Source organism: Providencia sp. PROV130 (assembly GCF_028482225.1).
Taxonomy (GTDB): domain Bacteria; phylum Pseudomonadota; class Gammaproteobacteria; order Enterobacterales; family Enterobacteriaceae; genus Providencia; species Providencia rettgeri.
Genome location: NZ_JAMPQC010000014.1, coordinates 115,343 through 173,013, shown reverse-complemented (window position 1 = coordinate 173,013; position 57,671 = coordinate 115,343). Strand labels below are relative to the sequence as shown.

Here is a 57,671-nt window from a genome sequence, read left to right as displayed (position 1 = left end):
CCTACGTTGGCCGTTGCCAGTGCCACTAATTGTTGGCGAATATGTTGTACAACGCCTAAATTGTAATCATCATCCCATGTGCAGCTATCAAACAACATGGCTTCCTTCACCGTTTTAGATGTTGTGAGCGGTCCCGGTGTTAATAGCAAATAATTATTGTTTATCATTCAACTCACCTTTGGTCTATACCAGATTGCTATTATAATGGTCGTAGGTGATTCAAAAGGTCAAAGGAAAAGTGTGCGTGAAACAAAAAATTCATATAACTATGTATAATATGACTGAAACAATAATAGGAAATAATCATGAAATTATCAGCGGATGAAACCCCACAATACTTGCTTATCAAAGCTCAACTACAGGAAAGGATTCAAAATGGTTCGTTAAAATGTGGTGATAAACTTCCCTCTGAACGCGAACTTTGCGCCATTTTCAATACTACTCGCGTCACTATTCGCGAAAGTTTGGCACAGTTAGAATCCAGTGGAGTCATTTACCGCTCTGAACGCCGCGGTTGGTTTGTCACACCTGAGCGCCTCTGGTTAGATCCTACCCAAAATACCAATTTCCATAAACTTTGCCTTGAACAAGGTCGCCAACCGAAGACAGTCTTACTGGATGGAAAGGTCATTCCCGTTCCTCTCGAAGCGATGACTCCCTTAAAACTCCAATCATTTGAACAAATTTATTTACTCACCCGCCTACGTTTTGCGGATGACAGACCTGTTTGTTACTGTGAAAACCATTGCTTACCTGCTCGCGTTCCTGAGCTGCTACGTTACGATCTTAATGGCAGCCTAACCGAGGTATACGAAGCCCATTTCAATTTAATTTATACCAGCATGCATTTGTCTTTTTACCCAACAGCAATGCCGGCGCAAGCAGCACAAGCACTGGGGGTTACCGTTGGTCGCCCAGCCCTATTGTTGCAGCGCTTAAACTATGACCAACATGGGCGAATTTTAGATTATGATGTTGAGTACTGGCGTCATGATAGCTTGCGCATCGAAGTCGATACTTTGTGATTATTTCTGCCTATAGAAAATAATTTTAGCTATTTAGCTGCATTTCATCTTTCTGTCATATAAACCCGTTAGCGTAAAAAACATCTGGTATATACCAGAATGCATTTTACCTTAACAGGAGAAAACCATGAAACGCACCTACTTAGCTGGCCTATTAATGGCAGCCCTTTACTCTACCTCTGTTTTTGCTGCTGATGTTGTGACTGTTTACTCCGCTGATGGGCTGCACGACGGCAACAACAGTTGGTATAAAAATCAGTTCGAGGCATTTACCAAACAAACCGGTATCAAAGTACAGTATGTCGAAAGTGGTTCAGGGGCGATAGTTGAAAGGCTCGCTAAAGAGCGTACCAATCCACAAGCCGATGTGCTGATTACTGTTCCTCCCTTTATTCAACGTGCCGCAAAAAACCAGTTATTAGCTGAATTTACGCCAGAAAATGCAGCAAATATTCCTAATTCCAATCACTATTACACACCGTTAGTCAATAATTACCTGACTTTTATCTATAACGCTAAACTGCTTAAATCCCCTCCTGAAAATTGGAGTGCCCTACTCGATTCTCGCTTTAAAAATAAACTGCAATATTCAACACCGGGGCAAGCAGGTGATGGCACTGCAGTGATGCTTCAAGTTTTCCACAGTTTTAATGGCAAAGATGCCGGGTTTGATTACCTCGGCAAATTGCAAGCTAATAACGTTGGCCCATCGGCCTCCACAGGTAAGCTCACCGCACTTGTCAATAAAGGGGAACTGTATGTCGCTAATGGCGACTTACAAATGAATTTATCTCAAATGGCACGTAACCCTAATGTCCAAATTTTCTGGCCAAAAGATGCCAATGGTGAACGTAGTGCACTGGTTTTACCTTATGTTATCGGTTTAGTGAACAACGCCCCTGAAACAGAAAACGGCAAAAAGCTGATTAATTTCCTTTTAGATAAACCCTCACAAAGCCGGGTCAGTGAGCTTTCATGGGGAATGCCCGTTCGTTCAGATATCACACCATCTGACAAGCAATACCACACTGCTGTCCAAATGTTAGAAGGTGTGAAAACCTGGCAGCCAAATTGGGATGACATTGAAGTTTCCCTATCCGATGATATTTCACGTTGGCAAAAAGTCACTGATGGTGAGTAACTTGTGATGTTGATGAAACGAAAAGTCACTACAGCGATGCGACAAACCGAGCACTCAGGTATCAAACTGGAGTCTTTGCGGGTCTCCTACCACAACAGTGTGGTATTAAAACCATTAGATTTAACCATCGATCCCGGGGAAATATTGGTGTTGATTGGCCCATCAGGCTCAGGGAAAACGACGGTATTACGTGCTATTGCCGGGTTTGCTCAACCTGATAGCGGGCGCATCTTATTAGGTGATATGGATATCACCCACCTTCCTCCCTACCAACGCGGGCTTGGTATGGTCGTGCAAAACTACGCATTATTTCCCCACATGAAAGTGGAAGAAAATGTGGCATTTGGCTTACGAGCTCAAAAGCAACCTAAAGCACTCATTAATGAGCGAGTCGTTGAAGCCCTTAAAATCGTCGGAATGACGGATTACGCAACCCGCTATCCTCACCAACTTTCAGGGGGACAACAACAGCGTGTTGCAATTGCTAGAGCGATTGCCGTAAGGCCTAGAGTCCTGTTACTCGACGAACCGCTTTCCGCACTAGATGCGCAAATTCGCCATAATATGGTCGAAGAAATCGCCCGTTTACACCGCGAACTGCCTGAATTGACCATCCTTTATGTCACCCATGACCAAACTGAAGCACTCGCGCTTGGTGATAAAATTGGCATCATGAAAGAGGGCTATTTAGTGGCTCATGGGGAAAAAAATGCCTTATATCACCGCCCACCCAATTGTTTTGCTGCTGAGTTTTTAGGCCGAGCCAATATTCTAGCCGCGACAGCGCTTGGCTTTTCAACAAGCCCCAGAAAAGTCAATGTCAGTTGTGGTGGAACATTGCTGGAAGCGCATACATTGGGCATGCGAGCTGGCCCCCACAAATGGGTGTGTATCCGCCCACAACATATTACGCTAGTGCCAAACTCCAATGCCACCAACCAACTACAGGCCACATTAACATCTACTCGCTGGCAGGGGGATTTAACACATTTAATTTGTGATGTTGCAGGTGAAACCGTGAGTGTCGCCGTCACTCACTTGGTCTCACCACCTAAAATAGGTGAAAAACTCACCTTATGGTTTTCACCTGCGGATACCGTTTTAATTGGGGAATAACATGTCACATATTAGCGTGCCAAAAGGTTCATCAATAACGATAAAATCCATTTATTGGATATTGCCACCATTACTGGTGTTAGTTACGCTGTTTTTTTATCCCTTATTGTTGATAGCGCAACAAGCACTACAAAATGAGGCGGGAAAATGGGGATTGGACGCATTTTGGCAACTTATTGAGTCAAAGCGCTTTATTAATGGATTATGGAACACACTCTACATCGCCATTTTAGCCACTTTAGGTTGCCTTGTGATAGGCAGTGTCCTATCACTTATCTTAGTGTTTATTCCTTTCCCGGGAAGCCGGTTTATCACGCAAGTGATTGATACTTTTATTGCTCTACCTACATTCTTGATAACCCTCGCTTTTACCTTCATTTATGGTTCTGCAGGGCTACTCAATGGCACCTTGATAGCATTGTTTGATTTCGAATTGCCGCCCGTTGAGTTCCTTTATTCAATTCATGGCGTGATCTTAGCAGAAATTACCGTTTTTACCCCTTTGGTCATGCGTCCCCTTATGGCGGCGCTGCGCCAAATCGACAAGAGCCAGTTAGAAGCCGCAAGTATTTTAGGTGCACATCCTGCACGGGTTATCGCGCAAGTTATTTTCCCTGCAGCACTTCCCGCTCTATTAGCAGGGGGTAGCCTGTGCCTGCTGTTAACTACCAATGAATTTGGCATCGTACTGTTTATCGGAGCGAAAGGCGTCAATACCTTACCGATGATGGTCTATAGCAAGGCAATACTAGAGTCAGATTATGCAGTAGCATGCATGATTGCCTTAATTAACATCTTGCTTTCACTCGGGTTATTTTTTCTCTACAGAATGGCAACTACTCGGCTTGGGGGAAGGAATTAATGATGTTGATTTGGTCTAAAAAAGGGCGAGCAACTGCCACTATCATTGCCATCACCTTATTCAGTTTATTGTTTTTACTGCCTTTAGTGATGATTTTAATGTCAAGTTTCAGCCGCCAATGGAATGGTATTTTGCCTTCAGGGTTTACTCTTGAGCATTTTGTGAACGCGTTTAGTGGGCCAGCTTGGGACGCTATTTTATCCAGCCTAGTGGTTGGTTTTAGTGCCAGTCTATTTGCGTTGTTTTGTGGGCTTTGGGCTGCGTTAGCACTAAGAAGACATAGTGGGAAAATACAAAAGTGGCTGAGTATTGCATTTTACCTCCCTAGCGCCATTCCTTCTGTTTCTATCGGGCTTGGGATCCTTGTGGCATTCAGCCAAGGCTATTTACAGATGAACGGCACCTTTTGGATTGTATTTAGTGCCCATTTTGTGTTGATTTCAGCTTTTACTTTTAGCAATGTTTCTACTGGGTTAGCGCGTATTTCTCCCGATATAGAAAACGTGGCTTTTAGCTTAGGCGCTTCTCCTTGGTATCGTTTATGCCATGTGACCTTACCACTATTAATGCCATGGATGATTTCAGCATTGGCATTAAGCCTCTCATTGTCTTTAGGGGAACTTGGCGCCACGATGATGTTATATCCCCCCGGCTGGGCGACATTACCTGTTTCCATTTTCAGTTTAACCGATAGAGGTAATATTGCAGATGGTTCGGCACTAACGATTGTATTAGTTTCGATTACATTATTACTAATGATGAAATTAGAGAAAGTAGCGAAAAGACTTGGACAAAAATAAAAGTTGTCACGCTAAATAGCCAAGTAAGCCCTACCTACTGAGCTATTTAGCGGCTTGTGTGCTATTCCCACATATACTTATCTTTTTTTGTCCAGCCTTTGGATACCATGCATTCCAAGTAATAATTATTACGGGTGTCTTCATTGACATCAATCACATAGCTTTCCATAACTGGTGTTTGTTCTTTATAGGTTTTGTCTTTGCCACAATCATCATCTTTTTTGCATTTTTTTTCGACATAAGACATAACAGAGCGCTGTGCAACTTCATTTTTGATTGGGTACAAATGAAGGGCTTCAGGTTTACAAACTGCATTCGCCTCAGCTTGAGTGAATTTTGAGCCACCAGAAACAGGTACCCAAACAGATGAACAGCCAGAAAGAAGGAATGCCAATAGAATAAAAAGTCGTGATTTCATAATGATCATATTTAATTAAAAAGAAAAAATATCTTACTCGTACATAAAATGTGTGTAAATAAATGTACTGTATATTCAATCATGTGATTTAATTTTGGTTTAAAAAACACCAATGCTCAGCACATTTCCTATTGAGAGATACTATTTCTCCCATTTTTCAGTTAGTTCAAATATTCACCAAAACGCAAAAATAAAAAAAATGTATTTTTCTTTATGCAAACGCTTGCGTCATAGAATCAGATGCGTATAATGCGCCACAATTTGCCGGGAGAAACCATGAACGCTGCTGCTCTATTTTTTACAGAGAACACCTCCACTGCACTGCCTTCTGGCGGTCTGGACAGCCTGTTTTTCCCCTTCTTATTTATAAAAAAGCCCCTCAATGAGGGGCTTTTTTTTGGCCTATAGACCTAACATGTCTTGCTGACACAGGAGAACAACAATGCCGAACCCTTTATACCACCGCGATATCATCTCGATTAATGATTTAGACCGTTCAGATCTTGAATTAGTACTTAACGTCGCTGCTTCATTAAAAAAGCAGCCACAACCCGAGTTCCTAAAACATAAAGTTATCGCAAGCTGTTTCTTTGAGGCCTCGACACGCACGCGCTTGTCATTTGAAACAGCTATCCACCGTTTAGGCGCTTCTGTTGTTGGCTTTTCTGACAGCACCAACACCTCCCTCGGTAAAAAAGGGGAAACATTGGCCGATACTATCTCTGTTATCAGCCAATATGTGGATGCTATCGTCATGCGCCATCCGCAAGAAGGTGCCGCTCGCCTCGCTAGCCAGTTTGCAGGCCATATTCCTGTCATTAATGCAGGCGATGGCTCGAACCAGCATCCAACGCAAACATTACTCGACTTGTTTACTATCCAAGAAACGCAAGGCCGTTTAGAGAACCTACAAATTGCCATGGTCGGTGACTTAAAATATGGCAGAACCGTGCATTCTCTTACACAAGCACTGTCTAAATTTGAAGGTAATCACTTCTACTTTATTGCTCCCGAAGCGCTTTCAATGCCAAACCATATTCTGCACATCTTAGAAGAAAAAGGCGCAACCTACAGCCTGCACAATAACATTGATGAAGTGATGCCAGAACTCGACATTCTGTATATGACTCGCGTACAAAAAGAGCGTCTCGACCCTTCTGAATACGCGAATGTGAAAGCCCAATTTATTTTAAGTGCCGCTGACTTGCATTGTGCAAAACCGAATTTAAAAGTCTTACATCCATTACCTCGAGTTGATGAAATCGCGGTTGATGTAGATAGCACCCCATATGCTTACTATTTTCAACAAGCAGGAAATGGGATTTATGCAAGGCAGGCGTTGTTATCTCTGGTTTTAAATAAAGAATTAGCTATCTGAGGAGGAAATCATCATGACACACGACCATAAATTACAAGTTGAAGCAATCAGCCACGGTACAGTGATTGACCACATTCCTGCTCAAATTGGTTTCAAATTACTAAAGTTGTTTAAACTAACAAAAACAGATGAACGCATCACAATTGGCTTAAATTTGCCATCAAGCAATCTAGGTAAGAAAGACATTATCAAAATTGAAAATACCTTTTTAACCCCAGAGCAAGCTAACCAATTAGCCATGTATGCCCCTGAAGCCACTGTGAATCGCATTGAAGATTACCAAGTGGTCGAAAAGCTTGAACTCACACTGCCTCAGTATATCGACAATGTGTTAATTTGCCCAAATAGCAACTGTATTAGCCATAATGAGCCCGTATCAAGCAGTTTCCGAGTGAAAAAAATCGGCAAAGAAGTCGCACTGACGTGTAAATTCTGTGAAAAAGAGTTCGATAGAGACGCTGTGATCAATAACCAATAAGTTGTTTTTGCGTAGACTGCGGTGTTGTCTAGGTGCAATCCATGTTTATAATAGCGCCTAATACCCCATAAAGTTATACTCAAAGTCACACCAAGCCACAAACACCGCTGTGGCTTGCCACATGACGAGTATTTTCTCTTTACGTGATGAAACGGAGTAGTTATGTCATACGAAATCAATACAGAAAACGCACCAGCAGCGATCGGTCCTTACGTTCAAGGCGTAGATTTGGGTAGTATGGTTATCACATCAGGTCAAATCCCTGTTGACCCTAAAACCGGTGAAGTGCCTGAAGATATCGCAGCACAAACTCGCCAATCACTGGCTAATGTAAAAGCGATTTTAGAAAAGGCAGGCTTAAGTGCGGCCAATATCGTGAAAACAACGGTATTTGTAAAAGATTTAAATGACTTCGCGACAGTGAATGCCACCTATGAAGAGTTTTTCAAGCAACATAATGCACCATTCCCAGCTCGCTCTTGTGTTGAAGTTGCTCGTCTGCCAAAAGACGTAAAAATTGAAATCGAAGCAATCGCAGTACGTAAATAACGATTAGTTCGAGCCAAACACCCCATGCTTTGAGTGGGGTGTCTTTATTTTTCCCGCTGATTTTGTCACCCCAAACGTATTACCGTCCTCATAAAACTTCCCGATTGTACACTATAACTCTACTTTTCCCGTTTTCCGCTGATGGAAATTCGATTACACACACTTTATTTGCATGATTAAAATGAATCCTAGTAACTGAAAAGATTTATTTCCTCTGCGCTTTTGATCTTCATACAAATTATTTTTTTCTTTGTTTTAAATCAAATGTTGGCGATCTAAATAAAAGCAATATCCCACATATTGTGCTTTAATTACACCAATTGACACAACATATAGTATTTATTCACATTTTATCCACAGATTAGTACCCGTGATAAACATGGCGAATAGCTGAAGTCGTATTGTGGATAACTTAACAAGGAGAATGCCCGTGGGAACGGTTGTTATTAAAAGAGATGGTTGTCAGGTCGGTTTTGACCTTCCACGAATTCAGGAAGCCGTTAAACGCGCAGCGGCTGCTGTGAATGTTAAGGATGACGATTATTGTCTTCAGGTTGCTTCTGTCGTCACAGAACAACTTTGCAGCCGTGACCGAGTGGATATCGCTGACATTCAAGATGCGGTTGAAGACCAACTAATGGCCGGGCCTTATAAAGACTTAGCTCGTGCTTATATTGAATATCGCCACGATAGAGACAGCGAACGTGAAAAACGCAGCCAATTGACTCATGACATTCGTGGGCTAATCGAACAAAGTAACGTCTCTTTACTCAATGAAAATGCCAATAAAGACAGTAAAGTGATCCCGACACAACGCGATTTACTCGCGGGTATTGTCGCTAAACACTATGCAAAACAGCATATTTTACCAAGAGATGTCGTTATCGCACACGAACGCGGTGAAATTCACTATCATGACCTCGACTATGCACCCTTCTTTCCAATGTTTAACTGTATGTTAATTGACCTTGAAGGCATGTTAACTAACGGGTTTAAAATGGGAAATGCCGAAATAGAGCCGCCAAAGTCTATTTCAACCGCAACAGCCGTTACCGCACAAATTATTGCCCAAGTCGCGAGCCATATTTATGGGGGCACAACCATTAACCGTATTGACGAAATTTTAGCGCCATATGTCGCAATTAGCTTCGAAAAGCACCTAAAAGTCGCCAAAAAATGGGGAATTGCAGACGCAGAGGGTTATGCAAACAGTCGTACTGATAAAGAGTGTTATGACGCCTTTCAATCTTTAGAATATGAGGTTAATACACTTCACACCGCAAATGGCCAAACCCCGTTTGTTACCTTTGGTTTTGGCCTTGGAACCTCTAAAGAAGCACGGTTAATTCAGCAATCTATTCTGAAAAATCGCATTGCCGGCCTCGGTAAAAATCGTAAAACGGCAGTTTTCCCCAAACTCGTATTTGCAATTAAAGATGGTCTAAACCACAAATTAGGTGACCCTAGTTATGATATCAAACAGCTCGCTTTAGAGTGTGCCAGTAAGCGCATGTATCCCGATATTCTTAACTACGACCGTGTCGTTGATGTCACTGGGTCATTTAAAACACCAATGGGCTGCCGCAGCTTCCTGGGTGTCTATGAGGAAAATGGGCAACAAATTCACGATGGGCGCAACAATTTAGGCGTTATTAGCCTCAATTTGCCTCGTATTGCTATCGAAGCACAGGGGAGTGAAGATGCGTTTTGGGCATTACTGGATGAACGTTTAGCCATTGCCAAAAAAGCCTTAATGACTCGCATTGCCCGTTTAGAAACCGTAAAAGCACGTGTTGCCCCAATTTTGTATATGGAAGGCGCCTGCGGAGTTCGCTTAAAAGCGGATGACAACGTTGCTGAGATCTTCAAAAATGGTCGCGCGTCCATTTCGTTAGGTTACATTGGGTTGCATGAAACCATCAATGCACTTTTTGGCACACAGACCCATGTCTATGATGACGAAAAATTACGTGAAAAAGCTGTCGAAATTGTCAACCACTTACGCCAAGCTACCGATGAATGGAAAGCCCAAACAGGCTATGGTTTCAGTTTATACAGCACACCAAGTGAAAACCTATGTGACCGCTTCTGCCGTCTCGATACCGCTGAATTTGGTGTGATACAAGGTGTTACCGACAAAGGTTACTATACAAACAGCTTCCACCTAGATGTTGAAAAACAGGTGAATCCTTACGATAAAATTGATTTTGAAGCGCCTTACCCTGCACTCGCGAATGGCGGTTTTATCTGTTATGGCGAATATCCAAACTTACAACATAATGTTAGAGCCTTAGAAGACGTGTGGGACTACAGCTATCAACATGTGCCTTATTATGGTACTAACACACCCATTGATGAGTGCTATGAATGTGGTTTTTCCGGTGAGTTTTCCTGCACCAGTAAAGGCTTTACCTGTCCTGCTTGTGGTAACCATGATACTAACCGAGTTTCGGTTATCCGCCGTGTGTGTGGCTATTTAGGCAGCCCAGATGCAAGGCCATTTAATGCAGGTAAACAAGAAGAAGTAAAACGCCGCATTAAGCATTTAGGTAACGGCCAAATAGGTTAATACTATGAATTATCACCAATATTATCCTGTCGATGTCGTCAATGGCCCCGGAACTCGCTGTACACTGTTTGTAGCAGGGTGTGTTCATCAATGCCGTGGTTGTTACAATCAAAGTACATGGCGAGTAGATTCAGGCGTGCCATTCACCCAAGAAATGGAAGATCAAATTATCCAAGATTTGCAAGACTCGCGTATCCGTCGGCAAGGGCTTTCCCTCTCCGGCGGAGACCCGCTACACCCAGCCAATTTGCCTGCGGTGCTCAAGTTAGTAAAACGCGTAAAAGCCGTCTGCCCAGATAAGGATATTTGGTTATGGACAGGATACATATTGAGTGATTTGACGCTTGAACAACAAAAAGTGATGAGTTTAGTTAATACCGTAATTGACGGTAAATTTGAGCAGGATTTACATGACCCACGCTTAATTTGGCGCGGTAGCTCCAATCAAGTGATCCACAAATTGCGTTAAATTTGGCATTCCCAATGTAGTTTGGTACCAAAACCTAATTTGTTATCGACCATTTTGACATTCCGCAAGTGGAGCTGCCAAACAGGCAGTTTCGCTACTAATGCCACAGGAAAACGACGACAGTAAAAACCGCGGGCAAGCCGTTCTTCCTCACCTTCTAATATTTTAATTTCACCTGTAAATTGAATACCTTGTATTGCATTAACGGCTTTGGTTTGCGCTGATATTGTGCCAGCCACTTGCGGGTTAGCCACCATCAATTGCCCATGCCTTGAATTCGCGTCTGTCATTAAAACCAGGCACATCGTTTTCGCATCAAATGCATAGTAACAACTGGCAGGCCAGATATCATTGTTATGGTGAGTAAAAAGAGAGAAAACGTGTTGGCGGGCAATATAGCGTTGGATGTGTTTTAAAGTTTGTTCAGGCGTCATAGCGGTTTCCATATAAACCCGTTCAGAACAAGCTTTCGGGGTATTCCCCTTAAGCTTGCTTAAACTGTTCTGAACGTAGGCATAAAATTCGCTATTACTATACTCTAACTAGCTGAAATATTAACCTAAATATTTTAGGCCTATACGCCAACTAAATTCGAGTATTTACTCTAAATAATTCGAGTTGTAGCTAGGCGGCAAGTGAACGAGGCGCTAGGAACATACATAAGTATGTGACTAGTGCGAATGAACGTGGCCAACAACGCTACGGCTCGAAGTATGACGAATAAACTGGCTTTTTAGACTATCTAACCCAAATCTTTACTCTAAATAATTCGAGTTGTAGCTAGGCGGCAAGTGAACGAGGCGCTAGGAGCATACATAAGTATGTGACTAGTGCGAATGAACGCGGCCAACAACGCTACGGCTCGAAGTATGACGAGTAAATATGACGAATAGGATTATTTATAGATAGCCGCAGTACCATTCATAGAATTCTCACCACCAGCAGAAATCACACGGAATGAAGTTGCACCAGCTTCATCAGCTTTTTTGGCTAATTGTGCGGTCAGGTCATTGACACTCACTGCACCTGTTACTGAGACATAACCCGCAGCTGGCTGACTAGTATGTTGAACTTCCTCAGCAGCCATTGAACCGAATGATACAGCACCTAAAGCTAAAGCAGCAGCAAATAATGTTGATTTTTTCATTGTATATTCCTTCTTGTAAACTTGATTTTTAGTTGGGATTTTTACTGTCCCTCTGTGATATGGATCATATTATGCGCTTTAGTTTGAAAAGAAAATTAGCTAATTTTGCTATAGTTATTCAAATAATTTGAATCATAACTTAGATTGAGGTTACAAATTTGTGACACTTTCATATCATTTTTTATTTAAATTTTAATATGTTATAAATATCTTACTTAACGAACATATTCGTTGTTCACCTAATATTTTTCCCTTATAAATCAGCACAGAATGATAAAAACGACACTAAATAATAGCCAATTAAAACAAAATGACTGGTATCTTTACTTGGTGAGAGCGAAAAATAACGCCTTGTATTGTGGTATCACCACCAATGTGCAACGTCGTTTTGAGCAACATAAGGCAGGAACAGGGGCAAAAGCATTGAAAGGAAAAATGCCACTGACATTGGCATTCTCGTGTTTTATTGGTTCTCGTTCAGCAGCGTCGAAAATAGAATATCAAGTTAAACAACTGAATAAAAAAACAAAAGAAAGGCTGGTCATAGACCAGCCCGATGACTTAGTTAACTACTTAGCTAACTATAAATTATTGAAGTGTGAAGAGTAAGTCACCAAACCTTGGTGTTCTCCAATTTCCCCATTCTCTAAGCCACAAACCAAAAAATGAGCTTGTTGTTCAGGCCATTGGCAGCTTATACCGTGGCTTGCTGCGGGTTCAAAACCGAAACGCGAATAGTAGCGTTCATCTCCCAGTACAACAACCGCACCATAACCAAACTCATTGAGGCTATCTAACCCTTCATAGACCAGTTTTTCTGCAATCCCTTGGCCTTGATGCGCCTTATTTACCGCTAATGGTGCAAGACCAACCCATTGCACGTCTTCATCGTTAACGTCGACAGGCGTGAAGCCAACATAGCCAATCACTTCACCATCATCATTTGTTGCCACAACCCCGAGAGTTAGCAAGCCATCCTCACGTAAATGTTGAACAAGATTAGCTTCTGCTTCAGTTGGAAACGTTTCACGCAATAATTTATCAATACCCATTGCGTCGACAGGGATTTCAACTCGAATTAGCATGAAGTTAACGCAGGCGATTTATGCTCTACGTCCTCACTCTCATGCACGGTTTTAATTACATCTGCCAATTGTAATAAAGCAAAACGCAACGGAGCTGGCATGTTTTCGAGTTCAAAGGCATCCATTAAGTTTTTCACATAGAGGCCAAGCTCTGTATCCCCTTCAATCACCAACCTACGTTGGAAAAAGAGCGTATCAGGGTCTTCTTTACGCGCGGCGATCAGTACTAGATCATTCGCATTACCACTCACACTAACATCAGCCTCTGCATGCTGTTTGACGGACAGTTGGCCACCTTGCAAACTGATAAACCAGACTAACGCTAAGTCACGAACTTCAACCTTTAGCCATTTGTCTTCGAGAAAATCAAGTTCCCCTTCCTTCACTGATTCACGAAATTGCCAGCTTAGCAATTGCTCGAGAACTTGGCGCTGCAATGCGAATGGGGTTACTTTTAAAGGCAGTTTCAAAAATGAAGGGCCTTTCGTGATGAGTTGAGAACGAATTTTACCTAACACAGTACTGACTCCCATAGTAATTGTCTGCCCGTTTTCGTGTAACTACTTAACAGCAGTAGCAGCTCGAATTATTTAGGGTAACATATTGCATATTTAGACGATTAAATTTTCGACGCTAATAACCCCATTTATTGAAGTCATTAACCTAACATTTGACTCACGATAAGTTATCTTGCCAAAAAATGATATTATTGGCTTGATCCTATATCAATTTTTGCCCATCCCGCCAATATTTATTTCTCACTTCCCATGGATAAAAAATTATCGCTAATTACTCATCCACTCCAATAAACGATCAAAAATTAGTCATAAATAATTCATATACCCTATTTATAAAACTTATCCTCTTTCATTTGGTAAAGTTGCTTTATTACCCACCAGCCCCCTTATTTCCCTATCGACCTTAATTAACGAATACTGATATCCATTAACAATTTCTCTGCTCTAAATCAAAATCTATAACAGTTCTGTTGACTAGAATATCAGCTGTTAAATTTTACACAGGGATAGGACAATGGAATTACTCTGCCCCGCAGGGAATTTGCCCGCTTTAAAAGCGGCGGTCGATAACGGCGCTGATGCCGTTTATATTGGACTAAAAAATGATACCAATGCACGGCATTTCGCAGGGCTCAATTTTACTGAAAAAAAACTGCATGAAGCTGAGCGTTATATCCATAACCGTAAACGAAAATTACATATTGCGATTAATACGTTTGCACATCCTAATGGTTACGAACGTTGGCAAAACTCCGTCGATCTTGCTGCAGATCTCGGTGCTGATGCCTTGATCTTAGCCGATATTGCCATGTTAGAGTACGCTGCCAATAAATACCCGCATATTGAAAGGCACGTTTCTGTCCAAGCCTCAGCAACCAACACTGAAGCCATCCGCTTCTATGAACGTAATTTCCAAGTCCACCGTGTTGTCCTTCCACGTGTGCTATCTATTCACCAAGTAAAACAGTTAGCCAAAAATAGCTCTGTCCCACTGGAAGTGTTTGCTTTTGGTAGTTTATGTATCATGGCTGAAGGGCGCTGTTATCTGTCTTCTTATCTCACAGGTGAGTCACCAAATACGGTAGGCGCATGCTCTCCAGCCCGTTTTGTTCGTTGGCAACAAACGGAGGAAGGAATGGAATCACGCCTCAATAATGTGTTGATAGACCGTTACCAAAAAGATGAAAATGCAGGCTACCCAACGCTATGTAAAGGACGTTATCTTGTCGATGAACAGAAATATCATGTCCTTGAAGAGCCCACTAGCCTCAACACCATTGAATTGTTACCTGAACTGATGGCAGCAAATATTGCCTCTGTCAAAATTGAAGGCCGCCAGCGCAGCCCTGCTTACGTGACTGAAGTGACGCGTATTTGGCGCCAAGCCATCGACCGCTACAAATCCAACCCTAACAGCTTTGTCACTGACCCGAAATGGCTAAAAGCGTTAGGCGGGCTTTCTGAAGGAAGCCAAACCACATTGGGTGCCTATCATCGTAAATGGCAGTAATTTAAAAGGTAAATATCATGCAGTACTCGTTAGGATCTATTCTTTATTACTGGCCAAAACAAACGCTGGAAGATTTTTATCAACACGCCATGCAAAGTGACGCTGATATTATTTATCTCGGTGAGACGGTATGTAGTAAACGTCGTGAAATGAAGCCCAATGACTGGATAGAACTCGCGCAACAGCTTGCCAAGAGCGGCAAACAAATTGTCCTGAGTACCCTTGCTCTCCTTCAAGCACCTTCAGAACTTAAAGAGATCAGCAAGTTAGTGGATAATGGCGAGTTTCTCGTTGAAGCCCATGATTTTGGTGTGATCAACATGTTAGTCGAAAGAAACCTTCCTTTTGTCGCTGGCCACGGTTTGAATTGCTATAACGCACAAACCTTAAATATTCTCTTACGCCAAGGTATGGTGCGCTGGTGTATGCCTGTAGAGCTTTCCCGAGATTGGCTAGTCAACTTACTCCACCAGTGCGATGACATCGGTATTCGTGGCAAATTTGATGTTGAAGTAATGAGCTACGGCCACTTACCACTTGCCTATTCCGCACGCTGCTTTACTGCACGCTCTGAAAATAAGCAAAAAGACGAATGCGAAACTTGTTGTATAAACTACCCACAAGGGCGCAAGGTGCTTTCTCAAGAACATCAACAGGTGTTTACCTTGAATGGTATTCAAACGCTCAGTGGCGCTTGCTATAACCTTGGCAATGATCTGCATTCAATGCATGACCTTGTAGATATTGTACGCATTTCTCCTGAAGGTATTGAGTCACTTGAGATATTCAAGCAATTTAAAGCAAATGAAAATGGGGATATTCCATTGAATATTTCAGATAAAAACTGCAATGGTTATTGGCGACAAATTGCAGGATTGTCGATGGTGCCTTAAATCAATTACCCACCTCATAACCGTCTATCCTCAGGTAGTTATGAGGTAAATAAAATGATTGATATAGACCCAAGCACCGTTTCTTGACGTGCAAAATCCCGCCTTACCGAATGCAGCCAAACAACTATCCCTGCAGCTATACGTGATGCCTATCAAGTATTTGCCTCAATGCTAAGTACAGGGACCCCTCCTGATGACTGGGAAACCTTAAGCCAAGAAGCAAAAATGACAACAAAGCCGTTGATCCTAACTCAGCAATAGGTTTCCTACTCAAAAATAACGGTTAATGCCGATGCCTGCGCCAACGGTTAAACATATGGCTAATATGGCGTAACTCCCCATCTCTTAACATACCAATGAATACCCCAATAACCGTGTAAATAACGCCTAAAATCAACATCATCACGATATCCATGAGTACATCACTAAACGGTAGTCCCATTTGGTTAAGGCCTGCCATGGCGTTTGTAGCCCATGTTGATGGCAATGCAGAGGCAATCATACGTACCCAATCAGGCATCGCCTGTAGTGGCCAGATCGTGCCTGACATATAAAACACTGGGGTGGTAATAAATGCCAAAGTTAAGTAAATCATCTCAACACTACGCAAACATTCCGTCACCAACTTGCCAAGCCCTAAAACAGCCAATAGGAATGGGAACGTGAACATCCAAATCACATACAATGGCGCTTCTTGTCGGTAGCCCAATACCCATGGCCAAAGCGCGAAAAATACAGTGGATAAAAATAACCAGATCGGAATTAAAGCAGATAACGCCCCTAAATAAACGGCTAATGGCGGCTTTCCTTTAGGTGTAGAACGTACCGCGATACTGACTCGTACACAGGCAATCAGTAAGGAGTGCTGCAATAACATCACCAATAAACCAGGAAAAACAATCGCTGCAAAGCTGATCCCTGGGTTATACAATGGCTCAGTTTCACTGCGGATAGGGGTAATAATCACTTTAGCCTGCTCTTGGCTATAACCGGCTTTAGTGAGTAATTGGGTGTTATAAGCATTGAGTAGGGTTTGGTAGGCTTTTGATAACTCTTGCTGAATTTGCCCGCTCGCTAGCCGGTTGGTTCCATCTCCATACACTGGCACCGTGATATTTTTACCGCTCAATAAATGTTGTTGAAAATCCGCTGGAATGATAATTATTGCAAATAGCTTTCTCGCAATCATATCTTGACGTGCTTGAGCAAGGTTATCATAACTTTGCAATTCTACTTTCGGTGTCGCATCGAGGTCACGGATTAACTCGCGGCTTGCTGTGCTGTGGTCCATATCAATCACAGCAACAGGTAAATCCCAAAGAACCGGCTTTGCATAAACTAAGCTCATGACGCACAGAGAAACCAATAATAATAGCCACATCGGTTTTTCCAGCATTCCCAGCAGCACTTTACGAAAGGTTGCAAAATAGATAGCCATCAGACAACCCCTCCTTGGTTTTCTAACCGTTTGACTAAACGCTTACGAATTAAAAAGCCAATTACAAATGGGTAAATCAATAAGAATAGACACACTTGCACAATGCGAGCAAAGGAAATTTCCCGCAAGAAAATATCAAACATGGCATTTAATGTATGTGTAAGTGGTTCAATATTCGAAATAATTTGTGCAGGCAATATCATTGACAGTTCCGGTACCGCCATCCCCGAAAAGGCCAAAGCGATACTCACCAGCATCCCTATCAAGCTATACGCCATAATGGCACTTGAGGTAAAACTAAACAGCAATAAACCAATACTCTGCGCTGCTATGACATAGAAAAACCCTAATATAATCATATACAACGGATTTCCTACCACTTTAGCATCAAAAATAGTGACTAATGCCGCAATCTCTACAGCAAGTAATGTACTGAAAAATAAGGTATAAGGGGCTAATTTCCCAAGTAGCGCCATCACAAACGGCTTAACGCTTTGTAAGGTAGAGCCTCGTGACATCGTATAGATTGTTGCTGTAACAACAAATAACTGCAGCATATGAATAGTTGCAGCAAACTGTTGATAATAAATATAACTACCGCTCGGGTTGAATAAACTGTCATAAGAAAGTGTCACTTGGGCTAACGGAGGTAACGCCTTTCCCATTGACTTGGCCATTTCTTGGCGATACTTCGCATTCAACTCTGCCACTAACCCACTAAAATCTTGAATCGCATAACTGCCTGATGCATAGAAGAGCGCATTATAATACATACGTAACTCAGGTTGACGCCCCCGTAAGACATCTTCTTCGAAGTTATGAGGAATGTACAATAACGCGTAATCTTTTGAACTACCTAGTCTTTTTAATGATGTACTGAGATTGTCATCAATGGTTTTCACATCCGCATGTGGACCCGCATCGAGGTCACGAATAATTTGCCGAGACACTGGGCTATGGTTATTGTCCACCACAGAAACGGGTAAATCCATCAATGTCCCCTCTGAAAAGTTAGCACTAACTAACGTAAACAGCATTAATGGAAACAGCCAGCTTAACCAATGAAAAACAGGGCTACGAATAGCCATTTGGGTTTCACGGCTAAAGGCGTGCTCAAAACCGTGCCAAGCGAACTTAAATTTCATGGCAACACCTTTTACTTATCCCAGTGCCATAACACACTCATACCAGGCCTTAGCCCTTCAATCGGCTCTACAGGGTATAAACGAATTTCAAATGTTTTTAAATCGAAGTCACCGGTTGCACGAGTCGCTCGTTTTGTCGCATAGTCACCTTTCGGTGCGATATAGCGAACCTCAGCCTCAATTAACTTATTCCCCAAGGCAGGCACATCAAGTTGCACTTTGTCGCCTTTTTTCACATCAACTAAAATATCTTCACGCAAGTTATAGACAAAATAAGCTTGAGGAAGTCGAATTAATGAAATTAAAGGACTACCGGCATTGAAAAGTTCACCTATTTCAGCAGGAATAGGGCCAACTTCGCCATCTACAGGGGCTTTTACTTGCAAGTCATCAATTTGTACTTGGATTTCAGCAAGTTTATGCTCTGCTTGTTGTAATGCCGCTTCATATTGTTGGCGTTGCTCTATGCGGTCACCATGTAAGCCCTCATCTAAGCGCGCTTTTGCACTTTGCACTTGCGAAAAAGCCACATCTTTGGCTTTACGTGCATTATCAAGTTCATTCGCGGAAACATACCCTTTACCTTTCAAATTACTCAAACGAGCATATTCACGAGATGCATTTTGATATTGAGAATTGGCTTGTGATAATGAGGCTTGTAAATCGCGGATGGTTTCAACACGAGTCCCATTCATGGATTGTTCTAGTTGCGCTTTTGCTTGGTCTCTCGCGGATTTCGATGCTTCATATTGCGCTTGCAGTTCTGGGCTCTCTAGGGTTATCAGTAATTGCCCTTGTTTGACATCATCGCCACGCTCTACGTGGCGTTCAATCACTCGTCCTTTTGCCTTCGAGGTGACGATGACCTCAGGTGCATCCACCTCTCCCTGTAACAATAAATATTGGTTATGGGAATGAAAAAGTGCCGCTGCTGCGATTAAGATAAGCATCAGCAAAATCAGTGCTATTGTTCTTTTTTTCATTATTTATGTGAACCTTAAATAATAACGGGGGAAACTATTATCCCTAGAGTATGACAAGAAAGTTAAATACAGCGTTAATAAATTCGTGCGCAAGATCACGAAAAGGTAGGACATTGACTAATATTGGAGCGATTTCTGCCTTATGTCAAATAATGATGAGTGTACTTTTCTCAAATGCCGATTACTTAGCCAATGACTTACGGTATAATGGCTAGCCAAATAAATACTAAAAATAGATAACAATAGTAAATAACTCAACCCCAAATAAGAACCCCACAACGTGAAACATAACGAGCCAATGCTCTAAATAATTCGCGATGTGGGTAGGCGACGAGGAAGCGAGACCCTAGGAGCATACATAAGTATGTGACTAGGGCGAGATGACGAAGTCAACACCCCCACATCACGAATTATGACGAGCATGTACGAATTTGATTTAATATTACTCCTACTCCAGCAGATGTGTGTCTACCTCGTTATTGCTTGGGCGCTTAGCCGCACACCATTAGTTATCCCTCTTCTGAAGGTAACCATCCGCTTACCGCATAAAGTCATGTGCTACCTGATTTTCTCTGTTTTTTGCATTATCGGTACTTATTTTGGTTTGCATATCAATGATTCTATTGCTAATACTCGTGCTATTGGAGCCGTTCTTGGCGGCCTATTAGGTGGCCCAGCAGTGGGCTTTGCTGTTGGTTTCACTGGCGGGCTGCATCGGTATTCATTAGGGGGAATGAGTGCCTTTGCCTGTATGGTCTCAACAATTGTTGAAGGGTTGATTGGCGGGTTAGTTCATCGTTACTTTATGAAACGTGGCGAAATCAATAAAATTTTTAATCCAATGATTGCCAGTTGTGTCACTTTTGTCGCTGAAATCATACAGATGCTAATTATTTTATTGCTGGCAAAACCTTTCGATGAAGCCCTCGAACTCGTTAAAAATATCGCTGCACCGATGGTGATCGCGAATACTATTGGTGCGGCAATGTTTATTCGAATTTTACTCGACCGCCGTGCGATTGTTGAAAAATACACGACTGCATTCTCTGCTCAGGCGCTAAAAATTGCTTTAACGACTGAAGGGATTCTGCGTAAAGGCTTTAATGCTGACAACAGCATGAAGGTCGCTAAGATTATTTATCAAGAGTTAGAAATTGGTGCTGTCGCTATTACAGATCGTGAAAAAATCCTCGCGTTTATTGGCATTGGCGCTGACCACCATCGACCCGGGACACCAATTTCGTCAAGCCAATCAAGGCAAGCTATTGAGAATAATGAAGTCGTCTATGCCGACGGCAATGAGACCCCGTATAAATGTTCATTAAGCCCCACCTGTAAACTCGGCTCTGCGTTAGTGATCCCATTACGCGGAGAAAACGAAAAAGTCATTGGTACCATTAAACTGTATGAAGCGAAAAATAGCCTATTTAGTTCCATAAACCGTACCCTCGGTGAAGGGATCGCCAGTTTGTTTTCTGCACAAATTTTAGCGGGCCAATATGAACGCAACAAACAATCATTGCTGCAATCCGAAGTTAAGCTGCTTCACGCGCAAGTGAATCCTCACTTTTTGTTCAATGTGCTCAACACGCTGCAAGCCGTGATCCGCAAAGATAGCCAGCAAGCAGGCCAGCTTGTGCAGTATATTTCGACTTTTTTTCGCAATAATTTAAAACGGCCTGAACAAAATGCCACGCTTGGCGAAGAAATTGAGCATATCAATGCCTATTTACAGATAGAAAAAGCCCGTTTTCAAGAAAGCTTACAAATTCATATTGAGATCCCTGATGAAGTCAAACAGGTTGAACTTCCTGCATTTACCCTGCAGCCGCTGGTTGAGAATGCAATTAAACATGGCACCTCACAGTTATTAGAAACGGGTTATATTACAATACGTAGTTATATCGGCAGTGAACATGTGTATATCGAAATAGAAGATAACGCAGGGCTATATAAGCCAGCAAAACAGTCTGATGGCTTAGGGATGGGCTTAGTCGATAGGCGCTTACGTTTAAAATATGGTGAGCAATATGGCATCAGCGTAGAACACGAGCCAGAAAAATTCACCCGAATGAAAATTCGCCTGCCTTATTTGGCTACAACATAATAATGATTAAATTACCTCTATGAATGTATTGATTGTTGATGACGAACCTCTTGCACGGGAAAATGTGCGTTGCCTACTCGAAGAACACGATGATATTGAAATTATTGGCGAATGTGCCAATGCAATAGAAGCGATTGGCATCATCCATAAAAAGAAGCCTGATGTGGTCTTTTTGGATATTCAAATGCCACGCCTAACTGGTTTAGAAATGGTACGCATGCTAGATCCAGAAGACCGCCCTTATATTGTCTTTCTTACCGCTTTTAATGAATTTGCCATTCAGGCTTTTGAAGAACATGCTTTTGATTACTTGTTAAAACCCCTTGAAACAGAACGATTAGAAAAGACCTTAAACCGCCTACGCCAAGGTAAACAAAAGCAGAACCTTGAACTGCTCAGCAACAATGAGCCGCTGAAATTTATCCCTTGTACAGGCCATAGCCGTATTTATTTAATGAAACTTGATGAAGTGCTATATGCCACGTCGCGGATGAGTGGCGTGTATGTGATGAGTACGCAAGGATTGGAAGGTTTTACAGAGCTCACTCTGCGAACACTAGAGACTCGAACACCTTTAGTGCGCTGCCATCGCCAATATTTAGTCAATATGACCCAATTAAACGAAATTTTGTTTGGTGATGGTGGGCAAGCTGAACTGGTACTCAGTTCCGGTGAACATATCCCTGTTAGCCGCCGTTATCTCAAACCACTAAAAGAGGCACTGGGGCTAGTTTGAGTAGTTAAATAATTAAAATCTCTGGCCCGCGTAATTCGAGAAGATGTAACATTCTTAACGCGGGACCACTCGGTTTTTTTTCTTCACGCTCCCACTTAGAAACACTTTCTTTCGACATCCCAAGCGCTAATGCAAGCATCGCTTGTGACATACCATATTGAGCTCTAAGCTGCTTAATTTTTGCGCCACTCATCATTGGGACAACTTTTATTTTTTCATTTAGTTTTCTAGCGTTAACTTTTTTTTCTAGATCATTAACTAAACTTTCTGGTGCAGCATCAACCTCGCGTAACTCTTTTGCCAGCTCAAGCATATTCTCTAATTTATTGCTCATCAGTTAGCTCCTCTAAAATACCATGAGAAATTAATTCAAACAGTTTTTCATCTGTATAACTCAAAAAAAGGCGTGATAGCTGTCTATATCCCTCTAAATCATCATCTTCAATTTCTTTCGCTTTTTTAGAACTAATATTATTTTTTTCCCACCCATCTACGAAGAAAAGGTGATGATTTATCTTGAAGAATATAATGACTCTAATTCCTCCACTTTTTCCTTTTCCATTAATTGCCATTCTTTTTTTAATCACCCCACAACCTAAATCAGCCTCGTAAATCCCTCGTAAAACCTCATTTGCTGTTTCAAATAAGCGTTGATCAGTGATCTTTATTTTCTTAGTACTGCGTTTGAATGATGAAACTTTATAGAATGCCACAACTACTCTCCATGTAGTACCGGTTACTATAGTAACAAGCACCATACCAAGAAGCAATATAGTCGATTATTTAAACAATAAAAAAACCCGCACTTCAATGAATGCGGGTTTTGTGTTTTAGTAGGGAATTAATCCCTATAAAACCAAGTCATTATGCGTTATGGCTGCTGCTACGGCGACGAGGTGCCGCATTCGTGCCATCTTGGCGTGGAGCAGAGTTACCACGGTCACGGTTACCACCGCCACGACGCTCACCGCCGCCACGACGTTCACCACCGCGCTCACCGCCACGGTCATTACGGCGACCTGCACCGAAGCCACCTTCGCTACCGCCCTCACGACGTGGACCACCACGGCGCTCACCGCCGCCACGACGTTCGAACGGTTGTGCATCACCGATCAGTTGCATTTGCGTTGGTTTATTCAGAATGCGTGCGCGACTTAAATGTGTTAGCACGTCCGTTGGCATACCTTTTGGCAATTCAATTGTCGAGTGCGTTCCGTACAATTTGATATTACCGATATAACGGCTGCTGATATCCGCTTCGTTAGCAATCGCACCAACAATGTGACGAACTTCCACACCATCATCACGGCCAACTTCAATACGGTACATCTCCATATCACCCACATCACGACGCTCACGACGGCCGCCACGCTCACCGCGTTCAGCACGGTCAAAACCATTGCCATTGCTGTTACGATCACGACGGTCACCACCACGGCGGTCATCACGGTCGTTGAATTCACGACGTGGGCGACGCGGTGCATCTGGTGGCAGGATCAGCGCACGCTCACCTTGTGCCATTTTCAACAATGCTGCTGCTAAAGTTTCCATATCGACATCTTCTGATGGAGACATTTTTGCTAACAGTGAACGGTATTGGTCTAAATCGCTGCTTTCTAATTGCTGTTGAATTTTCTCAGCAAATTTCGCCTGACGACGTTGGCTCAGCAGATCGGCATCTGGTAACTCAACTTCAGGAATAGTCAGCTTCATCGTACGTTCAACGTTACGTAGCAGACGACGTTCACGGTTTTCAACAAACAGTAACGCACGGCCCGCACGACCCGCACGACCAGTACGGCCAATACGGTGAACGTATGATTCCGCATCCATTGGGATGTCGTAGTTAACAACTAAACTAATACGCTCAACATCCAAACCACGCGCTGCAACGTCAGTTGCAATCAAGATATCTAAACGACCATCTTTTAAGCGCTCTAAAGTTTGCTCACGCAGTGCTTGGTTCATGTCACCATTAAGTGCCGCGCTGTTGTAGCCATTGCGTTCTAACGCTTCAGCCACTTCTAATGTTGCATTTTTGGTGCGTACGAAAATAATCGCAGCATCAAAGTCTTCTGCTTCTAAGAAACGTACTAACGCTTCATTTTTACGCATGCCGTACACAGTCCAATAGCTCTGGGCAATATCTGGACGAGTGGTAATGCTAGCCTGAATGCGAATTTCTTTCGGGTCTTTCATAAAACGACGTGTAATACGACGAATTGGCTCAGGCATTGTTGCAGAGAACAGCGCAGTTTGGTGCTCAGCTGGAATTTGGCTCATGATGTTTTCAACATCTTCAATGAAGCCCATACGCAGCATTTCATCAGCTTCGTCTAAAACTAAGCCTTTTAATTTAGAAAGGTCTAACGTGCCACGTTTTAAGTGATCAAGAAGGCGGCCTGGTGTACCCACAACAATTTGCGGTCCTTGGCGCAGTGCACGTAATTGTACGTCATAACGTTGGCCACCATACAGGGCAACAACATTAACGCGGTTCATATGTTTAGAGAAATCGCTCATTGCTTCCGCCACCTGAACAGCCAACTCACGAGTTGGTGCAAGGACTAAAATTTGCGGAGCTTTTAAATCTGGGTCGATGTTATGCAGCAATGGCAAACTAAATGCAGCAGTTTTACCGCTACCTGTTTGTGCCATACCTAATACATCATTACCATCCATTAACAATGGAATACATTGTTGTTGGATTGGTGATGGTTTTTCATATCCCAGGTCGTTTAGTGCTGTCAAAATAGATGCTGATAAACCTAACTCAGCAAAAGAAATATCGGTCTCAGTAGTCATGTAAAGGTGCCTCATACATAATGGCAGCCAGTTTACATAACCATGCGAAAATCATTTCGGTCATTTTCATTTAAAATGTGAACTGGCTCAAATTGTGTTTATTAAACGAACAAATAGGCCGTCACCCCGAGGGATGATGACTTAAAAAAATATCGTGAAATGTTCGTCAGCTATTGCTGGCCCGATTCTAAAAGGTCGTCTTGTTCTTGGCCTAACAGCGCCAATTCCAACAATGCATAGCGGTGTTCAACAAAGCTGTGAGCGTTGTTAGCTACCGTCAGTTTGAATAACGCAACTGCGCTATCCTTATCCCCCAGACTTAGGTAATGCTTACCTAAATAGAAGTTAGTTTCACTGAGATGCTCAGCGAGCGAAGTGTTATCCGTAGACGTTTCTTTCAAACGCGCCATCAATGTATTTTCATCGATATTGCCAAGATAGAATTCTACGATATTCCAGCCCCATTGCCCTTTCTCCGCTTGGTTGTAGCGGGCGGCAAGATTATCTTGCGCCATACGCGGGTCTATGTCTTTCTCGACGAGATAAAGCCACAGAGTACGAAAAGGATCATTTGGATCTATCTGATAATACGCCAGCAGATCATCCTGCGCTAGTTTGTATCGTTCACCGTAATATAATGCGATGCCACGATTCATTCGCGCGAAATTGTAAGTTGGATCAAGCTCTAAAACAGAATCAAACGCTTCATAGGCAGCATCATAATTGCCTGCCTGCGTAAAATATATCCCTAAAAAATTAAAAACTTCAGGAATATCAGGACGAATGGCTAACGCAGTTGAAAAATCATTACGCGCCAGTGCCCTTAAACCGAGACTATCATACAACACACCGCGCTCATATAAAAGCTGTGCGTATTCATCATCGGTTAAAGACCGGCTCGCAAGGATTTGTTCCATACGAGCCAGTATCACTTCTTGTTGCAATGAAGGTTGAAGTGGAACGGCAAATACCTCGTTCTTTCGCCAATCTTTGCTACTACATCCAATAATAACAAAAAAGATAAGCGCCAAGAGCACACGCGGTAACGTGCGATAATCTCTCACCCGAAGACAGATACTGTTCGACATACTCCGCCCTTACATTACCACGCTTTACAAATTATGGTTTCAGCAAATTTAGGCTGATAGCGCCCTAATTTAATAGAGCGCTGTTAGGTCAGCTTACTCTGCTGAGTCCTGCGGCTGTGCAGTTGGTTCTTCAGTTGCTACCGCTTCTTTCATGCTAAGGCGGATACGACCTTGACGGTCAATTTCCAATACCTTAACAGGAACTTCTTGACCCATTTGCAGGTAATCTGTCACTTTCTCAACACGCTTATCCGCGATTTGAGAAATATGAACCAGACCTTCTTTACCCCCACCAATCGCAACGAATGCACCAAAGTCGACGATACGGGTTACTTTACCTGGGTAAATTCGGCCCACTTCAACTTCTGCAGTAATGTCTTCGATACGACGAATGGCTTCTTTCGCTTTCAGGCCATCAGTTGCGGCAATCTTAACAGTACCATCATCTTCGATTTCAATCGTTGTGCCAGTTTCTTCCGTTAATGCACGGATCACTGAACCACCTTTACCGATGACATCTTTGATTTTGTCTGAGTTAATTTTGATCGTGTAAATGCGTGGTGCAAATTCAGAGATCTCTTCACGTGGACCATTAATTGCTTGTTCCATTGTACCAAGAATGTGCAGACGCGCACCTTTTGCTTGGTTCAGAGCAACTTGCATGATTTCACGTGTGATACCTTCGATTTTGATATCCATTTGCAGCGCACTGATACCTTCACGGCTACCAGCTACTTTAAAGTCCATGTCACCTAAGTGGTCTTCGTCACCTAAGATATCAGACAGAACAACGAAATCGTTACCTTCTTTCACCAGCCCCATTGCAATACCTGCAACAGCGGCTTTAATTGGCACACCAGCATCCATCAGTGCTAATGACGCACCACAAACAGATGCCATTGATGATGAACCATTAGATTCAGTGATTTCAGATACAACACGGATAGTGTATGGGAAATCAGCGTGGTCTGGCATTACTGCTAACACACCACGTTTCGCTAAGCGGCCATGACCGATTTCACGACGTTTTGGTGAACCCACCATGCCAGTTTCACCAACAGAGTATGGAGGGAAGTTGTAATGGAATAAGAAACGGTCAGTATATTCGCCCATTAATTGGTCGATAACCTGCGCATCACGTTCTGTACCTAACGTTGCCGTTACCAGTGCTTGAGTTTCACCACGAGTAAACAGCGCAGAACCGTGAGTACGTGGCAGAACACCCGTACGAACGTCCAGAGCGCGAACCATATCTTTTTCGCGGCCATCGATGCGTGGCTCACCACGGATAACACGGCTACGAACAACTTGTTTTTCTAAGCTTGCCAAAATGTCAGCAACTTCAGAAACATCAACATTTTCGTCTTCAGCAACTAATACTGCAGTGACTTCTTCTTTGATTAAGTCAACCTGCGCATAGCGCTCTTGTTTTTCAGTGATGCGGTAAGCGTCGCCCATACGGCTTTCAGCTAATTGTGCAACACGGTCATGCAGAGCTTGGTTAACTGGCTCTGGCTGCCAATCCCATTTCTCTTTACCAGCTTCTTTCACTAATTCATTGATATTCTGAATAACAACTTGTTGTTGGTCATGGCCAAATACCACCGCACCCAACATTTGCTCTTCACTTAACAGTTCAGCTTCAGATTCAACCATCAATACTGCATTATCGGTACCTGCAACCACTAAGTCCAAACGGCTGTTTTTCAGCTCGTCCGCTGTAGGGTTCAGAACATACTGGTCATTGATAAAACCAACACGTGCCGCACCGATTGGGCCATTGAATGGAACACCTGACAGTGCGAGTACTGCGGACGCACCGATCATCGCAACGATGTCTGGGTTAACTTGTGGGTTAACAGACACAACAGTTGCAATGATTTGGATTTCGTTCAAGAAACCTTCTGGGAACAGAGGGCGTAGAGGACGGTCAATCAGACGAGCGATTAACGTTTCACCTTCGCCTGGACGACCTTCACGACGGAAGAAGCTTCCTGGGATGCGGCCCGCTGCATATGTACGTTCTTGATAGTTAACAGTTAAAGGGAAGAAGTCTTGGCCTTCTTTCACTTTTTTCTGTGCAACTGCAGTCACAAATACTGCAGTGTCATCCATGTTAACCATAACAGCAGCAGATGCTTGGCGTGCAATCATACCTGTTTCAATCGAAACAGTATGTTGACCGTATTGGAATTTACGAACAATAGGATTTAACACTATATTACCCTTTTTGTAAGGCTACCTGAGATTCTCAGGGAGCATTGGCTTACTCTTCCTACTACAGCCTCGCGACTAATGAGAATACTGATATTCCAGTGATCAGCTCTCTCATTAGCCGCGCGAATCGGATGCAGCGAAGAGGCATTAATAAAACAGCTTACTACGACTTATAGCTTAGCATTTAAGTTAAGTATAATTCGAGTATTACTTCAACTTTCAAAATAACTTTTAGAAGAAAAGGGGCCTCTGGCCCCTTTTCTCTGAAACTGACTCTACTCGTCATACTTCAAGTTGCAACGTTGTTGACTACATTCACTCGTACTAGCCACATACTGATGTATATTCCTAGTAATTCACTCATTTTTAGCCTAGCTGCAACTCGAATTATCTAGAGTAAGATTAGCGACGCAGACCTAAACGCTCGATAAGAGCAGTGTAACGCGCGATATCTTTACCTTTCAAGTAAGCTTGTAAGCGACGACGCTGAGCAACCATACGCAGCAGACCACGACGGCTGTGGTGATCTTTTTTGTGCTCTGCAAAGTGGCTTTGCAGGTGGTTGATTTGTGCAGTCAGCAGAGCGATTTGAACTTCGCTTGAACCAGTGTCATTTTCACCGCGGCCGAACTCAGCAACGATTTTAGCTTTCGCTTCATTACTTAGAGACATAATAAACTCCAAAATGATTAATGTAAGTGATGAGAGCCAATCTCTAATTTAGCATCTCAAGATTAAGCGCCGCTATTCTACGCTGCTTAAGGCAGCAAAGCAATAACCGCTACTACGCGGGCTGTTCATTTTCCACAACCAAACGCTTCGGTGCGATACGTCCATCCTCACTCACCAAAGCAATACCGATAAACCGCTGCGCTGTACCACAAGTGACTCGAACCATACCGTTTTCTTCAAGGCCTTCAACCGCGGCTCTCACAGGTTGTCCTTGTTTAAAGTAAGCCGCTGTTTCCTCTGTAATATTTACAGCTGGAAAATGAACGACTGCGGTATCCATTGGCAATAATAAAGTATCAAGCAAGGACTCAAAAGAACCTTCACCTGCATCTACCTTTGCTCGTAAAGCGGCTAATTGCTCTAATGTTACCATTCGCTCATAAGGATAGTTAGCCACTTGCACTCGACGCAAGTAAATCACATGCGCACCACAGCCTAACATCTCACCTAGGTCATCAATAATTGTACGAATATAGGTTCCTTTAGAACAGTGTATTTCCAGCTCTAATTCGTTATTTTCTAAACGAATAAACTGCAATTCATACACTGTAATTGGACGAGCTTCACGCTCAACCGTAATTCCTTTACGCGCATATTCATACAATGGACGACCTTGATGTTTCAGCGCAGAATACATTGAAGGAACTTGTAATGTATCACCGCGGAAAAACGCTAAAGCGTCATCCAGTTGCTGCTGTGTAAACTCTACGTTACGCTCACTGATAATTTCGCCGTGTGAATCCGACGTGTCAGTACGTTGCCCAAGACGAGCAATGACGCGATAACGTTTATCTGAATCGAGTAAAAACTGGGAAAATTTCGTCGCTTCGCCGAGGCACACAGGCAACATACCTGTTGCGAGTGGGTCAAGTGCCCCCGTATGCCCAGCTTTATTGGCATTAAAAAAGCGCCGCACTTTTTGCAGCGCATCATTTGAAGAAATATCCGTGGGTTTATCCAGCAGCACTACGCCGTCAATATTACGGCCGCTACGACGACGCCCCATTATTTTTCCTCTTTATCACTAACATCCGCACGACGTTTTTCATCATCGCGGATCACATTTGACACTAAATTAGACATCCGCATACCGTCAACAAGAGAGTTGTCATACTCAAATGTTAACTCAGGAATAATACGCAAACGCATGGCTTTTCCAATTAATGAACGTATAAAGCCTGATGCTTCATTTAATGCTTTAATGCCGTCTGCAACCATTTCTTCTTCACTTTTATCATTAGCGATATTGAAGAAAGTCACAAAGACTTTACCGTATGCGAGATCGCGAGATAACTCGACACCTGAAACGGTAGCCATACCAATACGTGGGTCTTTGATCTCACGTTGTAAGATGATCGCAATTTCTTTTTGCATCTCTTGCGCAACGCGCTGAGCACGACTGAATTCTTTTGCCATCGTTATGTCTCCTGACAATAAAGGGGGCTATCGCCCCCTTATAACACTATTTTGTAGTCACGATGCTTCGTGGGCTCTCACAAAATTAACCGTCAATAGAACGTTTAACTTCAATGATTTCGAAGACTTCGATCATATCGCCAACGCGAACGTCGTTGTAGTTCTTAACGCCGATACCACATTCCATACCGTTACGAACTTCACTAACGTCATCTTTAAAGCGACGCAGTGATTCTAATTCACCTTCATAGATAACGACGTTATCGCGCAGGACACGGATTGGGTTATTACGTTTAATGGTACCTTCAGTAACCATACAACCAGCAACTGCACCGAATTTCGGTGATTTAAACACATCACGAACTTCTGCAAGCCCAATGATTTGCTGTTTGTATTCAGGTGCCAACATACCACTCATCGCTTGTTTGATTTCATCAATCAAGCTATAGATAACAGAGTAGTAACGTAAGTCAACGCTTTCACTTTCAATCACGCGACGAGCAGAAGCATCTGCACGGACGTTAAAGCCTAGGATGATTGCGTTTGATGCAGCAGCCAGTGTCGCGTCAGTTTCAGTGATACCACCCACGCCTGAACCGATAATTTTCACTTTAACTTCATCTGTTGACAGTTTCATCAGAGAGTCAGTGATCGCTTCACAAGTACCTTGAACGTCAGTTTTCAGTACAATGTTCAGTTCAGAAACTTTACCTTCTTCCATGTTAGCAAACATGTTTTCCAGTTTAGATTTCTGCTGACGAGCTAATTTAACATCGCGGAATTTACCTTGACGGTACAGGGCAACTTCACGTGCTTTTTTCTCATCACGAACAACTGTCGCTTCGTCACCCGCTGAAGGGACGCTAGACAGACCTAAAATCTCAACAGGCATTGATGGACCGGCAGATTGAACTTCTTTACCTAATTCGTTACGCATTGCACGAATACGGCCATATTCAAATCCACACAGGACGATATCACCTTTGTTCAGCGTACCTTCTTGAACTAGGATAGTTGCCACAGGGCCACGACCTTTGTCTAAGTAAGACTCAACAACCACGCCGCTTGCCATGCCGGTATAAACTGCTTTCAGTTCTAAAACTTCAGCTTGCAGTAACAGTGCATCAAGTAAATCGTCAATACCTGTACCCACTTTCGCAGATACACCGATAAATTGAGTATCACCACCCCACTCTTCAGAAATAACACCGTACTGAGACAGCTCATTTCTAACACGGTCAATATCCGCTTCTGGTTTATCAATTTTGTTCACAGCAACAACAATCGGTACACCCGCAGCTTTCGCATGTTGGATAGCTTCGATAGTTTGTGGCATTACGCCATCGTCCGCTGCAACAACCAGAACAACGATATCTGTTGCCTGAGCACCACGAGCACGCATAGATGTAAACGCGGCGTGACCTGGGGTGTCTAGGAAGGTAATCATACCTTTGTCAGTTTGCACGTGGTAAGCACCGATGTGCTGAGTAATACCACCCGCTTCGCCTGATGCCACTTTCGTTGAACGAATGTAGTCAAGTAAAGAGGTTTTACCGTGGTCAACGTGACCCATGATGGTAACAACAGGTGCACGTGGTTCTTGCGCTGCAGAACCCGTATCACGGTCATTCATTACCGATTCTTCTAACTCGTTCTCACGGCGCAGAATAACTTTATGACCCATTTCTTCTGCGACTAATTGTGCAGTTTCTTGGTCAATCACTTGGTTGATAGTCGCCATAGCGCCCATCTTCATCATCGTTTTGATGACTTGAGAACCTTTTACTGCCATTTTATTCGCGAGTTCACCCACAGTGATAGTCTCGCCAATCACAACATCACGGTTAACCGCTGCTGCTGGCTTAGTAAAACTTTGTTGTAAAGAACTACCTTTACGTTGCTTACCTTTGCTGCGACCTGAACGGCCTGCGGCGCGTTCTTCTTCGCGGTCTGCTTTCTCAGAAAGTTTATTACCTTTTTTCTGACGAGGGGCTTTTGCAGTACGATTACGTGAACGACGGCCTTCTTCTTTCTCATCACTTTCATCTTCGGCTGCACGAGCGTGCGTCGAAGTTGTTGTGTGATAATCGCTATCTTCTTCAGTTTTCGTGTCTGCAGTCCACTTTTCACCGTTTTCTTCAGCCATTTTGCGTGCTTCTTCAGCCACGCGACGTGCTTCTGCTTCAACTTTGCGCTGAGTTTCTTCTTCAGCTTTACGTTTTAGCTCCGCAGCTTCAGCTTCACGGCGTTGTTTGTCGGCATTACTTTCTACAGCTTTGCCTGCTTTTTGTTGATTTTCGCTTGGTTTCACTTTTTCTCTTTCCGCTGCTTCGCGCGTAGCTTTATCTGCTGCTTCACGTTTTGCTTTCTCTTGGGCTTCACGTTTTGCCTTTTCTTCCGCTTCACGTTTAGCTGTTTCTTCTGCTAATCGTTTTGCTTCTGCTTGACGTTGTGCCAGTTCTTCAGCTTCGCGCTGTGCCTGCTCTTCCGCTTCACGCTGCGCCTGCTCTTCCGCTTTTGCTTCTTCAGCATCACGGTTCACATAAGTGCGTTTTTTGCGGACTTCGACATTTACCGATTTGCTTTTGCCACCGGTGACGGGGACACTCAGCGTACTACGAGTTTTGCGCTGTAGTGTCAATTTGCTTGGCTGACCCGCTGCCCCGCCTTGTTCACGGTTTAAATGGCTCAGTAAAGCTTCTTTTTCTGACTGACTAACAGAGTCATTCTCACCTTTTTTGATCCCTGCTTCAGCAAATTGCTGTACCAGGCGATCAACTGTGGTTTGAATTTCCGTTGCCAATGTTTTTACAGTTTCTGTCATGCCGTTCCTTCCTGCTACAGTGTTTACGCATCGTTACCGAACCAGCAAATATTACGTGCGGCCATGATGAGCGTACCTGCTTTCTCATCATCCAGACCTTCAATATCAATCAGGTCGTCGATGCCCTGCTCAGCAAGATCTTCCAGTGTACAGATTCCACGAGTAGCCAAATTATAGGCAAGAGTACGATCCATACCTTCAAGATTCAACAAATCTTCTGCTGGCTGATTATCACCTAGGCTCTCTTTTTGAGCCAATTCTATTGTGGTGAGGGCCGCTTTCGCTCTTTCACGTAGAACTTCAACAGTCTCTTCATCAAGACCATCAATTTCCAGAAGTTCATTAATAGGCACGTAAGCCAGTTCTTCTAACGTCGAGAAGCCTTCTTCAACAAGTGCAGTGGCAAACTCTTCATCAATATCAAGATGCTTGGTGAATGTATCAATAGAAGCATGTGCTTCTGCCTGATGTTTTGCATTAAGCTCTTCTGCGGTCATGACGTTTAATTCCCACTTGTCATCACCACGGTGTTTTTTCAGTAATTGAGCTGCCAGACGCACGTTTTGACCGTTACGCCCAATGGCTTGTGCCAGATTACTGCTTTCTACGGCAACATCCATCGTACATTTGTCTTCATCGACCACGATAGATGCAACATCAGCCGGAGCCATTGCATTAATAACGAATTGAGCTGGGTTATCGTCCCATAACACAATATCAATTCTTTCGCCGCCTAATTCACTAGAAACGGCTTGAACTCGCGCTCCACGCATACCAACACAAGCACCAACAGGGTCGATACGCTTGTCATTAGTTTTCACCGCAATTTTTGCACGAGAACCTGGGTCACGGGCAGCGGCTTTAATTTCAATAATTTCTTCGCCAATTTCTGGTACTTCAATGCGGAATAATTCAATCAGCATTTCAGGGCGAGAACGCGTAACAAAAAGTTGCGCACCGCGTGCCTCAGGACGAACATCATACAGGACTCCGCGGATACGGTCACCTGGACGGAAGTTTTCACGTGGCAACATATCTTCACGCAGAATCACAGCTTCAGCGTTATTGCCTAAATCTAACGTGATATTTTCACGATTAACTTTTTTCACCTGAGCCGTGATAATTTCACCTTGTTGCTCACGGAATTGGTCAACAACCATCGCACGCTCTGCTTCGCGTACTTTCTGTACGATAACTTGCTTAGCTGTTTGAGTGGTAATACGGTCAAATACAACAGACTCGATTTGGTCTTCGACGTACTCTCCAAGCTGCAGTGCCGGATCTTCGTATTGAGCCGCTTCTAATGTAATTTCACGCGTTGGCATTGTGACTTCTTCGACAATTAACCAACGACGGAAGGTATCGAAATCACCTGATTTACGGTCAATTTCCACACGGACATCAATTTCTTGCTCGTATTTCTTTTTAGTTGCCGTCGCTAATGCAGTTTCCAGAGCCTCGAAGATTTTTTCACGAGGGAGGGATTTTTCGTTAGAAACCGCTTCTACAACAGCCAGAATTTCTTTATTCATCCTAGTTGCCTCATTGAACTTTATTAAAAGTGGGGTACCAAGTTAGCTTTCTGGATGTTGCCGAGGGCGAACACCTCATCCTTACCATCTACAGTAACCGTAATCATTTCACCGTCTATGGCCTTAATAACGCCTTGCCACCTACGGCGGTTCTGCATTGCTATACGCAAAGTCAATGCCACCTCTTCACCCATAAAACGCTCGTAATGCGCAATAGTGAATAATGGACGCTCAAGCCCTGGTGACGATATTTCCAGGTTATAAATGACAGAAATTGGATCTTCAACGTCCAATACTGCACTGACCTGATGGCTGACATCAGCACAATCATCAACAGTGATGCCTTCTTCACTATCGATGAAGACACGCAGTGTCGATGTGCGACCACGGATAAACTCTAAGCCAACAAATTCAAAGCCTAGCGCCTCCACCGGTGCTGAAATCATCTCTGTTAATTTCTGTTCTAATGTGGACAAGCCCACCCCCAGACATAAAAAAAGGGCTATAAAAGCCCAGTTAATTCGATTGTCAAATAACAAAAAACCCCGAAATTCGGGGCTTTATGCAACTGGACCCTGTAGTGCACGGGTTCACCATATTCTTATTATACCTGTAAAATCTAGAGAAATCGATGAGAAATTTTGAGAGCTGTTAGTTAACTGCACTTGATTGCTACACCGGATAACTACTATAGACTACGATACTGACAAGGTATGTTGAATAAGAAATGGTTGCGGGAGCCGGATTTGAACCGACGACCTTCGGGTTATGAGCCCGACGAGCTACCAAGCTGCTCCATCCCGCGTTCGAAAACGTGTCATATTCTACACAGATAACCCGTAAATCACAAGCTATCTAAAATAATGGTGCCGAGGACGGGACTTGAACCCGTACGCCCGTTTTGTAGGCACTACCACCTCAAGGTAGCGTGTATACCAATTTCACCACCTCGGCACTGAGGCGAGGTTATCAATAATTAATCAATAACCTCAAATTTTAACTTCTCACTCATCGCTGAGCTTACTACTTAATGATGGCATTAGTTGCCTTCATTCGGAATCTTTCACACTTAACGAGGGATATCGCTCGTTGGTGTAGCTGGTGCTGCCGGAACGTCTGTTGGTTGCTCGACTTTTGTAGGTTCACTAATGTTTTCCCACTTACTACCACTACCAGTTCCGTACTTGTTAGCAGTCATATTGCCAAGTATCAAACTGATGATGAAAAACACAGCAGCCAAGATTCCAGTCATACGGGTCATGAAGTTACCTGAGCCCGATGAACCAAACAGTGTTGCAGAAGCGCCCGCACCGAATGAAGCTCCCATGTCAGCACCTTTACCTTGCTGTAACATAATCAGACCAATAAGCCCGATAGCCGCTAGCAAGAAAATAATTAAAAGAGCTACATACATTTGAGTTACCTATTCAGTTGCGGTGCATAGCCTAATGCTATGACCTTTATCACTGCACACCTGCTCATTTCGACCGTGAAAGAATACTCTTACGGGATTGAGCAGGTGCGAATACTAACCAAAGCTGAGCCGACAAGCAAGTCTATTTTGATTCCATTTGATTATTTGCAGAAAAAAACAACAAATCATCAAAATATCGTTCAGCTTCCCCCATAACAATTTAGCCCGCTGCTTTTACAGCATCCGCAATATGGTTTGCCATTGCAGTCACATCAGCTTCGTTTTCACCTTCAACCATGACACGGATTAACGGCTCTGTTCCTGATTTTCTCAGTAATACACGGCCTTTTCCTGCCAATTGTTTTTCAACTTCTTCGTTCGCTGCAACCACTGCATCACTTTGTAGTGGATCGTGTTGGCCTTTGAAACGGACATTGACTAACACTTGAGGTAATAATTTCATACCACTGCATAAGTCATGTAAGCTCATATGGTTACGTACCATAGCACTTAATACCTGCAAGCCTGCAACAATCCCGTCACCAGTAGTCGTTTTATCCAATAAAATCACGTGACCTGAGTTTTCAGCCCCCATGCGCCAACCTTTTTCCTGTAATTTTTCGAGCACGTAGCGGTCACCCACCTTAGCACGCTCAAAAGGAATACCTAGCTGTTTTAGGGCGATTTCTAATCCCATATTACTCATTAGTGTTCCGACTACGCCGCCTTTTAGTTGGCCTTGACGTAGCGCTTCACGAGCAATAATAAAGAGGATTTGGTCACCATCGACTTTTTCACCGAGGTGGTCGACCATGATAATGCGGTCGCCATCACCATCAAATGCCAAGCCAACGTGCGCTTTTTCTTCCAGTACTTTTTGTTGCAATTGACGCACATCCGTTGCACCACATTCTTCATTGATGTTGATCCCATTAGGATCACAACCGATAGTGATAACCTCAGCGCCTAATTCACGAAACACATTTGGTGCTATGTGATAAGTAGCCCCGTTAGCACAGTCAATCACTATTTTTAAACTTGCTAGGCTTTGTTCGTTCGGGAACGTACCTTTACAGAATTCAATATAACGGCCCGCAGCATCGACAATACGGTTTGCACGACCTAATTCTGCTGACTCAACACAAGTGATCGGTTTTTCCATTTCAGCTTCAATGGCCTCTTCGACTTCATCAGGCAGTTTGGTTCCGTCAATTGAGAAAAATTTAATCCCATTGTCATAATATGGGTTATGAGACGCTGAAATGACAATTCCCGCTTCTGCGCGGAAAGTACGTGTTAAATAAGCGACCGCAGGGGTAGGCATTGGGCCGGTGAAAGATGCGGATAAACCTGCAGCAGCTAAGCCAGCTTCTAGCGAGGATTCCAGCATATAGCCAGAAATACGCGTATCTTTACCAATAATAATTTTACGAGAACCATGACGTGCGAGAACTTTTCCTGCCGCCCAACCTAATTTTAAAACAAAATCAGGGGTAATTGGACTATCACCCACTTTGCCACGAATACCATCAGTACCAAAATATTTACGGTCGCTCATACGCTTATTTTTCCTTTTCTGACAGAGTCATCTGTACCACTTGCATCGCTTGCACGGTTTCTTTGACATCATGAACCCGAATGATGTGTGCTCCTTGCATCGCAGCAATCACTGCACAAGTTAAGCTGCCTGCGAGGCGTTCTTGTGGTGGAACATTCAATAATTGTCCAATCATAGATTTACGTGACATCCCTGCCAATAGCGGTAGTCCGAAATTATGAAATTGTTCTAAGTTTGCCAATAACTGGTAATTATGCGACAAGTTCTTACCAAAACCAAAGCCCGGATCAAGGATAATTTGCTGTTTCTCTATCCCTGCTGTCACGCATCGGGTGATTTCAGCATCAAGATAGTCTTTTACTTCACGCACCACGTTTTCATAGTTTGGAGCTTCTTGCATCGTTCTTGGCTGGCCTTGCATATGCATAATGCAAACGGGTAAACCTGTTTTCGCGGCGACATCTAATGCATCTGGCTCATGGAGCGAGCGAATGTCATTGATAATATGTATGCCTGCATTTGCGGCTTCGGCCATGACTTTCGCTTTCGAAGTATCGACTGAAATCCACACATCAAAACGCTGTGCTATCGCTTCAACAATGGGAATAACTCGGTCAAGTTCCTCATTCACAGAAACTTCAGCGGCGCCAGGACGGGTCGATTCGCCACCGATATCAATGATAGCCGCACCGTGTTGAACCATTTTTGCCACATGCTCAAGCGCATCATGATAACGATTATGAGTGCCACCATCTGAAAATGAATCAGGAGTGACATTCAAAATCCCCATCACCTTTGGTGTGGATAAGTCAAGAACACTGCCTCTCGCTTTGATTTGCATTGTTATTTTTCCTTAACGAAAAAAACCCCAGCGAACTGGGGTCTTAGTATTTTATTTCACGACCGCTTATTGTGGTTTGCTGTCGTTATTATCTGATGGTTTTGATTCATCAGTATTATTACTATTATCGGTATTACTTGGTTCTTCAGCACTGTTGTTAGGTTCTTCAGATTGAGGTTTTTCGGCTGTTTTTGCTACATTTGCCGCACCTTTACCAAATGTCCCCGTCACATTACTGACTTTTTTATCTTCATCCCAACCTGCTGGTTCACGAACTGGGCGACGATTCATTAAATCATCAATCATTGGCATATCGATAGTTTCATATTTCAGTAATGCATCTTTCGTTGCATGTAGAATATCGATATTATCTTCCAGTGTTTTGTAAGCCAGTTGGTAACAGTGGTCTAAAATTTTCTTAATTTCTTCATCAACAATACGTGCTGTTTCATCAGAAATTCCAGAACCATTACCTGAAGAACGACCTAAGAACGCTGGACCTTCTTCTTTCGAGTATTGCATTGGGCCTAAACGGTCTGAGAAGCCCCATTGCGTTACCATGTTACGTGCGGTATTGGTTGCAAACTGAATATCTGAAGATGCGCCCGTCGTTACTTTATCGCGACCGTAAATCAGTTCTTCTGCAATACGACCCGCATATGCTGTCGCAATCATACCTTCGAGTTTCAAGCGACTACGGCTAACTTCATCACCTTCCGGTAAGAAGAAGGCCACACCCAGCGCTTGGCCACGTGGAACAATTGTGACTTTGTGAACAGGATCATGCTCTGGCATTAAATGACCGATAATCATATGACCACCTTCATGGTAAGCCGTTGATTCTTTTTGCTCTTCAGTCATCATCAGAGAACGACGCTCTGCACCCATCCAAATTTTATCACGCGCTTTTTCGAATTCAACCATGGAAACGACACGCATGTTTGCACGTGCTGCAAACAACGCGGCTTCGTTAACCAAGTTTGCCAATTCAGCACCCGAGAAGCCAGGTGTTGCACGTGCAAGAATGAAAGTATCTACGCTTGGGTCAATAGGAACACGACGCATATGCACTTTCAGAATTTGTTCACGGCCACGAACGTCTGGTAAGCCAACAACTACCTGACGGTCAAAACGACCTGGACGTAATAAAGCAGGGTCAAGTACGTCAGCACGGTTAGTTGCTGCGATAACAATGATACCCTCATTACCTTCGAAACCGTCCATTTCAACCAGCATTTGGTTCAGTGTTTGCTCACGCTCATCGTGACCACCACCAAGACCTGCACCACGTTGACGACCTACTGCGTCAATCTCATCGATAAAGATGATACAAGGAGCTGCTTTTTTCGCTTGTTCGAACATATCACGAACACGAGAAGCCCCCACACCCACAAACATTTCCACGAAGTCTGAACCGGAAATGGTGAAGAATGGAACTTTTGCTTCACCTGCGATAGCTTTTGCCAGTAATGTTTTACCCGTTCCTGGAGGCCCTACCATCAGGACGCCTTTTGGAATTTTACCGCCAAGTTTTTGGAAACGAGCAGGTTCACGCAGAAATTCTACGATTTCGCCCACTTCTTCTTTGGCTTCATCACACCCAGCAACGTCTGCAAATGTTGTTTTGATCTGATCTTCTGTCAGCATGCGGGCTTTACTTTTGCCAAATGACATCGCCCCCTTGCCGCCACCGCCTTGCATCTGGCGCATGAAGAAAATCCAGACACCAATCAACAGAAGCATTGGGAACCAGGAAATAAAAATAGATGTCAGTAAGCTAGGTTCTTCTGGTGGTTCACCAACAACCGTCACATGCTTATTCAGCAAAGTGTCTAACAGCTTCTCATCCTGCATAGGAAGATAAGTTGTATAGCGGCTATTATCAGCCTTTCTGACGTTCAGTTCACGACCGGTGATACGAACTTCACGTACCTGATCCTGGGCTAACTCATTGATAAACGTAGAATAATCAACTCTGCGACTATTCGAATCGCTTGGGCCAAAACTCTGGAACAAGGACATCAGAACAACTGCGATGACTAACCAGAGAATCAGGTTTTTCGCCATGTCACTCAAGGGATTAACCTCATATTACAACTGTGTTAACAAATAACGCTCAGGGTACTATAGTTTTAGCCCTGTCGCTACAATGTATACTTCACGTGACCGTGCCCGCGAAGATTCGGGTTTACGAACTTTTACTTTCGTAAACAGGGAGCGGATATCCCTAAGGTAATCGTCAAAGCCTTCTCCCTGAAACACTTTAACAATGAAACTCCCCCCAGGCGCCAATACAGCACGGCACATATCCAATGCTAATTCAACTAGATACATAGAGCGAGGAATATCAACCGCTGGTGTCCCACTCATATTTGGCGCCATGTCAGACATGACCACCTGTACTTTTTTGTCGCCAACGCGTTCTAACAAAGCGGCGAGAACGGCTTCATCGCGAAAATCCCCTTGCAGGAAATCAACGCCAACGATTGGGTCCATCGGCAATAAGTCACAAGCAATAACCCGCCCATTATGACCTATTTGGCTAACAACGTATTGCGACCAACCACCAGGGGCTGCTCCTAAATCAACAACGGTCATACCTGGTTTAAAAATTTTATCACCTTGCTGGATTTCTTCCAGCTTAAACCATGCACGTGAGCGTAGCCCTTTTTTTTGTGCTTGCTGAACATATTTATCACTAAAATGCTCTTGCAACCAGCGACTTGAGCTTGCCGAACGTTTTTTATTGGCCATTGTGCTTTCCAACTATACTAAAAGAACTTCACCTAACTTGCTGCTTCTTTACCATCAAAAAGATATAATTGATGGTGATAGATATCAGATGGCGGTAGAATAAGCCATTTTCAATACTAACCAAGCAAAAAATCAATGAATCTTAATAAAAAACAAATTCAGCACCTAAAAAGTCTCGCTCACCATTTAAACCCTGTTGTTATGATCGGCAACAATGGTTTAACCGAAGGTGTTTTGGCTGAGATTGAACTCTCATTAGCGCATCATGAGCTTATCAAAGTCAAGATCGCAGGCGAAGACCGTGATACTAAAAATTTGATCGCTGATGCGATTGTTCGCGAAACTGGTGCAGTAAATGTACAAATCATCGGTAAAATTCTTGTTATCTACCGTCCTTCGGCAGACCGCAAAATCATTTTACCTAAATAATTTCCCATCATTTATATAAAAATGCCATTGAAAGCATGTTTTATATGTTGAAAAAGGCCGCCTGCGGCCTTTTTCTTTAAATCAGGGAAATAATATAACCAATTCAGGGAAATAGGAATCAGATATACTCAACTTTAAGAATTTCGAACTCAACATCGCCACCTGGGGTTTTAATTGAGACCACATCATCAACTTCTTTACCCACTAAACCACGTGCTATCGGGGAGTTAACAGAAATCAGATTGATCTTAATATCTGCTTCGTCATCACCAACGATACGATACGTTAGCTCTTCATCGGTATCAACATTCAGTACTGTCACAGTTGCGCCAAAGATAACGCGACCATTATTGACCATTTTAGTTACATCGATTACTTGAGCGTGAGAAAGCTTACCTTCGATTTCTTGAATACGGCCCTCACAGAAACCTTGTTGCTCACGTGCTGCATGATATTCTGCATTTTCTTTTAAGTCACCGTGCTCACGCGCTTCTGCAATAGATGCAATAATTTCTGGGCGACGGACAGATTTAAGGAATTCAAGCTCTTCTCTTAGCTTATCCGCACCAAGTACCGTCATCGGGATCTGTTTCATTAATAAATACCTCGGTTCAATCCTATCTAAAAACAAGTATCTTCCTGATTTTGTAACAACAGTACACCGAACACCTACGTAAAACCGGGGGGTGTTCTAGTAAAAAAACGCAATCAGACTTATGTACTCATTTATCTTATCATAATGTACGCTATTTTAACTGAGACTTAATAACGGGTCACCGTTTACTTTCTTGGGCATTACACTTTAGTATGTATTATATGTCCACCCTAATGCGTGAAATATATGTCATTATTAACTTTAACCAGAAAATGGATCATCTCTTTAGGAATTACCTTAGCCAGTACGCAAGTTTTTGCGATTCCGATTGATGAATACAAACAATATTTACCTGATGGCACTAACCTTGCTCTGGTCGCGCAAAAAGTGGGAAGTAGCACCCCATTAATTGATTATAATGCACAGCAAATGGCATTACCTGCAAGTACACAAAAGGTTGTGACCGCTCTTGCTGCCCTATTACAACTGGGGCCAGATTACCGTTTTGTCACCAATTTTGAAACTGATGCAAAACTTAGCAACAACACATTGACTGGCGATTTAGTGATCCGCTTCAGTGGTGACCCAACACTAACTCGTCAACAAATTCGTAATATGGCTAATGCGTTAAAGCAGCTTGGGATCCATAAAGTTGATGGCGATCTCGTCGTTGATATTTCTGCTTTTACTAGTCATGACAAAGCGCCTGGTTGGGTTTGGAATGATATGACCCAATGTTTTAGTGCGCCACCTGCAGCGGCTATCATTGACCGCAACTGTTTTTCAGTTTCTCTTTATCCTGCTGAAAAAGCAGGTGACTATGCCTTCATTAAGGCGGCTAGTTTTTACCCTGTCAATATGTTCAGCGAAGTCAAAACATTAGCTAAAGGCTCCCCTGAAGCGCGCTATTGCGAACTTGATGTTGTTCCTGGTGAACTGAATCGCTATACCCTGACAGGTTGTTTAACCCAACGCAGCGAGCCCTTACCACTTGCCTTTGCGGTACAAAACGGAGCGAGTTACTCAGGGGCGATTGTCAAAAATGAGTTAATCACTGCGGGTATTGAGCTCACCGGCCATGTGAAAAAGCGCACATTCCCAGCGCCTCAATCACAAGTGTTAGTCAAAACTGAATCTAAGCCGCTACATGATTTGCTAAAAGTCATGCTAAAAAAATCCGATAATATGATAGCAGACACTGTTTTTCGTACTATCGGTCGAGAATATTATGGTGTCCCAGGTACTTGGCGTTCAGGATCCGATGCGGTAAGACAAGTACTGAAGCAAAAAGCGGGGATCGATCTTGGCAATACTGTGATGGTTGATGGTTCAGGACTGTCTCGCCACAATTTGATCACCCCTGCAACAATGATGGAGGTCTTGCAATTTATCGCAAAAAACGATCAACAACTCGATTTTATCTCCATGCTTCCACTTGCAGGCCATGATGGTACATTGCGTTATCGTGGCGGCTTTGATGAGGCTGGTGTAAATGGTAAAGTTTCCGCCAAAACGGGGGCATTACAAGGGGTCTATAACCTCGCAGGTTTTATCACAACCGCCAGTGGCCAGCGTGTTGCTTTTGTACAGTTTATCTCTGCTTATGCGGTACCACAAAACCAGCAACGTACTCGTCGAGTACCATTAGTACGGTTTGAAAGCCGTTTGTATAAAGATCTGTATCAGAAAAACTGATCATACGTGATTTAGATATTAAAAAGGCGCTTTCGCGCCTTTTATATTTCTAAGATAAACTATTTTTGATAAATGATTTCGACACCTTCGTCGTCATCTTCATCCCAATCGTCATCCCAGTCGTCATCAAAATCTTCAGTACCAGACAGTTGCTCTTTATGGTAATCATCCCACATGAATTCAACTTTTTCAGGTTGCTGTGCATCTTCAGTCGTGGCCATATCACGTGGTTGAGTATTCATAAATTCCATGATATCCCAACACAGTGCTTTCACACCTTCGTGGTTAACCGCTGAAATCATGTAGAATTTATCTTCCCAACCCATCGCTTTGGCAATTTCTGCCGCACGCTGTGCGGATTCTTCTTCACCTAAGATATCAATCTTATTGAAAACTAACCAACGTGGTTTTGCTGCCAATTTTTCACTGTATTTTTCTAACTCACTAATGATGATCTTCGCATTTTCGACAGGATCAGACTCATCAATAGGGCAAATGTCAATCAAGTGAAGTAAGACACGACAACGCTCTAAGTGTTTCAGGAATTGGATCCCAAGACCTGCACCTTCTGCTGCGCCTTCGATCAACCCTGGAATATCCGCAACCACAAAACTTTGCTCGTTATCCATACGCACGACACCCAAGCTTGGGACCAAAGTGGTAAATGGATAATCAGCGACTTTTGGTTTTGCTGCTGATACAGAACGGATAAATGTTGATTTACCTGCATTTGGCATACCAAGCATGCCCACATCTGCTAACAGCATCAATTCTAACAGTATTTCGCGGGTTTCACCTTTAGTCCCCATAGTACGTTGACGTGGAGCACGATTTACTGAAGATTTAAAACGGGTATTCCCAAGCCCATGGAAACCGCCTTTAGCGACCATATGACGTTGATCATGACGAGTCATATCACAAAGTACTTCGTTGGTCCCTAAATCGCGTACACGCGTTCCTACAGGTACTTTTACAGTGATGTCTTGACCACGTTTACCTGTACATTCACGGCTTTGGCCATTTTGGCCACGTTCTGCACGAAATGATTTTTCAAAACGATAGTCGATTAGCGTGTTGAGGTTTTCGTCTGCTTGTAAGTAAACGTCCCCACCATCGCCACCGTCACCACCGTCCGGTCCCCCTTTAGGGATGTATTTTTCACGGCGGAAGCTGACACAACCATTGCCACCATCTCCTGCCACGACCAATATTTTGGCTTCATCTACAAATTTCATAATTCTTTCTCCGCTTCTGAGCCGCATAACGCTGGATGGCTGTTCTACTCAGAGATGGTGTATCTTTAATACGTGTGTAGTTCATTAAAGATCAAATATCTGAATATAAAAAGCCCCGCAAAAGGTTTTTGCAGGGCTTTAATTCTGAATTAAAGGTCAGAAAACTTATTCAGCTTCGATGCTGATAAATTTACGATTGTTTGGACCTTTAACTTCAAATTTAACTTTACCGTCCGCTAATGCGAACAGAGTGTGGTCACGGCCACAACCTACGTTGTTACCTGCGTGGAACTTAGTACCACGTTGACGAACGATGATGCTACCTGCTAGTACAGCTTCACCACCAAAACGTTTAACACCTAAACGTTTTGCTTCTGAGTCACGACCGTTACGAGTCGAACCACCAGCCTTTTTGTGTGCCATTAATCTGCTCTCCTAAATCTTAAGCGATGACAGTGATCTTAACATCAGTGAACCACTGACGATGACCCTGTTGTTTACGGCTATGTTTACGACGACGGAATTTGACGATTTTAACTTTTTCGCCACGACCGTGTGCAACCACTTCCGCTTTCACTTTAACGCCTTCAACGACAGGAGCGCCGATTTGGATCTCATCGCCATTAGCAACCATCAGAACTTGATCAAATTCAACAGTTTCACCTGTTGCGATGTCCAGCTTTTCTAGGCGGACAGTTTGACCTTCGCTAACTCGGTGTTGTTTACCACCACTTTGGAAAACCGCGTACATATTAACTCCGCTTTCCGCGTACCCGCTAAATATTTCAATTCCAGAGTACGCTATAAAATATTCACAATAGGGCGCGAATTCTACGCAAAAAAGCAGCAGAACACAAGCCAATAATGCGGTTAGATGACAAAAAATACGACTTTTTTCTCAATAACCGTTTTTGAGCATTGATTTCGTCCCTATTCACTCAATTGTTACTTATTTAAACATTTTTTGCATCACACCTGATAATCTTATAATTAATAATGTTATGCTAGAAGGATAACTGTTCTATCGGTCTCCCATTTTTTTATTTCGGGAATGAACCAAAAACTAATAATATGAATAAATTACGATGAATTTAGAATCTATTATTGAACTGACAACTGAGGATATGTCAGCGGTAAACGAAGCCATCCTCAGTCAATTGAATTCAGATGTTGCACTAATTAACCAGCTTGGTTATTACATAGTCAGTGGTGGTGGTAAAAGGATCCGCCCAATGATCGCTATACTTGCAGGTCGATCCTTAGGCTATTCGGGTCATAAACATACCCAGGTCGCTGCATTGATCGAGTTCATTCATACAGCAACACTGCTGCATGATGACGTCGTTGATGAGTCTGATATGCGTCGAGGAAAGCAAACTGCAAATGCTGTTTTTGGTAATGCAGCGAGTGTCTTAGTCGGTGATTTTATTTACACTCGATCATTCCAGATGATGACGGATCTCGACTCAATGCGGGTACTAAAGCTGATGTCTGAAGCGACGAATGTGATCGCTGAAGGCGAAGTTTTACAGTTGATGAACTGCAACGATCCCAACATTACTGAAGAAAACTACATGCAAGTGATCTACAGTAAAACCGCACGTCTGTTTGAAGCAGCGGCTCATGCATCGGCGATTTTAGCCGATGCAACACCAGTGCAAGAAAAAGCACTACAAGATTATGGTCGTTATATTGGTACTGCTTTCCAGTTAATTGATGATCTCCTCGATTATGATGCAGACAACGCTCAACTGGGAAAAAACACGGGTGATGACTTAGATGAAGGTAAGCCTACACTTCCCCTACTTCACGCGATGCAAAATGGTAACGAAGAAGAATCAGCATTGATCCGCCAAGCCATTGAACAAGGTAATGGACGCCATTTGTTAGATACTGTTCTTGCAACCATGAAACGCTGTGGTTCTCTTGAATATACTTATGAAAGAGCCCAAGAAGAAGCACAAAAAGCGATTGATGCCTTAAATGTCATTGAAGATTCAATTTATAAAGATGCATTGATCGGCTTAGCTTATATCGCAATCCAACGCCATTCTTAGTCACTAAAAAAGATAAAGCGGGTCAAGAAAAGGGGAAACGTTATTTTTCCCCTTTATCTTCTTCATCAATTTGAGCAAGCAGTGATGACAGGCCATAACGCAGGATGTATTTCACTATTTTATTGCGCTCAGACTCAGTCAGTTGGTAATACGCTTCCGACCAGATTTGCAATGCATCGGTTCTTTGGCTTTGATAAGTTACCGAAGGCTCATGCAGGCTGAGCTGCCCTTGGATTTCCCCCGGTAAGCTTTCAAAGTAATACTCAACTGCCTTACCCTGTACCCCTCTTTTACGGCGGTTTTTCCAGCCTTCTCGTCTTGCCATTAGGTTAATTCCCTGGGGTGATGTAGGGAGCCCTTCTAACCCTGCTAATTCTTTGGCAGTGAACCACAATTTTTTCATTTTCACTTCACGCTTATATTATTATGAAATCCGCTGTTGCAGCTTTGCTAAAATGTCATCAGTTAAAAAAATTTTTAAATTCAATATAATATTATTTTTATATATTAATTATTTACACCTTAAGCAATTGTAAATTATTTATTATTAATTAAATTAATTAGCGCTAATGCCCCTTCGCGCATAATAAATGTCAGGACAATGTCTCTTTCATCATTGGAAAGCTGGTTATAAGCTTCCTGCCAAATAAAGGCATTATCATTTCGTTTTACTTGATAAGGTGGTGAAGTTTCGTTAGCAAACTGACCTTCAAAAATATCGATAGGTAAAGAACTAATATGGTATTCCAATGCTTTGCCTTGAATACCCCGCCTTTTACGGCTTAACCAGTTTTCACGCCTTGCCATTGCATTAATACCTTGAGTTGTCATGGGAAGCCCCTGTAACCCAACCAACTCTTTTGCCGTTAGCCATTCCTTGTACATGCTGACCCTCCTAGTCATGATGACAATTTAATTTTCAGTTGTTGAAAACTATCTATATTTTCTCAAAACCTCATTGACTCATTCGTTTTATTTATACCTATAAATAATAATATACAAATTATATTTGTTATTAGCGTTCTAATTTCTTTTAATAACAGATAATTAAATAATTCACTTGCTAATAATTTAACTAATTTTATTAACTAATCTAGATATATTACTCGTACAAGTAAAAAGTAGCATTAAATATGCCATTCTTGTCCCTAACTAGAAAGAGTTAGTTTTAACGTCAAAGTTTTATCCTAATTCACAGTTATTCATTCTGACTTTCTATTTAATTTCATAAAAACCACGACAGTTTCATAAAATGAATTTTTAAGAAAAAATCAGAAATTATTTTGGGAAATTTCTGTTATTTTATTTCCAATAACTAAACGGATGTACTGAATGTATCATAATTTTCGGTTACTCGTACCACTAACTCTACATGATTCTAAGTGAAAAAAGGACTAAAAAATGATTTTACGGAAGTCGGACTGGCACCCTGCAGATATCATCGCAGCTTTACGTAAACGTGGAACTACACTTGCCGCAATTTCACGCGAGGCAGGGTTAAGCTCTTCAACGTTAGCAAATGCACTATCACGTCCTTGGCCTAAAGGGGAATGGATCATTGCAAATTTCTTAGCGATCCACCCTGCTGAAATTTGGCCGAGTCGTTATTACGATCCAATTACAGGGGATTTATTAGAAAGAAAAGTCAGAGTAAAAACACCAGCGGAAGATTAAAAACTGAATGAACTAAATTATAAGGCCGTGAATAATAAATTAATTTATTCACGGCGTTATCTTTTGATGGCAAATCAATAAAAAACGGCTTTGTTTATTTCATTCGCGCGAAACCATCAGCAAGGTCTTGTTTTAAATCATCTAAGTTTTCTAAGCCAATCTGCAAGCGCAATGTCGGCCCTCCAGGATTCCAATTAGTCACAGTTCGATATTCAGCACAATTAAATGGAATAATTAAGCTTTCAAACCCTCCCCATGAATACCCCATACCAAAAATTGATAAGCCATCCAGCATTCTTGCAATATCTGTTTGGGTATATTTAGGGTCAAGTACAATGGAAAATAGCCCCGATGAACCAGTAAAATCCCGCTTCCAAATTTCATGGCCAGGGCAATCCGCAAATGCAGGGTGTAAAATACGAATCACTTCAGTGCGTTCTTGTAGCCAATGTGCAATATTTAAAGCTCTTTCTTGCGCTTCTTTTAAGCGAATAGGTAAGGTTCGCAAACCACGCAACGCAAGAAAACAGTCCTCTGCTCCCGGCAGCATGGCCATATAATCATAAGTTTCACGTAATTTCGGCCACCACGCTTGGTTTGCTGAGACAATTCCCATAAGCAAATCAGAATGGCCACCTAAGTATTTGGTCCCCGCCTCCAGCGAGATATCACAACCCTGTTCATGAGCTTTAAAAAATAAAGGTGTCGCCCACGTATTATCAATAATCGTCGCAATATTATGGCGTTTTGCAACCTCAACAATTGCAGGAACATCCTGAATTTCGAAACTTTGAGAACCAGGGGATTCTAAAAAAATTGTGCTGGTATTTGGCGTTACCAGTTTTTCAATGTCCGCCCCAATCATCGGATCATAATAGGTCGTGATGATCCCCATTTTATCCAACAGACCATGGCAAAATTTACGTGTTGGCCGATAAACACTATCAGGCATTAATAAATGATCACCTGTTTTCAATGTTGTCAGCAATGCCAACACAATCGCGCCTAAACCAGATGGCGAAAGCACTGTACCTTCAGCTCCAGCAAGAACGGACCAAGCTTGCTCCAATTGCTTAATTGTTGGCGTGCCCGCTGTGCCATAATTAAATTCCGCCCTATCATTAATTAAAGCGTCAACCGTTGGAAATACGACCGTCGAGCCACGATAAACGGGGGCATTTACAAACCCAGCTTGCTTAGCGGGGTCTCTCCCTAGCTGGGTGACTTGTGTATCAACATGAAATTCAGATACCGCTTTTTTCTTCATGAGATCCTCTCAACAACATTATTATTTATTCGAAAAATTTAAAAAATGGAGATAGACATAACAGCACACCAAAGAAAATGATGAACCACACTGTTGGGCCTTTAAATTTGTGTAATGCAGGGACTTTGTAAACCAGATAGCAAGGAATTAAGCAAGAAACGATACCAAACAATGGGCCACCAAGTTGCATAAAAAACAGAATTGAGAACCGTGTTGAAACCCAAAACCACAGTGCAATGATAACGCCTAAGCATACCCCATAATGTAGCACTGTTTGGTTAATACGTTCTTCAGGAATAAATCGACTCAGTAGATTGACAACAATGCCTTTTATCGCTTCTTGGAAGCCTAAATAAATTCCCAAGAATGCCGTCAAGATAGCAAAAATATTGAGTAATGCGGTCATTACTTTCACAACGGCACCTGGTATCACTTGCGCAGCAATCGCTAATGCTGAAATATTTTGTTCAAAAGCCGATACCGCTTGCTCATGGCTAATTGAGAAGGTAAAAGAAAAAGCAAAAAACAAAACTGCCACAGCGAGAATAATATACGCAACCCGGTTGGCACGTATTGCACGATATGTCGCAATGCGTTTATCACTTTCTACTTTACGATACGCAATATTCATGGGGCTCAATATTTGCACAAATAATATAGAAAATAGAGTAAATGGGAGTGTTAAAAAAACATCTCGCATAAATGGGAGAAAATCAGGAAAAGCCGTAATATTCGCAAAATTCCAATACGGCACCATCACTATACCGAGCAGCACGATAATACCAAATTTTACAATAACCATTGGACCAGAGACTTTAAACAGTAACCGCTCCCCTTGTGCAGCAATGGCGACTAATACCGAAATAATAATCAGCCCATACCAAACAGAATCGGATAACAACCCTTCCGTTAATCCAAACGTTTTAATGTAGGAAGCGCTGTCGAAGGTGACTGCCAGCGAGTAAGAAAACATCCCGTGCAATAACATCAAGAAATAGGCAATTCCTAATGCTATCCCCCAGTTTTTCCCCAAATATTGTGTAATAACACTCGCGTAATCATTACATTCTTCAGATTCTGATAATGTTCTTAGATATAAATTTTGTAGCCAATAAATTGCTGGATAAGAAAGCATTGTCGCTGCAATAAAGACCCAAATACCTTTGATACCAATTTGCACAGGCATAAAAACAATTCCTGAACCAATTGCCATGCCAATGCATAAAATAACCCAACCAACATCATATTTTGTAAAGGGGATCTTTTTCGTATTAATCGGATTATCTGCACTTGCCTGAATACTATTAGACATAGTCTATTCCTCAACGTTATAGATTTAATTATTAAAAAAGTTAGGAACAACATTATTGTGTAGGAGCTACGTTTCTTTTTAAAACTGGTGTGGCATGAGTAAACTGCGATAAATTCACAATTATAGTATGCTGGAATAAACGGGTTTAATAGGGCATGACAATGCTAATAAATAAAAACACTTTTGCGTTTAAAGCAAAAATTGACAGCTACGCGATTTTTCGGCATTTAGAGCTATTCATTAAAATCGTCGAATGCAATAGCTTCAGCCTTGCCGCTAAGAAGCTGAATGTAACACCATCGTCAGTTAGTCGAGGCCTTCAACAACTCGAAGATCAGTTGGGGGTTGTCCTTCTAAAGCGCACAACGCGAAATTTTATTTTAACGGATGCAGGGCGCTATTTATTGCAACGATCGCAAAACTTATTGGCCGATCTCGATGATTCACTCATCAATACCGCCAGCTTCTATCAACACGCTCAAGGGCAATTAAAAATTACCTGTTCTATTGCATTTGGTGTTTGTCATTTAATGCAAATATACAGTGAATATCGCGAGACCAATCCTAAAGTAAGTTTGTCTGTTGACCTTAATGATGAGCTCATTAATTTAAATGAAGTCGATTTTGATATTGCGTTACGAATTACCAGCCATCCCCCCGAAAACTTTGCATTACGAAAAATTTGTAATATTAATTGGGTATACTGTGGGAGCCGTACTTATTTCGAACGATATGGTATTCCTCAATCCCCTGCCGATATTGCATCACACAATTGTTTAATTAACCCAAATATTCCTGACACTTGGCGCATGACGGATAAAGACGGCAGCGCATATCCTCTCGAAATTAATAATATGATTGAGGTAAATAGTAGCTTAGGGTTATTGGAGGCAGCTCGCTGCCATCAAGGTATCGTTTGTTTGCCTACTTACATGCTAGGCAATTATATTGAAAACGGGGAATTGCTCCCTGTCTTATTGGATTATGACCCTAAATCCACTCCATTTGCCCTATATGCCTTATACCACCCAGCCCACACTCACTCACCTAAGATCAGGACATTTATTGATTTTTTAGTAGAGAAAATACCATCAGATCCGCATTGGGACCACTGGATGCGGCAGCATGCTTCATGATGACTGACCAATAAAAAAGGTTGAGTTCAAAACGATACTCAACCTTTTACTATTAGGAGAAATTAATTGGCATTAGCCATTAATGAATTTTTCACCTAATTCAATATCTGCTTTTAATACATCTAGCATATCTTTCAGTGCTTTTTCTTCAAATGCACTTAATTTACCGATTGGTAAATGCTTTTCGATACCGTTTTTGCCTAAAACAACAGGTTGTGCGAAGAAGCGAGCATGTTCACCATCACCTTCGGTGTAAACACATTCAACCACATTGCTTTCGCCTTGGAGACCACGAATTAAAGATAAACCTAAACGTGCAGCCGCTTGGCCCATAGATAAAGTTGCAGACCCGCCACCCGCTTTCGCTTCAACGACTTCTGTACCTGCATTTTGAATACGTTTAGTTAACGCGGCAACTTCCTCGTCAGTGAAGCTAACACCTTCAATTTGAGATAACAATGGCAGGATAGTCACGCCAGAGTGACCGCCGATCACAGGCACTTCGAGATCATTAACATTTTTGCCTTTTAATTCAGCAACAAACGTATTAGAACGAATGATATCTAATGTCGTCACACCGAATAAACGGTTTTTATCATAGACGCCTGCTTTTTTCAGGACTTCAGCAGCGATAGCAACGGTGGTATTTACTGGGTTAGTGATAATACCAATCAATGCTTTAGGGCAAGTTTCAGCAATTTGTTGGATCAGGTTACGGACAATACCCGCATTGATGTTAAATAAGTCAGAACGATCCATACCTGGTTTACGAGCAACACCCGCAGAAATAAGGACAATGTCAGCACCTTTCAATGCAGGTTTTGCATCTTCGCCAGCAAAGCCTGTCACTTTAACATCAGTAGGGATATGGCTTAAGTCAGCAGCAACACCTGGAGTGACTGGTGCGATGTCGTAGAGGGAGAGTTCTGAACCTGCTGGGAGCTGGTTTTTGAGAAGAAGGGCGAGAGCCTGACCGATACCACCTGCTGCACCTAGGACTGCAACTTTCATTCTGAAACTCCTTAATTTGTACTTTAAAAAGATATCACTTTATTTGTTATACACTTAACACATTACGTATAAAAAACAATTTGTTAACAGATAGAGAGAGAGTTTAACGCAAGAGAACTTGTTTAATAATTGCCTGTATTCTAAACAAATTCCTTATCTGTTAATGAGATAACGGGCACTTTTTTAACAAATAGTTTTTCCGGCTATTGCATTTCGCACAATAAGTTGTTTTTAGTGTATATTATTCAATCAAAAACATTTTTGTTAACAATAAATTTACAATGAATATCTGAAAAATTCATTGTTCTATTATGCTAATTTTTCATTCCCATAATTTACGATAAATAAATACTTCTGGCTATCAACTCAAATGCGCTTACCTAGCTTTAAGTTATTCACTGGTTATAAAATCATCATAACGCAATTTTGTTGCATAAAAATGCACTTTTACGGATAATACAACTTAGTTCAATGCAAAAGAATGGGTTAATTATGCGCACTCCGTCTAAACAAGAAGACTTGGTTAAGGCTTTTAAAGCCCTACTTAAAGAAGAAAAATTTAGCTCGCAAGCTGAGATCGTCACGGCTTTGCAGGAAGAAGGTTTCGAAAATATTAACCAATCAAAAATTTCCAGGATGCTAACTAAATTTGGTGCTGTTCGCACCCGTAATGCAAAAATGGAAATGGTATATTGCCTACCTACAGAGCCCGGTGTCCCTACCGCCACCAGCCCACTCAAAAATTTGGTTTTAGATATAGACTATAACCCTTCTGTTGTCGTGATCAGAACGAGCCCAGGGGCTGCACAGCTTATTGCACGCTTGCTAGATTCATTAGGTAAAGCGGAAGGAATTTTAGGTAGTATTGCTGGTGATGATACTATCTTCTCAACGCCAGCAAACAATTTTACCACAAAAGAGCTATATGAAGCGATTTTAGCGTTGTTTGAACAAGAGCTCTAATCCATACTAATTTAAGCATCAGAAGAGGGAAATTCAATTTCCCTCTTCTTGTTTTTATCTATTTCTATTCGATTTTGAGACATCATTTTGCTATTTGATATTTTTCGTAACTTCATACACTACGGCTTTCATTTTCTGATGCCAATTGCCTTTGGTTACCTGTTTTGGCGAAAAAATTGGAAACTAGCCGCCCTGATTATGATTGCCACGATGGCTATCGACTTAGATCATCTGCTGGCTGATCCGATTTTCGACCCTGAGCGCTGTGGCATTGGATTCCACCCGCTTCATTCTTTTTGGGCTGCCGTTATCTATGTGGTGTTATTATTCATGCCATCATGGAAACTTAAAGCCATTGCCGTTGGTTGTTTATTCCACCTTTTTACTGATTCACTAGATTGTTATATGGGAAGCTTAAAAAAAGAAATGAATGCTCCAATTACATTGAGCTTAACAATACAACAATGCCCTACTTCCGTTTCCTCATGATAAAATGAGTGCGCTTTTGATTTATTACTGCAGGTATAATTCCAAAGAACGATAGTCATCTACCGCGACAATATTTAATGTTAATTAAACAATTTATTAACATTAAAAGGTTGCTGAATGATTCAAAAAACACTTTTAGCTATTGCATTGAGTAGCGCAATATCGAATTTCGCTTACAGCGCTCCCCCTGAACAACCGAATGTTTTAATCATTATTGCCGATGATATGGGCTACTCCGATATCAGCCCATTCGGAGGGGAAATTCCTACACCCAATTTGCAGACTATGGCCGAACAAGGTGTCAGGATGAGCCAGTATTATACTTCCCCAATGTCAGCACCCGCTCGTTCCATGTTGCTCACTGGCGCAACTAATCAACAAGCGGGGATTGGTGGAATGTGGTGGTATGAGAATACGGTTGGTGAGCCCGGCTATGAATTACGGCTTACTGACCGTGTTGTCACTTTGGCTGAGCGCTTCCAAGATGCAGGCTATAATACTTTGATGTCCGGTAAATGGCACTTAGGTTATAGCCATGGCTCGCGGCCAACAGATAGAGGATTCAACCAAGCCTTTGCCTTTATGGGCGGAGGGACTAGCCACTTTGATGATGCCGTCCCACTAGGAACGGTCGAAAGTTTCCACACTTATTACACATTAAATGGTGAAAAAACACCGTTAACTGCAAACTTTTATTCCAGTGAAGCCTACGCAAAACAACTTGAAGAGTGGATAAAAGAAACCCCTAGTGACCAGCCTATTTTTGCCTATTTGGCTTTTACTGCCCCTCATGACCCTCTGCAAGCGCCGGATGAGTGGATCCAACGTTTTGATGGCCAATATGATGAAGGCTATGGAAAAATTTATCGCCAACGCATCAATCGGTTAAAAGAAATCGGGATTATCACAGATAAAACCCCCATGCCTCATCTTGATTTAGACAAAGAATGGGAGCAACTCACACCTGAAGAAAAGCGTTATGCAGCTAGGACAATGCAAGTCTATGCGGCAATGATTGCCAATATGGATGAGCAAATTGGCAATGTACTCAATACATTAAAAGAAACTGGCCGCGATAAAAATACGATTATTATTTTTGCGACAGACAATGGGGCTAACCCAGCTCAAGGCTTTTATTACGAGGGCGATTCTGCATTTTGGCAGCAGTTTGATAATAGCTACGAAAACTTAGGACGTAAAAATTCCTTTGTCTCTGCGGGACCTCATTGGGCCAATGTTAGCAATGCACCCTATGCAAACTTCCATAAAACCACCAGCGCACAAGGTGGAATTAATACCGATTTAATCATCACAGGTCCCGGTATCAATAAAGCAGGAAGCATTGATAATACTCCGATGGCCGTTTATGACATCGCTCCAACCCTATATGAATTTGCGGGTATTGATCCTAATAAAAAGATTAAAGATATCACCCCTGTGCCTGTTCGAGGCGTTAGCTTTAAACAATATTTTACTCAAAATATCCCAGTAAAAACGCGTTATTCATTTGCTATGGAATTACATAACCAAGCAGCCTTAGTTGAAGATGATTGGAAACTACGACGCCTTGTCCCTACCTCGGCTAAAGCAGAAATGGCACCATGGGAGCTATTTAATTTAAAAAACGACCCGCTGGAAACGCAAAACCTTGCCGCACAGTACCCTGACATTCTTGAAAAACTTCGCCAGCAATATGAACAGTTTGCCAAAACAGGAATGGTTATTGAGGCCAAAGGGGAAGCTATTGATTATATTGGTTATAACGAAAAAATGGGTAATTACCTTGGTATTGACCCCGAAACACATAAGCGCATAGTGCCAGCGCTAACTCAGTCAGGGGAATAACATGAAAATCGCCTTTCATGATAACCCGCCGGTATTTTTGCCGCCCACACGAGCGGCCGTTCCCTTTCATATTCTGCTTAAACCCGTTGGCGCTGGCTGTAATCTTAAATGTGATTATTGTTATTATCCGGAAGATCAGCTGGCGAGATCTAAACCTATGATAAAAGAGATGTTAGAACCTTTTATCCGTCACTATATCGCATCACAACCTGCCTACAGCAAAGAAATTAACTTTGTATGGCAAGGTGGAGAGCCCTTACTTGCAGGGTTAGATTTCTATAAAAAAGCCATTGCGTTGCAGCAAAAATATGCACCAAATCAGGTCAAAATTTCCAATAGCTTACAAACTAATGCCACCTTGCTCACTCCTGCATGGTGCCGCTTCTTAAAACAGCATGATTTTATTGTTGGTGTC

The 57,671-nt window shown here is 42.5% G+C and carries 59 protein-coding genes and 2 tRNA genes (2 of these 61 running past the window's edge); 25 read left to right on the top strand and 36 right to left on the bottom strand.

The features are described 5' to 3' along the window. Positions 1 to 167, bottom strand: the start of a protein-coding gene (phnW, locus tag PSF28_RS10725; protein ID WP_272685035.1) for a 2-aminoethylphosphonate--pyruvate transaminase. 937 nt of this gene lie to the left of the window's left edge; 167 of the gene's 1,104 nt are visible here — the first part of the coding sequence; the start codon lies at positions 165 to 167; its stop codon lies off the left edge, out of view. A 138-nt stretch (positions 168 to 305) separates the two neighbouring features. Here phnW and phnR point away from each other — a divergent pair, with 138 nt between their 5' ends. The 5 genes from phnR (at position 306) to phnV (ending at position 4,944) form a co-directional block, all read left to right on the top strand. After that, complete coding sequence (gene phnR / locus PSF28_RS10720; protein WP_004907519.1) at positions 306 to 1,025, top strand: phosphonate utilization transcriptional regulator PhnR; 720 nt, start codon at positions 306 to 308, stop codon at positions 1,023 to 1,025. Between the two features lie 127 nt (positions 1,026 to 1,152). Beyond that, a complete protein-coding gene (gene phnS, locus PSF28_RS10715; RefSeq protein ID WP_210835634.1) occupies positions 1,153 to 2,166 on the top strand; it encodes a 2-aminoethylphosphonate ABC transporter substrate-binding protein in 1,014 nt (337 codons plus the stop codon). Positions 2,167 to 2,172: 6 nt separating this feature from the next. Continuing rightward, positions 2,173 to 3,282, top strand: a complete 1,110-nt coding sequence (phnT, locus tag PSF28_RS10710) for a 2-aminoethylphosphonate ABC transport system ATP-binding subunit PhnT (protein ID WP_272685039.1) — start codon at positions 2,173 to 2,175, stop codon at positions 3,280 to 3,282. 1 nt (position 3,283) lies between these two features. After that, positions 3,284 to 4,144, top strand: coding sequence for a 2-aminoethylphosphonate ABC transporter permease subunit (gene phnU / locus PSF28_RS10705; RefSeq protein ID WP_272685034.1), 861 nt, complete (start codon positions 3,284 to 3,286; stop codon positions 4,142 to 4,144). A gap of 2 nt (positions 4,145 to 4,146) precedes the next feature. Continuing rightward, positions 4,147 to 4,944, top strand: a complete 798-nt coding sequence (gene phnV, locus PSF28_RS10700; RefSeq protein WP_210835638.1) for a 2-aminoethylphosphonate ABC transport system, membrane component PhnV — start codon at positions 4,147 to 4,149, stop codon at positions 4,942 to 4,944. Between the two features lie 61 nt (positions 4,945 to 5,005). Here phnV and PSF28_RS10695 read toward each other — a convergent pair whose 3' ends face one another. After that, positions 5,006 to 5,362: a hypothetical protein gene (locus PSF28_RS10695; protein ID WP_036958764.1), complete on the bottom strand. Its 357-nt coding sequence runs from the start codon at positions 5,360 to 5,362 to the stop codon at positions 5,006 to 5,008. Between the two features lie 276 nt (positions 5,363 to 5,638). Here PSF28_RS10695 and PSF28_RS10690 point away from each other — a divergent pair, with 276 nt between their 5' ends. The 6 genes from PSF28_RS10690 to nrdG all read left to right on the top strand — a co-directional run bounded on the left by PSF28_RS10690 (position 5,639) and on the right by nrdG (position 10,805). Then, entirely contained in the window at positions 5,639 to 5,770 is a 132-nt protein-coding gene (locus PSF28_RS10690) for a hypothetical protein (protein ID WP_272664528.1), read from the top strand. Between the two features lie 34 nt (positions 5,771 to 5,804). Further along, a complete protein-coding gene (pyrB, locus tag PSF28_RS10685) occupies positions 5,805 to 6,740 on the top strand; it encodes an aspartate carbamoyltransferase (RefSeq protein ID WP_004907510.1) in 936 nt (311 codons plus the stop codon). A gap of 13 nt (positions 6,741 to 6,753) precedes the next feature. Beyond that, on the top strand, positions 6,754 to 7,218 hold the full coding sequence (gene pyrI, locus PSF28_RS10680; protein ID WP_004907509.1) for an aspartate carbamoyltransferase regulatory subunit: 465 nt from the start codon (positions 6,754 to 6,756) through the stop codon (positions 7,216 to 7,218). A gap of 162 nt (positions 7,219 to 7,380) precedes the next feature. Beyond that, positions 7,381 to 7,767, top strand: a complete 387-nt coding sequence (gene ridA, locus PSF28_RS10675) for a 2-iminobutanoate/2-iminopropanoate deaminase (RefSeq protein ID WP_004907508.1) — start codon at positions 7,381 to 7,383, stop codon at positions 7,765 to 7,767. A gap of 430 nt (positions 7,768 to 8,197) precedes the next feature. After that, the gene (gene nrdD, locus PSF28_RS10670; RefSeq protein WP_272685033.1) at positions 8,198 to 10,336 is read left to right on the top strand and encodes an anaerobic ribonucleoside-triphosphate reductase; all 2,139 of its coding nucleotides are present in this window, start codon (positions 8,198 to 8,200) and stop codon (positions 10,334 to 10,336) included. Positions 10,337 to 10,340: 4 nt separating this feature from the next. Next, positions 10,341 to 10,805 carry an anaerobic ribonucleoside-triphosphate reductase-activating protein gene (nrdG, locus tag PSF28_RS10665; RefSeq protein WP_272685032.1) on the top strand — a complete coding sequence of 155 codons (465 nt, stop codon included), beginning with the start codon at positions 10,341 to 10,343 and terminating at the stop codon, positions 10,803 to 10,805. Here nrdG and PSF28_RS10660 read toward each other — a convergent pair. Beyond that, positions 10,802 to 11,239, bottom strand: a complete 438-nt coding sequence (locus PSF28_RS10660) for a YhbP family protein (RefSeq protein ID WP_109912171.1) — start codon at positions 11,237 to 11,239, stop codon at positions 10,802 to 10,804. The two genes, nrdG and PSF28_RS10660, sit on opposite strands and share 4 nt — an antisense overlap. Positions 11,240 to 11,700: 461 nt before the next feature. After that, positions 11,701 to 11,952, bottom strand: a complete 252-nt coding sequence (bhsA, locus tag PSF28_RS10655; protein ID WP_210835644.1) for a multiple stress resistance protein BhsA — start codon at positions 11,950 to 11,952, stop codon at positions 11,701 to 11,703. Positions 11,953 to 12,222: 270 nt separating this feature from the next. On the opposite strand from bhsA, the gene PSF28_RS10650 reads away from it, so the two are divergent. Next, a complete protein-coding gene (locus PSF28_RS10650; protein ID WP_210835651.1) occupies positions 12,223 to 12,561 on the top strand; it encodes a GIY-YIG nuclease family protein in 339 nt (112 codons plus the stop codon). Here PSF28_RS10650 and PSF28_RS10645 read toward each other — a convergent pair. Together PSF28_RS10645 and ubiT are read right to left on the bottom strand one after the other, a co-directional pair. Continuing rightward, complete coding sequence (locus PSF28_RS10645) at positions 12,534 to 13,037, bottom strand: GNAT family N-acetyltransferase (RefSeq protein WP_004907498.1); 504 nt, start codon at positions 13,035 to 13,037, stop codon at positions 12,534 to 12,536. The genes PSF28_RS10650 and PSF28_RS10645 overlap by 28 nt on opposite strands. Further along, a complete protein-coding gene (gene ubiT / locus PSF28_RS10640; protein ID WP_004907497.1) occupies positions 13,031 to 13,555 on the bottom strand; it encodes a ubiquinone anaerobic biosynthesis accessory factor UbiT in 525 nt (174 codons plus the stop codon). The genes PSF28_RS10645 and ubiT overlap by 7 nt, the downstream gene beginning before the upstream one ends. A gap of 514 nt (positions 13,556 to 14,069) precedes the next feature. Between ubiT and ubiU the strand changes: the two genes are divergently transcribed. Continuing rightward, entirely contained in the window at positions 14,070 to 15,065 is a 996-nt protein-coding gene (gene ubiU, locus PSF28_RS10635) for a ubiquinone anaerobic biosynthesis protein UbiU (protein WP_272685031.1), read from the top strand. Positions 15,066 to 15,082: 17 nt separating this feature from the next. Further along, positions 15,083 to 15,958: a U32 family peptidase gene (locus PSF28_RS10630; RefSeq protein ID WP_210835654.1), complete on the top strand. Its 876-nt coding sequence runs from the start codon at positions 15,083 to 15,085 to the stop codon at positions 15,956 to 15,958. A gap of 283 nt (positions 15,959 to 16,241) precedes the next feature. On the opposite strand, the gene PSF28_RS10625 is transcribed toward PSF28_RS10630, so the two are convergent. From PSF28_RS10625 to PSF28_RS10615, 3 genes are read right to left on the bottom strand one after another with little or no spacing between them, the layout of a single operon-like run. Next, positions 16,242 to 17,396: an ABC transporter permease gene (locus PSF28_RS10625; protein ID WP_272685030.1), complete on the bottom strand. Its 1,155-nt coding sequence runs from the start codon at positions 17,394 to 17,396 to the stop codon at positions 16,242 to 16,244. Then, positions 17,396 to 18,541 carry an ABC transporter permease gene (locus PSF28_RS10620; RefSeq protein ID WP_210835656.1) on the bottom strand — a complete coding sequence of 382 codons (1,146 nt, stop codon included), beginning with the start codon at positions 18,539 to 18,541 and terminating at the stop codon, positions 17,396 to 17,398. The genes PSF28_RS10625 and PSF28_RS10620 overlap by 1 nt, the downstream gene beginning before the upstream one ends. A gap of 11 nt (positions 18,542 to 18,552) precedes the next feature. Further along, complete coding sequence (locus tag PSF28_RS10615; protein WP_004907488.1) at positions 18,553 to 19,524, bottom strand: HlyD family secretion protein; 972 nt, start codon at positions 19,522 to 19,524, stop codon at positions 18,553 to 18,555. 421 nt (positions 19,525 to 19,945) lie between these two features. Here PSF28_RS10615 and PSF28_RS10610 point away from each other — a divergent pair, with 421 nt between their 5' ends. Together PSF28_RS10610 and btsR are read left to right on the top strand one after the other, a co-directional pair. After that, the gene (locus tag PSF28_RS10610; RefSeq protein ID WP_210835658.1) at positions 19,946 to 21,631 is read left to right on the top strand and encodes a sensor histidine kinase; all 1,686 of its coding nucleotides are present in this window, start codon (positions 19,946 to 19,948) and stop codon (positions 21,629 to 21,631) included. Between the two features lie 19 nt (positions 21,632 to 21,650). Continuing rightward, positions 21,651 to 22,367 carry a two-component system response regulator BtsR gene (gene btsR / locus PSF28_RS10605; protein WP_210835660.1) on the top strand — a complete coding sequence of 239 codons (717 nt, stop codon included), beginning with the start codon at positions 21,651 to 21,653 and terminating at the stop codon, positions 22,365 to 22,367. A 4-nt stretch (positions 22,368 to 22,371) separates the two neighbouring features. Here the strand turns inward: btsR and PSF28_RS10600 are convergent, their stop codons facing one another. The 18 genes from PSF28_RS10600 to rlmE form a co-directional block, all read right to left on the bottom strand. After that, a complete protein-coding gene (locus PSF28_RS10600; protein ID WP_210835662.1) occupies positions 22,372 to 22,701 on the bottom strand; it encodes a helix-turn-helix domain-containing protein in 330 nt (109 codons plus the stop codon). Continuing rightward, complete coding sequence (locus PSF28_RS10595; protein ID WP_272685029.1) at positions 22,691 to 23,080, bottom strand: type II toxin-antitoxin system RelE/ParE family toxin; 390 nt, start codon at positions 23,078 to 23,080, stop codon at positions 22,691 to 22,693. Before PSF28_RS10595 ends, PSF28_RS10600 begins: the two co-directional genes overlap by 11 nt. A 151-nt stretch (positions 23,081 to 23,231) precedes the next feature. Beyond that, the gene (locus PSF28_RS10590) at positions 23,232 to 25,172 is read right to left on the bottom strand and encodes a DEAD/DEAH family ATP-dependent RNA helicase (protein WP_102138207.1); all 1,941 of its coding nucleotides are present in this window, start codon (positions 25,170 to 25,172) and stop codon (positions 23,232 to 23,234) included. Positions 25,173 to 25,342: 170 nt separating this feature from the next. Further along, positions 25,343 to 26,260 carry a lipoprotein NlpI gene (nlpI, locus tag PSF28_RS10585; RefSeq protein ID WP_004907480.1) on the bottom strand — a complete coding sequence of 306 codons (918 nt, stop codon included), beginning with the start codon at positions 26,258 to 26,260 and terminating at the stop codon, positions 25,343 to 25,345. Between the two features lie 93 nt (positions 26,261 to 26,353). Beyond that, the gene (gene pnp, locus PSF28_RS10580; RefSeq protein ID WP_210835670.1) at positions 26,354 to 28,477 is read right to left on the bottom strand and encodes a polyribonucleotide nucleotidyltransferase; all 2,124 of its coding nucleotides are present in this window, start codon (positions 28,475 to 28,477) and stop codon (positions 26,354 to 26,356) included. A 402-nt stretch (positions 28,478 to 28,879) separates the two neighbouring features. Continuing rightward, complete coding sequence (gene rpsO / locus PSF28_RS10575; RefSeq protein ID WP_004905890.1) at positions 28,880 to 29,149, bottom strand: 30S ribosomal protein S15; 270 nt, start codon at positions 29,147 to 29,149, stop codon at positions 28,880 to 28,882. Between the two features lie 112 nt (positions 29,150 to 29,261). Further along, on the bottom strand, positions 29,262 to 30,215 hold the full coding sequence (gene truB / locus PSF28_RS10570) for a tRNA pseudouridine(55) synthase TruB (RefSeq protein WP_272683615.1): 954 nt from the start codon (positions 30,213 to 30,215) through the stop codon (positions 29,262 to 29,264). Further along, positions 30,215 to 30,625, bottom strand: coding sequence for a 30S ribosome-binding factor RbfA (gene rbfA / locus PSF28_RS10565; protein WP_004905894.1), 411 nt, complete (start codon positions 30,623 to 30,625; stop codon positions 30,215 to 30,217). Before rbfA ends, truB begins: the two co-directional genes overlap by 1 nt. An 85-nt stretch (positions 30,626 to 30,710) precedes the next feature. Then, positions 30,711 to 33,449 carry a translation initiation factor IF-2 gene (infB, locus tag PSF28_RS10560; RefSeq protein WP_210835674.1) on the bottom strand — a complete coding sequence of 913 codons (2,739 nt, stop codon included), beginning with the start codon at positions 33,447 to 33,449 and terminating at the stop codon, positions 30,711 to 30,713. A 23-nt stretch (positions 33,450 to 33,472) separates the two neighbouring features. Continuing rightward, on the bottom strand, positions 33,473 to 34,981 hold the full coding sequence (gene nusA, locus PSF28_RS10555) for a transcription termination factor NusA (protein WP_004905898.1): 1,509 nt from the start codon (positions 34,979 to 34,981) through the stop codon (positions 33,473 to 33,475). A gap of 23 nt (positions 34,982 to 35,004) precedes the next feature. Then, positions 35,005 to 35,457 (bottom strand): ribosome maturation factor RimP, encoded by a 453-nt coding sequence (gene rimP / locus PSF28_RS10550; RefSeq protein WP_004907471.1) that lies wholly within the window; start codon positions 35,455 to 35,457, stop codon positions 35,005 to 35,007. A 252-nt stretch (positions 35,458 to 35,709) separates the two neighbouring features. Beyond that, positions 35,710 to 35,786 (bottom strand) — tRNA-Met (locus tag PSF28_RS10545). A 59-nt stretch (positions 35,787 to 35,845) separates the two neighbouring features. Beyond that, a tRNA-Leu gene (locus tag PSF28_RS10540) sits at positions 35,846 to 35,935 on the bottom strand. 115 nt (positions 35,936 to 36,050) lie between these two features. Further along, the gene (gene secG / locus PSF28_RS10535) at positions 36,051 to 36,395 is read right to left on the bottom strand and encodes a preprotein translocase subunit SecG (RefSeq protein ID WP_004905902.1); all 345 of its coding nucleotides are present in this window, start codon (positions 36,393 to 36,395) and stop codon (positions 36,051 to 36,053) included. A gap of 220 nt (positions 36,396 to 36,615) precedes the next feature. Beyond that, on the bottom strand, positions 36,616 to 37,953 hold the full coding sequence (gene glmM, locus PSF28_RS10530) for a phosphoglucosamine mutase (RefSeq protein WP_004905906.1): 1,338 nt from the start codon (positions 37,951 to 37,953) through the stop codon (positions 36,616 to 36,618). 4 nt (positions 37,954 to 37,957) lie between these two features. Next, positions 37,958 to 38,794, bottom strand: a complete 837-nt coding sequence (gene folP, locus PSF28_RS10525) for a dihydropteroate synthase (protein WP_210835675.1) — start codon at positions 38,792 to 38,794, stop codon at positions 37,958 to 37,960. A gap of 66 nt (positions 38,795 to 38,860) precedes the next feature. Next, entirely contained in the window at positions 38,861 to 40,870 is a 2,010-nt protein-coding gene (ftsH, locus tag PSF28_RS10520; RefSeq protein WP_004907466.1) for an ATP-dependent zinc metalloprotease FtsH, read from the bottom strand. A gap of 48 nt (positions 40,871 to 40,918) precedes the next feature. Further along, on the bottom strand, positions 40,919 to 41,548 hold the full coding sequence (gene rlmE, locus PSF28_RS10515; RefSeq protein WP_004905912.1) for a 23S rRNA (uridine(2552)-2'-O)-methyltransferase RlmE: 630 nt from the start codon (positions 41,546 to 41,548) through the stop codon (positions 40,919 to 40,921). A 135-nt stretch (positions 41,549 to 41,683) separates the two neighbouring features. Here rlmE and yhbY point away from each other — a divergent pair, with 135 nt between their 5' ends. Continuing rightward, positions 41,684 to 41,977: a ribosome assembly RNA-binding protein YhbY gene (gene yhbY, locus PSF28_RS10510; protein WP_004905914.1), complete on the top strand. Its 294-nt coding sequence runs from the start codon at positions 41,684 to 41,686 to the stop codon at positions 41,975 to 41,977. Positions 41,978 to 42,095: 118 nt separating this feature from the next. On the opposite strand, the gene greA is transcribed toward yhbY, so the two are convergent. Next, complete coding sequence (gene greA / locus PSF28_RS10505; protein ID WP_004907463.1) at positions 42,096 to 42,572, bottom strand: transcription elongation factor GreA; 477 nt, start codon at positions 42,570 to 42,572, stop codon at positions 42,096 to 42,098. Positions 42,573 to 42,818: 246 nt separating this feature from the next. On the opposite strand from greA, the gene dacB reads away from it, so the two are divergent. Further along, positions 42,819 to 44,267 carry a serine-type D-Ala-D-Ala carboxypeptidase gene (gene dacB / locus PSF28_RS10500; RefSeq protein WP_210835676.1) on the top strand — a complete coding sequence of 483 codons (1,449 nt, stop codon included), beginning with the start codon at positions 42,819 to 42,821 and terminating at the stop codon, positions 44,265 to 44,267. 59 nt (positions 44,268 to 44,326) lie between these two features. Here dacB and cgtA read toward each other — a convergent pair whose 3' ends face one another. The 3 genes from cgtA to rplU form a co-directional block, all read right to left on the bottom strand. Further along, positions 44,327 to 45,502 carry an Obg family GTPase CgtA gene (gene cgtA, locus PSF28_RS10495; RefSeq protein ID WP_004907460.1) on the bottom strand — a complete coding sequence of 392 codons (1,176 nt, stop codon included), beginning with the start codon at positions 45,500 to 45,502 and terminating at the stop codon, positions 44,327 to 44,329. Between the two features lie 165 nt (positions 45,503 to 45,667). After that, the gene (rpmA, locus tag PSF28_RS10490; protein WP_004905922.1) at positions 45,668 to 45,925 is read right to left on the bottom strand and encodes a 50S ribosomal protein L27; all 258 of its coding nucleotides are present in this window, start codon (positions 45,923 to 45,925) and stop codon (positions 45,668 to 45,670) included. 19 nt (positions 45,926 to 45,944) lie between these two features. Further along, positions 45,945 to 46,253 (bottom strand): 50S ribosomal protein L21, encoded by a 309-nt coding sequence (gene rplU, locus PSF28_RS10485; RefSeq protein WP_004905925.1) that lies wholly within the window; start codon positions 46,251 to 46,253, stop codon positions 45,945 to 45,947. Between the two features lie 334 nt (positions 46,254 to 46,587). On the opposite strand from rplU, the gene ispB reads away from it, so the two are divergent. Next, positions 46,588 to 47,559: an octaprenyl diphosphate synthase gene (gene ispB / locus PSF28_RS10480; protein WP_210835677.1), complete on the top strand. Its 972-nt coding sequence runs from the start codon at positions 46,588 to 46,590 to the stop codon at positions 47,557 to 47,559. 40 nt (positions 47,560 to 47,599) lie between these two features. On the opposite strand, the gene PSF28_RS10475 is transcribed toward ispB, so the two are convergent. Continuing rightward, on the bottom strand, positions 47,600 to 47,962 hold the full coding sequence (locus PSF28_RS10475) for a DNA-binding protein (RefSeq protein ID WP_102138218.1): 363 nt from the start codon (positions 47,960 to 47,962) through the stop codon (positions 47,600 to 47,602). Positions 47,963 to 48,096: 134 nt separating this feature from the next. Further along, positions 48,097 to 48,444: a DNA-binding protein gene (locus tag PSF28_RS10470; protein ID WP_210835678.1), complete on the bottom strand. Its 348-nt coding sequence runs from the start codon at positions 48,442 to 48,444 to the stop codon at positions 48,097 to 48,099. A gap of 516 nt (positions 48,445 to 48,960) precedes the next feature. On the opposite strand from PSF28_RS10470, the gene PSF28_RS10465 reads away from it, so the two are divergent. Beyond that, positions 48,961 to 49,233, top strand: a complete 273-nt coding sequence (locus PSF28_RS10465; protein ID WP_004905930.1) for a helix-turn-helix domain-containing protein — start codon at positions 48,961 to 48,963, stop codon at positions 49,231 to 49,233. A 94-nt stretch (positions 49,234 to 49,327) separates the two neighbouring features. Here PSF28_RS10465 and metC read toward each other — a convergent pair whose 3' ends face one another. Next, complete coding sequence (metC, locus tag PSF28_RS10460) at positions 49,328 to 50,500, bottom strand: cystathionine beta-lyase (RefSeq protein WP_272685028.1); 1,173 nt, start codon at positions 50,498 to 50,500, stop codon at positions 49,328 to 49,330. A 25-nt stretch (positions 50,501 to 50,525) separates the two neighbouring features. Then, positions 50,526 to 51,812, bottom strand: coding sequence for an amino acid permease (locus PSF28_RS10455; RefSeq protein ID WP_210838028.1), 1,287 nt, complete (start codon positions 51,810 to 51,812; stop codon positions 50,526 to 50,528). A gap of 161 nt (positions 51,813 to 51,973) precedes the next feature. Between PSF28_RS10455 and PSF28_RS10450 the strand changes: the two genes are divergently transcribed. Next, a complete protein-coding gene (locus PSF28_RS10450; protein WP_115168095.1) occupies positions 51,974 to 52,948 on the top strand; it encodes a LysR family transcriptional regulator in 975 nt (324 codons plus the stop codon). Between the two features lie 72 nt (positions 52,949 to 53,020). Here the strand turns inward: PSF28_RS10450 and mdh are convergent, their stop codons facing one another. Next, a complete protein-coding gene (mdh, locus tag PSF28_RS10445; protein WP_004905937.1) occupies positions 53,021 to 53,959 on the bottom strand; it encodes a malate dehydrogenase in 939 nt (312 codons plus the stop codon). A gap of 492 nt (positions 53,960 to 54,451) precedes the next feature. Between mdh and argR the strand changes: the two genes are divergently transcribed. The 4 genes from argR to PSF28_RS10425 form a co-directional block, all read left to right on the top strand. Beyond that, on the top strand, positions 54,452 to 54,922 hold the full coding sequence (gene argR / locus PSF28_RS10440; protein ID WP_004907450.1) for a transcriptional regulator ArgR: 471 nt from the start codon (positions 54,452 to 54,454) through the stop codon (positions 54,920 to 54,922). 87 nt (positions 54,923 to 55,009) lie between these two features. Beyond that, a complete protein-coding gene (locus PSF28_RS10435; RefSeq protein ID WP_272664542.1) occupies positions 55,010 to 55,411 on the top strand; it encodes a DUF6122 family protein in 402 nt (133 codons plus the stop codon). 120 nt (positions 55,412 to 55,531) lie between these two features. After that, positions 55,532 to 57,256 (top strand): sulfatase-like hydrolase/transferase, encoded by a 1,725-nt coding sequence (locus PSF28_RS10430; RefSeq protein ID WP_272685038.1) that lies wholly within the window; start codon positions 55,532 to 55,534, stop codon positions 57,254 to 57,256. A 1-nt stretch (position 57,257) separates the two neighbouring features. Beyond that, positions 57,258 to 57,671, top strand: partial view of an anaerobic sulfatase maturase gene (locus PSF28_RS10425; RefSeq protein WP_210838031.1) — the beginning only. The gene runs 762 nt beyond the window's last position; only the first 414 of its 1,176 coding nucleotides appear in the window; the start codon lies at positions 57,258 to 57,260; its stop codon lies beyond the right edge, outside the window.

Excerpts from the sequence above, each read along its gene's own strand:
- nlpI (WP_004907480.1), bottom strand. The coding sequence starts at position 26,260 with ATGTCGAACAGTATCTGTCTTCGGGTGAGAGATTATCGCACGTTACCG.
- rpmA (WP_004905922.1), bottom strand. The coding sequence starts at position 45,925 with ATGGCACACAAAAAGGCTGGTGGTTCGACTCGTAACGGTCGTGACTCA.
- PSF28_RS10610 (WP_210835658.1), top strand. The coding sequence starts at position 19,946 with ATGTACGAATTTGATTTAATATTACTCCTACTCCAGCAGATGTGTGTC.
- PSF28_RS10690 (WP_272664528.1), top strand. The coding sequence starts at position 5,639 with ATGAACGCTGCTGCTCTATTTTTTACAGAGAACACCTCCACTGCACTG.
- rbfA (WP_004905894.1), bottom strand. The coding sequence starts at position 30,625 with ATGGCAAAAGAATTCAGTCGTGCTCAGCGCGTTGCGCAAGAGATGCAA.
- PSF28_RS10620 (WP_210835656.1), bottom strand. The coding sequence starts at position 18,541 with ATGAAATTTAAGTTCGCTTGGCACGGTTTTGAGCACGCCTTTAGCCGT.
- PSF28_RS10645 (WP_004907498.1), bottom strand. The coding sequence starts at position 13,037 with ATGCTAATTCGAGTTGAAATCCCTGTCGACGCAATGGGTATTGATAAA.
- phnV (WP_210835638.1), top strand. The coding sequence starts at position 4,147 with ATGTTGATTTGGTCTAAAAAAGGGCGAGCAACTGCCACTATCATTGCC.
- rplU (WP_004905925.1), bottom strand. The coding sequence starts at position 46,253 with ATGTACGCGGTTTTCCAAAGTGGTGGTAAACAACACCGAGTTAGCGAA.
- bhsA (WP_210835644.1), bottom strand. The coding sequence starts at position 11,952 with ATGAAAAAATCAACATTATTTGCTGCTGCTTTAGCTTTAGGTGCTGTA.
- folP (WP_210835675.1), bottom strand. The coding sequence starts at position 38,794 with ATGCAAATCAAAGCGAGAGGCAGTGTTCTTGACTTATCCACACCAAAG.
- PSF28_RS10455 (WP_210838028.1), bottom strand. The coding sequence starts at position 51,812 with ATGTCTAATAGTATTCAGGCAAGTGCAGATAATCCGATTAATACGAAA.
- mdh (WP_004905937.1), bottom strand. The coding sequence starts at position 53,959 with ATGAAAGTTGCAGTCCTAGGTGCAGCAGGTGGTATCGGTCAGGCTCTC.
- glmM (WP_004905906.1), bottom strand. The coding sequence starts at position 37,953 with ATGAGCGACCGTAAATATTTTGGTACTGATGGTATTCGTGGCAAAGTG.
- truB (WP_272683615.1), bottom strand. The coding sequence starts at position 30,215 with ATGGGGCGTCGTCGTAGCGGCCGTAATATTGACGGCGTAGTGCTGCTG.
- PSF28_RS10625 (WP_272685030.1), bottom strand. The coding sequence starts at position 17,396 with ATGGCTATCTATTTTGCAACCTTTCGTAAAGTGCTGCTGGGAATGCTG.
- phnS (WP_210835634.1), top strand. The coding sequence starts at position 1,153 with ATGAAACGCACCTACTTAGCTGGCCTATTAATGGCAGCCCTTTACTCT.
- pyrI (WP_004907509.1), top strand. The coding sequence starts at position 6,754 with ATGACACACGACCATAAATTACAAGTTGAAGCAATCAGCCACGGTACA.
- nusA (WP_004905898.1), bottom strand. The coding sequence starts at position 34,981 with ATGAATAAAGAAATTCTGGCTGTTGTAGAAGCGGTTTCTAACGAAAAA.
- PSF28_RS10465 (WP_004905930.1), top strand. The coding sequence starts at position 48,961 with ATGATTTTACGGAAGTCGGACTGGCACCCTGCAGATATCATCGCAGCT.
- ispB (WP_210835677.1), top strand. The coding sequence starts at position 46,588 with ATGAATTTAGAATCTATTATTGAACTGACAACTGAGGATATGTCAGCG.
- btsR (WP_210835660.1), top strand. The coding sequence starts at position 21,651 with ATGAATGTATTGATTGTTGATGACGAACCTCTTGCACGGGAAAATGTG.
- rlmE (WP_004905912.1), bottom strand. The coding sequence starts at position 41,548 with ATGGCCAATAAAAAACGTTCGGCAAGCTCAAGTCGCTGGTTGCAAGAG.
- PSF28_RS10630 (WP_210835654.1), top strand. The coding sequence starts at position 15,083 with ATGCAGTACTCGTTAGGATCTATTCTTTATTACTGGCCAAAACAAACG.
- phnU (WP_272685034.1), top strand. The coding sequence starts at position 3,284 with ATGTCACATATTAGCGTGCCAAAAGGTTCATCAATAACGATAAAATCC.
- cgtA (WP_004907460.1), bottom strand. The coding sequence starts at position 45,502 with ATGAAATTTGTAGATGAAGCCAAAATATTGGTCGTGGCAGGAGATGGT.
- infB (WP_210835674.1), bottom strand. The coding sequence starts at position 33,449 with ATGACAGAAACTGTAAAAACATTGGCAACGGAAATTCAAACCACAGTT.
- ubiU (WP_272685031.1), top strand. The coding sequence starts at position 14,070 with ATGGAATTACTCTGCCCCGCAGGGAATTTGCCCGCTTTAAAAGCGGCG.
- PSF28_RS10695 (WP_036958764.1), bottom strand. The coding sequence starts at position 5,362 with ATGAAATCACGACTTTTTATTCTATTGGCATTCCTTCTTTCTGGCTGT.
- secG (WP_004905902.1), bottom strand. The coding sequence starts at position 36,395 with ATGTATGTAGCTCTTTTAATTATTTTCTTGCTAGCGGCTATCGGGCTT.
- nrdG (WP_272685032.1), top strand. The coding sequence starts at position 10,341 with ATGAATTATCACCAATATTATCCTGTCGATGTCGTCAATGGCCCCGGA.
- PSF28_RS10600 (WP_210835662.1), bottom strand. The coding sequence starts at position 22,701 with ATGAGCAATAAATTAGAGAATATGCTTGAGCTGGCAAAAGAGTTACGC.
- PSF28_RS10615 (WP_004907488.1), bottom strand. The coding sequence starts at position 19,524 with ATGAAAAAAAGAACAATAGCACTGATTTTGCTGATGCTTATCTTAATC.
- metC (WP_272685028.1), bottom strand. The coding sequence starts at position 50,500 with ATGAAGAAAAAAGCGGTATCTGAATTTCATGTTGATACACAAGTCACC.
- PSF28_RS10450 (WP_115168095.1), top strand. The coding sequence starts at position 51,974 with ATGCTAATAAATAAAAACACTTTTGCGTTTAAAGCAAAAATTGACAGC.
- phnR (WP_004907519.1), top strand. The coding sequence starts at position 306 with ATGAAATTATCAGCGGATGAAACCCCACAATACTTGCTTATCAAAGCT.
- pyrB (WP_004907510.1), top strand. The coding sequence starts at position 5,805 with ATGCCGAACCCTTTATACCACCGCGATATCATCTCGATTAATGATTTA.
- yhbY (WP_004905914.1), top strand. The coding sequence starts at position 41,684 with ATGAATCTTAATAAAAAACAAATTCAGCACCTAAAAAGTCTCGCTCAC.
- PSF28_RS10470 (WP_210835678.1), bottom strand. The coding sequence starts at position 48,444 with ATGTACAAGGAATGGCTAACGGCAAAAGAGTTGGTTGGGTTACAGGGG.
- PSF28_RS10650 (WP_210835651.1), top strand. The coding sequence starts at position 12,223 with ATGATAAAAACGACACTAAATAATAGCCAATTAAAACAAAATGACTGG.
- PSF28_RS10475 (WP_102138218.1), bottom strand. The coding sequence starts at position 47,962 with ATGAAAAAATTGTGGTTCACTGCCAAAGAATTAGCAGGGTTAGAAGGG.
- dacB (WP_210835676.1), top strand. The coding sequence starts at position 42,819 with ATGTCATTATTAACTTTAACCAGAAAATGGATCATCTCTTTAGGAATT.
- ridA (WP_004907508.1), top strand. The coding sequence starts at position 7,381 with ATGTCATACGAAATCAATACAGAAAACGCACCAGCAGCGATCGGTCCT.
- phnT (WP_272685039.1), top strand. The coding sequence starts at position 2,173 with ATGTTGATGAAACGAAAAGTCACTACAGCGATGCGACAAACCGAGCAC.
- PSF28_RS10590 (WP_102138207.1), bottom strand. The coding sequence starts at position 25,172 with ATGACTACTGAGACCGATATTTCTTTTGCTGAGTTAGGTTTATCAGCA.
- greA (WP_004907463.1), bottom strand. The coding sequence starts at position 42,572 with ATGAAACAGATCCCGATGACGGTACTTGGTGCGGATAAGCTAAGAGAA.
- rpsO (WP_004905890.1), bottom strand. The coding sequence starts at position 29,149 with ATGTCTCTAAGTAATGAAGCGAAAGCTAAAATCGTTGCTGAGTTCGGC.
- PSF28_RS10660 (WP_109912171.1), bottom strand. The coding sequence starts at position 11,239 with ATGACGCCTGAACAAACTTTAAAACACATCCAACGCTATATTGCCCGC.
- argR (WP_004907450.1), top strand. The coding sequence starts at position 54,452 with ATGCGCACTCCGTCTAAACAAGAAGACTTGGTTAAGGCTTTTAAAGCC.